This window comes from Candidatus Brocadiaceae bacterium (assembly GCA_012728835.1).
In the GTDB taxonomy this organism is placed as follows: Bacteria; Planctomycetota; Brocadiia; order SM23-32; family SM23-32; genus JAAYEJ01.
Genome location: JAAYEJ010000064.1, coordinates 1 through 56,419 on the forward strand (window position 1 = coordinate 1; position 56,419 = coordinate 56,419).

Annotated in this window: 52 protein-coding genes and 5 tRNA genes (1 of these 57 cut by a window edge); 32 read left to right on the forward strand and 25 right to left on the reverse strand. The window is 69.0% G+C overall.

What is annotated here, in order from left to right:
- Positions 1–221 precede the first annotated feature (221 nt).
- The gene (locus GXY85_10210) at positions 222–1,577 is read left to right on the forward strand and encodes a tetratricopeptide repeat protein (GenBank protein ID NLW51196.1); all 1,356 of its coding nucleotides are present in this window, start codon (positions 222–224) and stop codon (positions 1,575–1,577) included.
- Positions 1,578–1,610: 33 nt separating this feature from the next.
- Complete coding sequence (rpsT, locus tag GXY85_10215; GenBank protein ID NLW51197.1) at positions 1,611–1,889, forward strand: 30S ribosomal protein S20; 279 nt, start codon at positions 1,611–1,613, stop codon at positions 1,887–1,889.
- Between the two features lie 13 nt (positions 1,890–1,902).
- Here rpsT and GXY85_10220 read toward each other — a convergent pair whose 3' ends face one another.
- Positions 1,903–2,856, reverse strand: a complete 954-nt coding sequence (locus GXY85_10220; protein ID NLW51198.1) for a hypothetical protein — start codon at positions 2,854–2,856, stop codon at positions 1,903–1,905.
- Positions 2,857–2,999: 143 nt separating this feature from the next.
- Here GXY85_10220 and GXY85_10225 point away from each other — a divergent pair.
- The 19 genes from GXY85_10225 to GXY85_10315 all read left to right on the forward strand — a co-directional run bounded on the left by GXY85_10225 (position 3,000) and on the right by GXY85_10315 (position 21,634).
- A tRNA-Thr gene (locus GXY85_10225) sits at positions 3,000–3,074 on the forward strand.
- Between the two features lie 55 nt (positions 3,075–3,129).
- Positions 3,130–3,214, forward strand: a tRNA-Tyr gene (locus GXY85_10230).
- Between the two features lie 9 nt (positions 3,215–3,223).
- Positions 3,224–3,298, forward strand: a tRNA-Gly gene (locus GXY85_10235).
- 169 nt (positions 3,299–3,467) lie between these two features.
- A tRNA-Thr gene (locus GXY85_10240) sits at positions 3,468–3,542 on the forward strand.
- A gap of 177 nt (positions 3,543–3,719) precedes the next feature.
- The gene (tuf, locus tag GXY85_10245) at positions 3,720–4,913 is read left to right on the forward strand and encodes an elongation factor Tu (GenBank protein NLW51199.1); all 1,194 of its coding nucleotides are present in this window, start codon (positions 3,720–3,722) and stop codon (positions 4,911–4,913) included.
- 13 nt (positions 4,914–4,926) lie between these two features.
- Positions 4,927–5,076 (forward strand): 50S ribosomal protein L33, encoded by a 150-nt coding sequence (rpmG, locus tag GXY85_10250; GenBank protein ID NLW51200.1) that lies wholly within the window; start codon positions 4,927–4,929, stop codon positions 5,074–5,076.
- A 68-nt stretch (positions 5,077–5,144) separates the two neighbouring features.
- Positions 5,145–5,220: transfer RNA gene (locus GXY85_10255), tRNA-Trp, on the forward strand.
- A 73-nt stretch (positions 5,221–5,293) separates the two neighbouring features.
- Positions 5,294–5,734: a preprotein translocase subunit SecE gene (gene secE, locus GXY85_10260; GenBank protein NLW51201.1), complete on the forward strand. Its 441-nt coding sequence runs from the start codon at positions 5,294–5,296 to the stop codon at positions 5,732–5,734.
- Between the two features lie 28 nt (positions 5,735–5,762).
- Complete coding sequence (gene nusG / locus GXY85_10265; protein NLW51202.1) at positions 5,763–6,347, forward strand: transcription termination/antitermination factor NusG; 585 nt, start codon at positions 5,763–5,765, stop codon at positions 6,345–6,347.
- Positions 6,348–6,392: 45 nt separating this feature from the next.
- Entirely contained in the window at positions 6,393–6,827 is a 435-nt protein-coding gene (gene rplK, locus GXY85_10270; protein ID NLW51203.1) for a 50S ribosomal protein L11, read from the forward strand.
- Positions 6,828–6,869: 42 nt separating this feature from the next.
- Entirely contained in the window at positions 6,870–7,574 is a 705-nt protein-coding gene (locus tag GXY85_10275; GenBank protein ID NLW51204.1) for a 50S ribosomal protein L1, read from the forward strand.
- A gap of 3 nt (positions 7,575–7,577) precedes the next feature.
- The gene (locus GXY85_10280) at positions 7,578–8,123 is read left to right on the forward strand and encodes a 50S ribosomal protein L10 (GenBank protein NLW51205.1); all 546 of its coding nucleotides are present in this window, start codon (positions 7,578–7,580) and stop codon (positions 8,121–8,123) included.
- Positions 8,124–8,186: 63 nt separating this feature from the next.
- Positions 8,187–8,615, forward strand: a complete 429-nt coding sequence (gene rplL, locus GXY85_10285; protein ID NLW51206.1) for a 50S ribosomal protein L7/L12 — start codon at positions 8,187–8,189, stop codon at positions 8,613–8,615.
- Positions 8,616–8,730: 115 nt separating this feature from the next.
- Entirely contained in the window at positions 8,731–12,396 is a 3,666-nt protein-coding gene (gene rpoB, locus GXY85_10290; protein NLW51207.1) for a DNA-directed RNA polymerase subunit beta, read from the forward strand.
- A 120-nt stretch (positions 12,397–12,516) separates the two neighbouring features.
- Complete coding sequence (gene rpoC, locus GXY85_10295) at positions 12,517–16,617, forward strand: DNA-directed RNA polymerase subunit beta' (protein ID NLW51208.1); 4,101 nt, start codon at positions 12,517–12,519, stop codon at positions 16,615–16,617.
- A 47-nt stretch (positions 16,618–16,664) separates the two neighbouring features.
- Positions 16,665–17,036: a 30S ribosomal protein S12 gene (locus tag GXY85_10300; GenBank protein ID NLW51209.1), complete on the forward strand. Its 372-nt coding sequence runs from the start codon at positions 16,665–16,667 to the stop codon at positions 17,034–17,036.
- Between the two features lie 39 nt (positions 17,037–17,075).
- A complete protein-coding gene (rpsG, locus tag GXY85_10305) occupies positions 17,076–17,555 on the forward strand; it encodes a 30S ribosomal protein S7 (protein NLW51210.1) in 480 nt (159 codons plus the stop codon).
- Positions 17,556–17,663: 108 nt separating this feature from the next.
- Entirely contained in the window at positions 17,664–19,739 is a 2,076-nt protein-coding gene (gene fusA / locus GXY85_10310; GenBank protein NLW51211.1) for an elongation factor G, read from the forward strand.
- Positions 19,740–19,789: 50 nt separating this feature from the next.
- On the forward strand, positions 19,790–21,634 hold the full coding sequence (locus tag GXY85_10315) for a DUF4445 domain-containing protein (protein NLW51212.1): 1,845 nt from the start codon (positions 19,790–19,792) through the stop codon (positions 21,632–21,634).
- Positions 21,635–21,681: 47 nt separating this feature from the next.
- Here GXY85_10315 and frr read toward each other — a convergent pair whose 3' ends face one another.
- The 4 genes from frr to rpsB form a co-directional block, all read right to left on the reverse strand.
- Complete coding sequence (frr, locus tag GXY85_10320) at positions 21,682–22,242, reverse strand: ribosome recycling factor (GenBank protein NLW51213.1); 561 nt, start codon at positions 22,240–22,242, stop codon at positions 21,682–21,684.
- A 4-nt stretch (positions 22,243–22,246) separates the two neighbouring features.
- A complete protein-coding gene (locus GXY85_10325; GenBank protein NLW51214.1) occupies positions 22,247–22,966 on the reverse strand; it encodes a uridine monophosphate kinase in 720 nt (239 codons plus the stop codon).
- A gap of 44 nt (positions 22,967–23,010) precedes the next feature.
- Positions 23,011–23,604, reverse strand: a complete 594-nt coding sequence (tsf, locus tag GXY85_10330; protein ID NLW51215.1) for a translation elongation factor Ts — start codon at positions 23,602–23,604, stop codon at positions 23,011–23,013.
- Between the two features lie 98 nt (positions 23,605–23,702).
- The gene (rpsB, locus tag GXY85_10335; protein NLW51216.1) at positions 23,703–24,581 is read right to left on the reverse strand and encodes a 30S ribosomal protein S2; all 879 of its coding nucleotides are present in this window, start codon (positions 24,579–24,581) and stop codon (positions 23,703–23,705) included.
- A gap of 354 nt (positions 24,582–24,935) precedes the next feature.
- Between rpsB and GXY85_10340 the strand changes: the two genes are divergently transcribed.
- Positions 24,936–26,786, forward strand: a complete 1,851-nt coding sequence (locus GXY85_10340; GenBank protein NLW51217.1) for a PAS domain S-box protein — start codon at positions 24,936–24,938, stop codon at positions 26,784–26,786.
- Positions 26,783–27,436, forward strand: coding sequence for a response regulator transcription factor (locus tag GXY85_10345; protein NLW51218.1), 654 nt, complete (start codon positions 26,783–26,785; stop codon positions 27,434–27,436). Before GXY85_10340 ends, GXY85_10345 begins: the two co-directional genes overlap by 4 nt.
- Before the next feature lie 364 nt (positions 27,437–27,800).
- On the opposite strand, the gene metG is transcribed toward GXY85_10345, so the two are convergent.
- The 6 genes from metG to GXY85_10375 form a co-directional block, all read right to left on the reverse strand.
- Positions 27,801–28,151 (reverse strand): methionine--tRNA ligase subunit beta, encoded by a 351-nt coding sequence (gene metG / locus GXY85_10350; protein ID NLW51219.1) that lies wholly within the window; start codon positions 28,149–28,151, stop codon positions 27,801–27,803.
- Positions 28,148–29,263: a 3-dehydroquinate synthase gene (gene aroB, locus GXY85_10355; protein ID NLW51220.1), complete on the reverse strand. Its 1,116-nt coding sequence runs from the start codon at positions 29,261–29,263 to the stop codon at positions 28,148–28,150. Before aroB ends, metG begins: the two co-directional genes overlap by 4 nt.
- 97 nt (positions 29,264–29,360) lie before the next feature.
- Positions 29,361–30,161 carry a site-specific DNA-methyltransferase gene (locus GXY85_10360; protein NLW51221.1) on the reverse strand — a complete coding sequence of 267 codons (801 nt, stop codon included), beginning with the start codon at positions 30,159–30,161 and terminating at the stop codon, positions 29,361–29,363.
- Between the two features lie 93 nt (positions 30,162–30,254).
- Positions 30,255–30,707 (reverse strand): hypothetical protein, encoded by a 453-nt coding sequence (locus GXY85_10365; protein ID NLW51222.1) that lies wholly within the window; start codon positions 30,705–30,707, stop codon positions 30,255–30,257.
- Between the two features lie 88 nt (positions 30,708–30,795).
- Positions 30,796–32,112 (reverse strand): TldD/PmbA family protein, encoded by a 1,317-nt coding sequence (locus tag GXY85_10370; GenBank protein ID NLW51223.1) that lies wholly within the window; start codon positions 32,110–32,112, stop codon positions 30,796–30,798.
- 26 nt (positions 32,113–32,138) lie between these two features.
- Entirely contained in the window at positions 32,139–33,500 is a 1,362-nt protein-coding gene (locus GXY85_10375) for a TldD/PmbA family protein (GenBank protein ID NLW51224.1), read from the reverse strand.
- A gap of 534 nt (positions 33,501–34,034) precedes the next feature.
- Here GXY85_10375 and aroF point away from each other — a divergent pair.
- Positions 34,035–35,048: a 3-deoxy-7-phosphoheptulonate synthase gene (gene aroF, locus GXY85_10380; GenBank protein ID NLW51225.1), complete on the forward strand. Its 1,014-nt coding sequence runs from the start codon at positions 34,035–34,037 to the stop codon at positions 35,046–35,048.
- A gap of 29 nt (positions 35,049–35,077) precedes the next feature.
- Here the strand turns inward: aroF and proB are convergent, their stop codons facing one another.
- Positions 35,078–36,181, reverse strand: a complete 1,104-nt coding sequence (proB, locus tag GXY85_10385; GenBank protein NLW51226.1) for a glutamate 5-kinase — start codon at positions 36,179–36,181, stop codon at positions 35,078–35,080.
- A gap of 127 nt (positions 36,182–36,308) precedes the next feature.
- The gene (locus GXY85_10390) at positions 36,309–36,665 is read right to left on the reverse strand and encodes a hypothetical protein (protein ID NLW51227.1); all 357 of its coding nucleotides are present in this window, start codon (positions 36,663–36,665) and stop codon (positions 36,309–36,311) included.
- Positions 36,666–36,822: 157 nt separating this feature from the next.
- On the opposite strand from GXY85_10390, the gene GXY85_10395 reads away from it, so the two are divergent.
- A complete protein-coding gene (locus GXY85_10395; protein NLW51228.1) occupies positions 36,823–37,269 on the forward strand; it encodes a cupin domain-containing protein in 447 nt (148 codons plus the stop codon).
- A gap of 22 nt (positions 37,270–37,291) precedes the next feature.
- On the opposite strand, the gene GXY85_10400 is transcribed toward GXY85_10395, so the two are convergent.
- Positions 37,292–38,137 (reverse strand): type II secretion system protein, encoded by an 846-nt coding sequence (locus GXY85_10400; protein NLW51229.1) that lies wholly within the window; start codon positions 38,135–38,137, stop codon positions 37,292–37,294.
- A gap of 227 nt (positions 38,138–38,364) precedes the next feature.
- Between GXY85_10400 and dnaE the strand changes: the two genes are divergently transcribed.
- Both dnaE and ruvC read left to right on the forward strand, forming a co-directional pair.
- The gene (dnaE, locus tag GXY85_10405) at positions 38,365–41,877 is read left to right on the forward strand and encodes a DNA polymerase III subunit alpha (protein ID NLW51230.1); all 3,513 of its coding nucleotides are present in this window, start codon (positions 38,365–38,367) and stop codon (positions 41,875–41,877) included.
- Positions 41,858–42,328 (forward strand): crossover junction endodeoxyribonuclease RuvC, encoded by a 471-nt coding sequence (ruvC, locus tag GXY85_10410; GenBank protein NLW51231.1) that lies wholly within the window; start codon positions 41,858–41,860, stop codon positions 42,326–42,328. Before dnaE ends, ruvC begins: the two co-directional genes overlap by 20 nt.
- Here ruvC and GXY85_10415 read toward each other — a convergent pair.
- On the reverse strand, positions 42,325–42,645 hold the full coding sequence (locus GXY85_10415; GenBank protein NLW51232.1) for a hypothetical protein: 321 nt from the start codon (positions 42,643–42,645) through the stop codon (positions 42,325–42,327). The genes ruvC and GXY85_10415 overlap by 4 nt on opposite strands.
- 296 nt (positions 42,646–42,941) lie before the next feature.
- Between GXY85_10415 and GXY85_10420 the strand changes: the two genes are divergently transcribed.
- The 5 genes from GXY85_10420 to GXY85_10440 all read left to right on the forward strand — a co-directional run bounded on the left by GXY85_10420 (position 42,942) and on the right by GXY85_10440 (position 46,891).
- The gene (locus tag GXY85_10420; GenBank protein NLW51233.1) at positions 42,942–43,700 is read left to right on the forward strand and encodes a metallophosphoesterase family protein; all 759 of its coding nucleotides are present in this window, start codon (positions 42,942–42,944) and stop codon (positions 43,698–43,700) included.
- A gap of 31 nt (positions 43,701–43,731) precedes the next feature.
- Positions 43,732–44,574: an RnfABCDGE type electron transport complex subunit B gene (locus GXY85_10425; protein NLW51234.1), complete on the forward strand. Its 843-nt coding sequence runs from the start codon at positions 43,732–43,734 to the stop codon at positions 44,572–44,574.
- Positions 44,575–44,656: 82 nt separating this feature from the next.
- Positions 44,657–44,827 (forward strand): 4Fe-4S binding protein, encoded by a 171-nt coding sequence (locus GXY85_10430; protein NLW51235.1) that lies wholly within the window; start codon positions 44,657–44,659, stop codon positions 44,825–44,827.
- Positions 44,828–44,967: 140 nt separating this feature from the next.
- A complete protein-coding gene (locus GXY85_10435; GenBank protein NLW51236.1) occupies positions 44,968–45,768 on the forward strand; it encodes a hypothetical protein in 801 nt (266 codons plus the stop codon).
- Positions 45,740–46,891 carry a hypothetical protein gene (locus tag GXY85_10440; protein ID NLW51237.1) on the forward strand — a complete coding sequence of 384 codons (1,152 nt, stop codon included), beginning with the start codon at positions 45,740–45,742 and terminating at the stop codon, positions 46,889–46,891. The genes GXY85_10435 and GXY85_10440 overlap by 29 nt, the downstream gene beginning before the upstream one ends.
- 6 nt (positions 46,892–46,897) lie before the next feature.
- On the opposite strand, the gene GXY85_10445 is transcribed toward GXY85_10440, so the two are convergent.
- From GXY85_10445 to GXY85_10490, 10 genes are all read right to left on the reverse strand, one after another.
- A complete protein-coding gene (locus tag GXY85_10445) occupies positions 46,898–47,974 on the reverse strand; it encodes a Gfo/Idh/MocA family oxidoreductase (GenBank protein ID NLW51238.1) in 1,077 nt (358 codons plus the stop codon).
- Positions 47,975–48,060: 86 nt separating this feature from the next.
- On the reverse strand, positions 48,061–49,143 hold the full coding sequence (locus GXY85_10450) for a Gfo/Idh/MocA family oxidoreductase (protein NLW51239.1): 1,083 nt from the start codon (positions 49,141–49,143) through the stop codon (positions 48,061–48,063).
- A gap of 130 nt (positions 49,144–49,273) precedes the next feature.
- Complete coding sequence (locus tag GXY85_10455) at positions 49,274–49,852, reverse strand: flavodoxin family protein (protein NLW51240.1); 579 nt, start codon at positions 49,850–49,852, stop codon at positions 49,274–49,276.
- Positions 49,849–50,580: a 7-cyano-7-deazaguanine synthase QueC gene (gene queC / locus GXY85_10460; GenBank protein NLW51241.1), complete on the reverse strand. Its 732-nt coding sequence runs from the start codon at positions 50,578–50,580 to the stop codon at positions 49,849–49,851. Before queC ends, GXY85_10455 begins: the two co-directional genes overlap by 4 nt.
- Positions 50,581–50,632: 52 nt before the next feature.
- Positions 50,633–51,295, reverse strand: coding sequence for a V-type ATP synthase subunit D (locus GXY85_10465; protein ID NLW51242.1), 663 nt, complete (start codon positions 51,293–51,295; stop codon positions 50,633–50,635).
- Between the two features lie 28 nt (positions 51,296–51,323).
- A complete protein-coding gene (locus GXY85_10470; protein ID NLW51243.1) occupies positions 51,324–52,724 on the reverse strand; it encodes a V-type ATP synthase subunit B in 1,401 nt (466 codons plus the stop codon).
- Between the two features lie 5 nt (positions 52,725–52,729).
- Entirely contained in the window at positions 52,730–54,565 is a 1,836-nt protein-coding gene (locus GXY85_10475; GenBank protein NLW51244.1) for a V-type ATP synthase subunit A, read from the reverse strand.
- Positions 54,566–54,645: 80 nt separating this feature from the next.
- The gene (locus tag GXY85_10480) at positions 54,646–54,996 is read right to left on the reverse strand and encodes a hypothetical protein (GenBank protein ID NLW51245.1); all 351 of its coding nucleotides are present in this window, start codon (positions 54,994–54,996) and stop codon (positions 54,646–54,648) included.
- Between the two features lie 15 nt (positions 54,997–55,011).
- On the reverse strand, positions 55,012–56,013 hold the full coding sequence (locus GXY85_10485; protein NLW51246.1) for a V-type ATPase subunit: 1,002 nt from the start codon (positions 56,011–56,013) through the stop codon (positions 55,012–55,014).
- A gap of 24 nt (positions 56,014–56,037) precedes the next feature.
- A protein-coding gene (locus GXY85_10490; GenBank protein NLW51247.1) for a hypothetical protein crosses the window boundary here: on the reverse strand, positions 56,038–56,419 show its 3' portion. Its footprint extends 218 nt past the window's final position; only the last 382 of its 600 coding nucleotides appear in the window; its start codon lies beyond the right edge, outside the window — the gene reads right to left on this strand; it ends in the stop codon at positions 56,038–56,040.

Genomic DNA, 56,419 nt, shown 5'->3' on the forward strand with positions numbered 1-56,419 from the left:
GACGTCCAGCGCCGGACCACCCCTGGCGCCAAGGCTACCAGAACATGCCCGCGCATTTATAGCTGCGGCAACAACCGGACATTTCTATCTGCCGTGTATAGCGGACATTTCTATCTGCGGTTGACACACAGCGCCGGCGGCGCTTGACAGGACGCCGGGGTTGGGCTAAGTTATAAAGCCTTGCCGTTTGCTGGGAAACGCCAGCCGCGAGGGGATTGCCCATGGCCGTCGAAGATCTCTACACCAAGGCGTGTGACGCAGTCGAGCGGGCCAACTACGACTACGCGGTCGAGCTGTTCCGCGAAGTGCTGCGCCATACCCCGGATTACCCCAATGCGCGCATGGCATTGCGGGGCACCGAGAGGCGGAGGATCCAGGAGAAGGGCCGTTCGGTCGGCGCGTTGCTGACCGGCCCGCTGCGGGCCGCCGTCACGGCGCTGAAGGGCGCCGCCGCCAAGGCGCCGAAGAGGATCGAGATCTTCGAGGACTACCTGGAGACGAACCCCAACTCCTTCTGGGCCCTGAGCCGCGTCGCGGCGGCCGCCGTCAAAGCGGGCCACAAAGAGGAGGGCGTTAACCTCTACCGCGACGCGCTGAAGGTCAAGCCCACCGACAAGGCCGCGCTGCGCGCCGTCGGCGACGTTCTGATCGACATGGGCCAGCACCAGGAGGCGCTGAAATACCTGAACCGCCTTGCCGGGCTGGACCCGAAGGACAGGGACCTGCAGAGGGAAGTGCGCGATCTGTCCGCCACCCAGCACATGGTCTCGCACGACATGGAGAGCGCCGAGAGCTTCCGCGACATGATCCGCGACAAGACCATGGCCGAGCAGCTCGAGGCGAAGGGCCGCATGGCCGTGACCATGGACGACCTGCGCCGCAGCATCGAGGAGGCCGAACGCGAACTGGCCGAGCACCCCACCAACGTCCCCCGCATCCTGGGGCTCGCCCAGAAGTACCTGGACACCGGGCAACTGCCGAAGGCCCAGGCGTTCCTGCGCGAGAAGCACAAGGCGCTGCCCGACAACTACGAGGTCCGCGAGAAGCTCGGCGACGCGCAACTGCTGGCCCATGAGGCCACCGTGCGAGCGGCCCAGGAGGCCGCCCGGGCCAACCCGGCCGACGAGGCCGCCGGGCAGAAGGCGCGGGACCTGCAGCAGCGCCTGCGGGCGTTCAGGATCAAGGAATACAACTGGCGCCTCAGCCAGCACCCGACGGACCGGCACATCCAGTTGATGCTGGGCCGTGCATACTTCGACGACGGGAAGTATAATGAGGCGATCGCCGCCTGCCAGATCGCCGCGCAGGACGCACGCTTCGAGCTGGAGAGCTTCAAGATCCTCGGCCAGGCGTTCCTGCACAAGAAGCAGTTTGACCTTGCCCTGGAGCAGTTCGGCCGGGCCATCGCCAGCCACGGCGAGATGGACGACGAGGGCAAGGACCTCTACTACTGCCAGGCGGAGGCGTTGGAAGCGATGGGCAACCGAGAGGAGGCCCTGAAGGTCTATAAGCGTATCTACAGCCAGGACATCAACTTCCGGGACGTCGCCGCGAAGGTGGACGCGCTCAGCGCCTGACGCGCAGCGGCCCCGGCCCCAAGGGAGAACCCCATGCCTCACCGTGCCTCAGCCAAGAAGAGACTGCGTCAGGATCAGAAGCGGCGCTTCCGCAACAAGAGCGTGAAGAGCCGCCTGCGCACCGAAGAGAACAAGCTGAACCGCATGGTCGAACGCGGTGACGTCGAGGCGGCCGCCGTGCAGAGCCGGCTGCTGACGAAGCTCCTGCAGCAGGCGGCCGCCGGCGGCGTGGTCCACGCCAACCGCGTTGCCCGCAAGCAGGGGCAGATCGACCGTTGCCTGGACACCCTCGCGAAGCCCCGGGCATCCTGACCGCCCGCGCGGCCTACTCGAACAACCGGGCCTGGTCCGGGCGGGGAGGGGGGCGGTACTCCGCCGCCAGGCGGGCCAGTTCCTGCGCGGTGGGCATGCACGCCAGGTCCAGCGCGCACGCCCCCAGGCGCACCAGCTTCCGAACCGCGCGTGCGTGCTCGTCCCGGCGGCCGCCGGCCGCGATGAACAGCGGCCGGCCCATCCGCAGCGCCCAGCGGCTGGTGTGCCACGTCCCCCCCACGTCGCGCGGCTCGAAGGCCACGACGGCCTCGCTGAGGGCCACGATCGTGCGGTTGCGGATCAGTGCCTGAGGCGTGCGCCAGCGCGATTGGGGCGGGAACTGCCCCAGGCAGAACCAGCCCGCCCGCGCCAGTTCCCAGGCCGCCAGCCCCCGGCGCCGGAACCGGGCCAGCCCTGCGGCCGGCACGGCGAGCGTGCCGCCCGCCCGTGCCGCCGCAGTGTGGGCGGCCATGTCGATGCCGTCGGCGCCTCCGCTGACGACCGCGATCCCATCCTCTGCCAGGCTGCAGGCCAGGGCTCGGGCGGCGGCGACGGCCGCCGGCGACGGCCGCCGCGACCCCACGACGGCGACGCGCCGCCGCCGCAGCAGGGCCGGGTCCCCCGTGGTGAACAGCACGGGCGGGGCGTGCGGACCCAGGAAGCGCGCCAGGTCGGGGGGGTAGCCGGGGTCGCCGGTCAGGACCACGCGGACGCCCAGGGGCTCCATGCGCTGGAGCAGGGCGCGGCCCGTGCCGAGCGGGTCTTCGGCGGCCGCCAGCGCGGCGGCGGCGGGCGCCGTGAGGGCCAGCTCGCGCCGGAGTCGATCGGCCGGCCAGGCGGCGACGCAGTGGAGGGGTGCGCCGAGCTGCCGGGCGGCCCGCTTCAGGCGGGCGACGGTCGCCGGCCCCACCCCGTCGACCGCACACAGGCCGATCATGCACAGGCGTTCGGGCGTGTCGCTGGCCAATGTCTGAGCCTCCGGTGCGGGTATAGACTACACGTGCGACGGGCGGAATGCAAGCGGCGGGGCGCGGCGCCGGGCCGGCGGTGCACGGGGTCTCGGACGGGCACTTGAAACGGGCGGGGCGGTCGTATATAACCGGGGGGAGCGCTAGTGTAGCTCAACGGCAGAGCAGCGGTTTTGTAAACCGCAGGTTAGGGGTTCAAGTCCCCTCACTAGCTCCACCGTCGGATACGTGTCGGCCGGGCCCGCGGGGCACGGCGGCCACAGAGGCGCGATGGGCAGGTTCCCGAGCGGCCAAAGGGGACAGACTGTAAATCTGTTGGCGATGCCTTCGGAGGTTCGAATCCTCCCCTGCCCACCAGAACGGGACGCGGGCGTAGCTCAACGGCAGAGCGCCGGCCTTCCAAGCCGGCCGTTGTGGGTTCGAGTCCCATCGCCCGCTCCACCATCCGAACGTGGCGTTTCTTCTTGACTTGTTCGAGTGCGCGTGCTAAGATTTCTGCATTCGATGGTGTGTACGGCGTGCGTCGTCGCAAGGGGTGGTTACCCTGTCTTCCGGGCCAGTCCCGCCATTGTGATGAACTGACCGCGCGGCCGTAGTGTTGCGTACCCAAGCTGCTGTAGCTCAGTGGTAGAGCGCGTCCTTGGTAAGGACGAGGTCATGGGTTCAAGCCCCATCAGCAGCTCCATCCGCCCGTATCTGACGGCGGTTCTCCGAACGGCGTCGGACCGTCGGACTTTGAGGAGCTGAACGTGCAGCAGGACGCCGGGGGGCCGCGTCGGGTTGCCTCAGAATCGGCCGAGACGGACTCGTTTTCGTGCAGACCGTGAGAGAAGACGACACTTACCGGAGGTAGAACTGGACAATGGCCAAGGAGATCTTCAAGCGAACGAAGCCCCACGTCAACGTCGGGACCATCGGCCACGTTGACCACGGGAAGACCACCCTGACCTCGGCGATCACGCAGTATCTGAGCAAGAGGGGGCTGGCCGAATCCCGCAGCTTCGACAGCATCGACAACGCTCCGGAAGAGCGCGAGCGCGGCATCACCATCCAGACGCAGCACGTCGAGTACCAGACCGAGAACCGCCACTACGCCCATGTCGACTGCCCCGGGCACCGTGACTACATCAAGAACATGATCACGGGCGCCGCGCAGATGGACGGCGCGATCCTGGTGGTCAGCGCCGCCGACGGCCCGATGCCCCAGACCAAGGAGCACGTGCTGCTGGCGCGCCAGGTGAATGTGCCCGCCATCGTCGTTTTCCTCAACAAGGTGGACCAGCTTGACGACCCCGAGCTGCTGGAGCTGGTCGAGCTGGAAGTGCGCGACATCCTCAACGCCTACCAGTTCCCGGGCGACGACATCCCGTTCGTGGCCGGCTCGGCCCTGAAGGCCATGGAACAGCCGGACGACGAAGAGGCCACGCGCTGCATCAGCGAGCTGATGAAGGCCCTGGACGAGTACGTCCCGGAGCCGGTCCGGCCGGTCGACCAGCCGTTCCTGATGCCCGTCGAGGACGTCTTCAGCATCAAGGGGCGCGGCACGGTGGGCACGGGGCGCATCGAGCGCGGCGTGGTTCGCGTGGGCGACGACGTCGAGATCGTCGGCCTGACCAGCGAGGTGCGCAAGACGGTTGTCACCGGCGTCGAGATGTTCCGCAAGACCCTCGATTCGGGCCAGGCGGGCGACAACGTCGGCGTGCTCCTGCGCGGCGTCGAGAAGGACGAACTCTCGCGCGGCGAGGTGCTGGCCAAGCCCGGCTCGATCACGCCGCACACGAAGTTCGAGGCGAACGTCTACGTGCTGACGGCCGAGGAAGGCGGGCGCCACAAGCCCTTCTTCCCGGGCTACCGCCCGCAGTTCTACTTCCGGACGACCGACGTGACCGGCAGCATCTCCCTGCCGGAAGGCGTGGACATGGTCATCCCCGGCGACAACGTGACGCTCGAGGTGGAGCTGATCACGCCGATCGCCATGGAAGAGCAGCTCCGGTTCGCCATCCGCGAGGGCGGCAACACGGTCGGGGCGGGCGTTGTGACCAAGGTCCTCCAGTAGCGGGTTCCGGCCGATGCGCGAACACGTGACCATGGAATGCACCGAGTGCCACCGCGAGAACTACCGGACGTCGAACGAGACCCGCGGCGGCAAGCGGCTGGAGTTGAAGAAACACTGCCCCCAGTGCCGACGGCACACGGTCCATCGGCAGAAGCGCAAGTAGAAGAACCCTGCGCGTGCCCCCCGGGCGTCTCCCTCGGGGCACGCGTGCCGACCTGTGAGGCTCAGTGCAGGCCAGTAGCTCAATTGGTAGAGCACCGGTTTCCAAAACCGGCGGTTGGGGGTTCGAGTCCCTTCTGGCCTGCCAGCCGGCATTGGGGCCGGCGCACGCCGTGCGGATGCGACAGCGCTCAACATACCTTCATGTGGTGACCTGAGGCTTGGCTGCCTACCGACCCGAACAGGGAGTCTACGCGCGGTTTGTTGCCGGCGCAGCGGCGCTGCTGCTGGCCTTGTTCGCCAGCGTGCGCGTCTACCAGGAGCTGTACGAAGCCGAGTCGACGGTGGCCCTGTTCGGCGCCGATGTGCCCGTCTCGGCCGTGTGGGCGTCCGTGCTGTTCATCATCCTGGCCGCCCTCACGTTCGTGTTCACCTACGGGGTACACACGGGGTTCAAGGCCCTGGACAGGACGAGCCGTGCCCTGATCGACCTGCTCATCGACACCCAGATGGAGCTGAGCAAGGTCTCATGGCCGGGCTCCGACGTGCTGATTCGATCCACGTCTGCGGTGCTCATCTCGATCGTCCTGCTGGGTGTGTTCCTGGTGGGCGTGGACTCGCTGGTGGCCAGCGCCCTCCGTTTTCTGGGCGTGCTGCCTTGACCTCCCGGAGCGGCGAGGGACCCGATCTATGACCGACACGGCACATGAGCCGGAGAATGCGGCCGCCGAAGCGCGATGGTTCGTTCTGCGCGTGCAGAGCAACCGTGAGGAGAGCGTGCGCGTCAACCTCGGCAAGCTGCTCGAGCTGGAGAAGGTCCGCGACCGCGTCCCCCAGATCCTCGTGCCGACCGAGGCCATTACCGAGGTGCGGGGGGGCAAGCGCCACGTCGTCCAGCGCAAGCTCTACCCGGGCTACGTGATCGTGCAGGTCGTCGTGGACGAGCAGGGGACCATCCCGCAGGACCTGTGGCAGTTGATCCGCGAGACCGGCGGGGTCGGCGACTTCATCGGGGCCGAGAAGCCCTGGCCGATGTCGGACGGCGAGGTGGCCCGGATCCTCGGGCAGACCGAGGAGGTCCAGGAAGAGGCCCCGAAGCTGAAGATCGACCTGAAAGAGGGGCAGATGATCCAGATCAAGGAGGGCCCCTTCAAGAGCGTCGAGGGATACGTCGAAGAGGTGAACCCTGCCAGCGGGAAGGTCAAGGTCGTCATCAACATCTTCAACCGGGCAACACCGGTCGAACTGGAATACTGGCAGGTGCAGGTGCTGTGAGCGGCCCTCTGAGGGCCTGCGGCAACCCTACGGGAAGAACGTCCAATGGCAAAGAAGAAGCAGCCGACCGCCGTGGTGAAGGTGCTGGTGACCGGAGGGCAGGCGAACCCCGCTCCGCCTCTCGGCCCTACCCTCAGCCAGCACCGCGTGAGCATTTCGGAGTTCATCAGCAAGTTCAACGAACGCACCCGCGACCAGATGGGCGTGCCGCTGCCGGCGATCGTCTATGTCTACCGGGACGGGTCGTTCGATTTCGAGGTCAAGACGCCGCCGGCGTCCTATCTGATCAAGCGCGCCGCCGGGGTCGTTCAGGGATCCGGCGCCGCGGGGCGCACCTCGGCCGGGACCATCACGCGCAGCGCGTTGCGGCAGATCGCCGAGCAGAAGATGACGGACCTGAACACCGACGACGTGGAGGCCGCCATGCACGTCATCGAGGGGACCGCCCGGAGCTGCGGCGTCCAGGTCGTAGACGACTGAGCCGGCGGCCCGCCATACACCATATCGCCAGGAACGAACGCCATGCCGCGCACGAGTCGCAGATACAGGGAATCGCAGACGCACGTCGAGAGCGGCCGCCTCTACACGCTCACGGACGCGCTGGCCGCGCTGAAGACCATGGCGCCGGCGCGGTTCGACGAGACCGTGGAGTGCGCCGTGAAGCTGGGCATTGACCCGCGCCACAGCGACCAGCAGGTTCGAGGCAGCTTCAGCCTGCCGCACGGCACCGGCAAGACGCGCGTGGTGGCCGTCTTCGCAGAAGGCGAACGGGCCGAGGCCGCCCGGGCCGCCGGGGCCGACGTGGTCGGCTCCGACGACCTGATCGAGAAGGTCCAGGGCGGGTTCACCGACTTCGACGTGGCGCTGGCCAGCCCGGACATGATGGGGCGCATCGGTCGGCTGGGCCGCGTGCTCGGCCCCCGCGGCCTGATGCCTTCGCCCAAGGCCGGCACGGTCCGCGAGGACGTCGGCGAGGCCGTCAAGGAGTTCAAGGGCGGGCGCATCGAGTTCCGAAACGACGCGACCGGGAACATCCACGTGCCGGTCGGCAAGGTGTCCTTCTCCGTCGAGGCGTTGGCGGAGAACGTCCGCGCCGTGCTGGACCAGCTCGTGAGGTCCAAGCCGCCGGCGGCCAAAGGCCGGTACATTCAGAAGGTCTACGTCAGCTCGACCATGAACCCCGCGCTGCAGGTCGAGGCGGGTTCGTCAGCACCGGGAGCAAACTGAGAGATGCCCCAGCAAGTCAAGGAACTGATGCTCAAGGAACTGACCGAGGAGTTCCGCGACATTCGGCGCACGGGGTGCGTCGTCGTGGGCTACCACGGCATGAAGGCCGACGAAAGCCGCCTGGTCCGTCAGGAAGCGCGGCGTCAGGGCAGCCGGATGATGGTGGTGAAGAACTCGCTGTTCGCCCGGGCGGCCAGCGATCTGGGTGCCTGCGGCCTGAGCAGCCTGCTGGACGGCCCCACCGCCGTCGTGCAGGGCCCCAGCGCGGTGGAGGCCGCGCGAGCCGCCCAGGCGATGGCCAGGGCCTGTGCTGCGCTGGAGGTGAGGGGCGTCTACGTCGACGGCCAGGTGCTGGGCCCCGAGGGCGTTCGCAAGCTGGCCGACATACCCAACCGCGAGACGCTTCTGAGCATGTTCGCCGGCGCCCTGATGGCGCCGCTGCGTCGGCTGGCCGGCGGCCTGCTGGACAGGCCCCGGGCGCTCCTGAACGTGCTGGAGCAGATGAAGGACCGCAAGGCCGGAGGAAGTGCGGATTCGCAGCGGGAGTGACCCCGCGCACTTGTCAACAGGGATCATTTAGAGACTCTCGCAGTACACAGGAGGCCCTGGAGCATGTCGGATGCAACGGAAGCGACCGCCACTGCGGAATGCCCCGCAAAGGTGCAGGAAGTGCTGGACAGGATCAGCGAGTTCACGCTGCTGGAGCTCTCCGAGCTTGTGAGCGCGTTTGAGAAGCGGTTCGGCATCACCGCCGCCGCCCCGGTGGCCATGGCCGCCATGGCCCCGGGTGCCGCCGCGGCGGAGGCCGAGGAAGACGCCGAGCCCTCGTCGTTCAAGGTCGTCCTGAAGGGCTTCGGCGACAACAAGATCCAGGTCATCAAGGCCGTTCGCGCCGTCACCAATCTGATGCTGAAGGAAGCGAAGGCTGTGGTCGAGGAAGTGCCCTCCACCCTGAAGGAAGGCCTGTCCAAGGAGGAAGCCGAGAAGTGCGTTGCCTCGCTGGTCGAGGCCGGTGCTGAGGCGGAGATTCAGCCCGAGTAGCGGCAGGGGGGGGCGGGGCGGGTGATCTCGCCCCGCTCGCCCACAGAAGGCGGACCGTCCGCGCACGACGGGCGGGCGGCCGTTCTACAGGCGATCAGGGGAGCGAAAGGTGAACATGGACATCCGCAACTTCTCCAAGGTCGGGGCGGTCATGGACGTGCCTGACCTGACCAGCATCCAGAGGGATTCCTACAGGGAATTCCTGCAGCTGGATGTGCCGCCGGATCGCCGCGAGGATGTCGGCCTGCAGCACATACTGGGCGAGGTGTTCCCGATCGTGAACGAGGCGAAGCGCATCCGCCTCGACCTCGTCAACTACCGCCTGGGCAAGCCGCGCTACATGCCCGAGCAGTGCCTGCAACTGCGGCTCACCTATGGCCGGCCCTTCTACGTGCGCGTGCGCCTCACCAAGGAAGACGAAGTCATCGAGGAAGACGTCTACCTGGGCGAGATGCCCATCATGCTCGGCGGCGGCGAGTTCATCATCAACGGGGCCGAGCGGGTCATCGTCACTCAGCTTCACCGTTCGCCCGGGTGCGACTTCTCCCGCGAGATCGTCGGCGACCGTTCCCTCCATGCCTGCCGCATCATCCCCCAGCGGGGAAGCTGGCTGGAGATGGAGGTCAACCGGCGGGATTCGCTGGCGTGCCAGCTCGACCAGAGCGGCAAGATCCCCGCCACCCTCGTGCTGCGGGCGCTGAGCCCGGACCGGGCCACCGACGAGGCGATCCTCGGCATCTTCTACCAGATCGAGACCGTCCGGTTCACCCAGGGGACCGCCGGGTCGAAGCTCAGGGACCGTGTCAGCGCCGGGGCCGTGACTGCTGCGGACGGCGAACTGACCCTCGTCGAGGCCGGCGAGCGGATCACCGAAGAAGCCGCCCAGCAACTGGCCCAGGCCGGCCGCAAGAGCCTGCGCGTGCTCCCGACCGGGTTCGATCCCCTGATCCTCAACACCCTGGCCGAAGACCGCAGCTACGACCACGAATCGGCCGTCAAGGAACTCTACGGCAAGCTCAGGCCCGGCACGCCGTTCACCTACGAGAAGGCGCGCCAGACCATCTGGGAGAAGTTCTTCGACCCGAATCGCTATCAGCTCGGCGCCGTCGGTCGGTTCCGCATGAACAGGAAGTTCAACGATGAGGTCCCCGTCGAGCAGCAGACCCTGCGCCCGGACGACATCGTCAACGCCATCCGCTACATGATGGCCCTCCGCGAGGGGCATGGGCACGCCGACGACATCGACCACCTGGGCAACCGGCGCGTGCGCACAATCGGCGAACTGGCCGCCGACCAGCTCCGCAAGGGCTTCCTGAAGATGCAGCGCACCGTGCAGGACCGCATCAACCTGAAGGACCCCAAGGGGTTCACGCCCAGGAACCTGATCAACAGCAAGACGGTGAGCGCGGCGATCAACTTCTTCTTCGGCCGCAGCGAGCTGTCGCAGATCGTCGACCAGACCAACCCCCTGAGCCAGTTGACCAACGAACGCCGCCTGAGCGCCCTCGGACCGGGCGGGCTGAACCGGAAGCGGGCCGGCTTCGACGTGCGCGACGTTCACATCAGCCACTACGGGCGGATCTGCCCGATTGAGACCCCAGAAGGCACGAACATCGGCCTGATCACCTCCCTGGGGCTCTACGCCACGGTCGACGAGTTCGGGTTCCTGGTCACCCCCTACCGCGTGGTCAGGGACGGGCAGCCGACCGACGAGATTCGTCTGCTGCGGGCCGATGAGGAGGAAGACGCCTACATCGCGCCGGCCGATGCCCGCCTGGAGGACCACAAGGGGACCGACACGGTCAAGGTGCGGCACCGGGGAGACCTGATCGAGACGCGCGCGCGCGACATCCAGTATGCCGACGTCTCTCCCCAGCAGATCGTGGGCGTCAGCGCCAGCCTGATCCCCTTCCTGGAGCACAGCGACGCGAACCGCGCCCTGATGGGGTCGAACATGCAGCGCCAGGCCGTGCCGCTTCTGCGGTGCGAGCCGCCCCTGGTGGCGACCGGCGCGGAGAAGCCCGTCGCCGCCAACTCCGGCATGGTCGTCGTGGCCGAGGCCCCGGGCACGGTGACCTTTGCGGACAGCACGCGGGTCGTGGTCGACAGCAAAGCCTACCGGCTTCGCAAGTTCCGCGGGCTGAACCAGAAGACATGCCTGAACCAGCGGCCGGTCGTCCGGGTGGGGCAGAAGGTCAAGACGGGCGACGTGCTGGCCGACGGCGCCGCCACCAAGGGCGGCGAACTCGCCCTGGGCAGGAACGTCATGGTCGCCTTCATGCCCTGGGAGGGCTACAACTTCGAGGACGCGCTGCTGATCAGCGAGAGCCTGCTGGAAGACGACGCCTACACGTCGTTCCACATCGAGGTGTTCGAGGCGGAGATCCGCGAGACCAAGCTGGGCAAGGAGGAGTTCACCCGGGACATCCCCAACGTGTCCGACCAGCAGCTCCGCAACCTCGACGCCTCGGGCATCATCCTGGAGGGCACGTGGGTCGCCCCGGGCGACATCCTGGTCGGCAAGGTCGCGCCCAAGAGCCGCAGCGAACTGACGCCGGAGGAGAAGCTGCTCTACGCCATCTTCGGCAAGGCCGGCGAGGACGTCAAGAACGACTCGCTCGTCGTGCCTCCCGGCGCGGACGGCGTCGTGGTCGAGACGCAGAAGTTCAGCCGCCGGTCCTACCTGAGCGAGCAGGAGCAGGAGGAGGTCAACGAGAGGTCCGACGCGATCAACGCCGAGTACGGCCGCAAGATCGCGGCCCTGTTCGCCGAGGCGACCGCGGCGATGGAGCGGGAGATCGGCCGGTCCCTGGTCGATACCCGCAGCGGGCGGGCCTTCGAAGTGACCCAGACGATGGACTGGGAGGAGGTGCTCGAACTGGAGGAGCAGTTCGAGCCCGGCGTGATGGAGTTCGAAGGCGCGCGGGACAGCGCGCGGATCGCGAGGATCTACGAGCCCTACGCCGACCAGATCGAGGAACTGAAGGCGGAGCGCGACGGCCAGTTGGTCGAGTTCATCAGCGGCGACGAACTGCCCAGCGGCGTGCTCGAGATGGTGAAGGTCTACATCGCCACCAAGCGGAAGCTCTCGGTCGGCGACAAGATGGCGGGGCGCCACGGCAACAAGGGCGTCATCGCCAAGATACTGCCCCGCGAGGACATGCCGTTCCTGGCCGACGGGACGCCGGTGGACGTGGTGCTGAACCCGCTGGGTGTGCCGAGCCGCATGAACGTCGGGCAGATACTGGAGACCCACCTCGGCTGGGCCGCCAGGGTGCTCGGGTTCCAGGCCGTCACGCCCGTCTTCGACGGCGCCTCCGAGGAGGAGATCCGGGCCTGCCTGCGCGAGGCCGGGCTGCCCGAAGACGGCAAGACGGTGCTCTACGACGGCCGCACCGGGGAGCCGTTCCATCAGAGGGTCACCGTCGGGCACATGTACATCATGAAGCTCGGACACCTGGTGGACGACAAGGTCCATGCGCGGGCCACCGGGCCCTACAGCCTCATCACGCAGCAACCGCTCGGCGGGAAGGCGCGCAGCGGCGGCCAGAGGTTCGGAGAGATGGAGGTCTGGGCCCTGGAAGCGTACGGCGCCGCGCACATCCTGCAGGAGCTGCTCACGGTCAAGAGCGACGACATCGAGGGCCGCACGAAGATCTACGAGTCCATGGTCAAGGGCGAGAACGTGCTCGAGGCCGGTGTCCCCGTCGCCTTCGAGGTGCTGTGCAACGAGATCAAGGGGCTGTGCCTGAACATCCGCCTGGAGAAGGAAGGCATATAGCGCGGCGACCTTCGGGGCGGCGCGCGTCGCCCCGAAGACGCTGCGAGACGCATGGCGGCGCGGCGCGCCCGCCGCCGCACGGAGTCGGATTTCCCGGTGTCTTACCGGAGGCAATCGGACATGCTGGACGGCAGCTATGATCGGATCAACGAGTACAAGGCGGTGAAGATATCGCTCGCTTCGCCCGCCGACGTGCGGAGCTGGTCCTACGGCGAGGTCAGCGAGCCGGAGACGATCAACTACAGGACCTACCGCCCGGAGCGCGACGGCTTGTTCTGCGAGCGCATCTTCGGGCCGGATCGGGACTGGGAGTGCAGCTGCGGCAAGTACCGCGGCATGAAGCACAAGGGCATCGTCTGCGACCGCTGCGGCGTCAAGGTCACTCACAGCCGCGTGCGCCGTTACCGCATGGGCCATATCACCCTGGCCGCGCCCGTGGTGCACATCTGGTTCTTCAAGAGCATGCCGTGCCGCCTCGGCAACCTGCTGGGCATCAAGAGCACCGACCTGCAGCGCATCATCTACTTCCAGAACTTCGCCGTCACCGACCCCGGCGATACCCCGCTCGAATACCAGCAACTGCTCACCGAAGAGGAATACCGCCAGGCCCAGCGCGAATACGGCGAGCGCGCCTTCACCGCCCTGATGGGCGCCGAAGCCGTCAAGTCGTTCCTGCGGGACCTGGACCTCGACCAGCTCTGCACCGAACTGCGCGCCGAGATGAAGACCTGTAGCTCCAAGCAGCGCTACAAGAAGATCGTCAAGCAACTGACCGAGGCCGAGGCGCTCAAGGACAGCGAGAACCGCCCCGAGTGGATGGTCCTGGACGTTATCCCCGTCATCCCGCCGGACCTGCGGCCCCTCGTGCTGCTGGACAGCGGCAACTTCGCCTCCAGCGACCTGAACGACCTCTATCGCCGCATCATCAACCGCAACAACCGTCTCAAGAAGCTCCTGGACCTGAACGCGCCCGACGTGATCATCCGCAATGAGAAACGCATGCTGCAGCAGGCCGTCGACGCCCTGTTCGACAACAGCCGCTGCAAACGCCCGGTCATGGGCAGCAGCAACCGCCCGCTGAAGTCCCTGACGGACATGATCAAGGGCAAGCAGGGGCGGTTCCGCGAGAACCTGCTCGGAAAGCGCGTCGACTACTCCGCCCGCAGCGTCATCGTCGTCGGTCCGGAACTCCGGCTCCATCAGTGCGGCCTGCCGAAGAAGATCGCCCTGGAACTCTACCAGCCCTTCATCATCCGCAAGCTGAAAGAGAAGGGCATCGCCGATACCCTCAAGAACGCGAAGAAGGAACTGGAGAGCAAGACCGACGAGGTCTGGGACGTGCTCGACGAGGTGATCGACCGGCATCCGGTGCTCCTGAACCGCGCCCCGACCCTGCACCGGATGGGCATCCAGGCGTTCGACCCCGTCCTGGTGGAAGGGAACGCCATCCGGCTGCACCCGCTGGTCTGTCGCGGCTTCAACGCCGACTTCGACGGCGACGCCATGGCCGTGCACCTGCCGCTGAGCATCGAGGCCCAGATCGAGGCCAAGACGCTCATGATGGCGCCGCACAACGTCTTCACGCCGCAGAGCGGCCGCCCGATCATCGGCCCGTCGCACGACATCGTCCTCGGCGCCTATTACCTCACCGTGGAGCCGCGCGAGGCGCAGCCCGTCGTGCACAGCTACAGCAACCTGGCCGAAGTCCACATGGCCCACGCGCAGAGGCGCATCGGCATCCACTCCCGCGTCCGGGTGCGGATGCGCAGTCTGACCGAGGTCGTCACCAAGGACGACGAGCCGCCGGCTGCGCCCCAGGGGCTTCTGGAGACGACCGTCGGGCGGATCATCTTCAACGACATCCTCCCGGAGGGCCTGCCGTTCTACAACTGCCCGCTGGCCAGCCGGGGTCTGAGTCGCGTCATCCACGACTGCTACCGGCGCCTGGGCCGTCAGCAGACGGTCGAGATGCTCGACGCCATCAAGGACCTGGGGTTCCACGCCGCCACCGAAGCGGGCATCTCCTTCGCGATGCAGGACCTGCGGCTGCCGCCGAACAAGGAGAAGATCCTCGCCGAGACCGAGAAGCTCGTCAAGAAGGTCAGCAACGCCTATCGCGAAGGGGCCATCACGGACGTGGAGCGCAGCCAGCGCGTCATCGACGAGTGGAACGCGGCCACCGATGCCGTGGCCAAGGAGATGTTCAGCGAACTGGCCTCGGACGAGCGAGACGGCCGGCCCTACCTGAACCCCGTCTACCTGATGATGGAGTCCGGCGCGCGCGGCAAGTCCCTGCAGGTCAGCCAGTTGGCCGGCATGCGCGGCCTGATGGCCAAGCCCAGCGGACAGATCATCGAGACCCCCATCAAGGCGAACTTCCGCGAGGGGCTCGACGTGCTGGAGTACTTCAGCTCCACGCACGGCGCCCGCAAGGGCCTGGCGGACACCGCCCTCAAGACGGCTGAGAGCGGCTACCTCACCCGCCGGCTGGCCGACGTCGCTCAGAACGTCATCGTCGCCGTCGAGGACTGCGGCACCACCAACGGCGTCACCAAGGGGCCCGTTGTGCGGGGCGACCGGATCGTCGTGCCGCTGCGCGACATCGTGACCGGCCGCGTCGCCCGCGACAACATCGTGGACCTGATCCGCGACGAGGTCATCGTTCGCGAAAACCAGGTGATCACCGAGGAGATCGCCCGTCGGATCGAGGAGCTGGACGAGCGCATGAAGATCCGCGTCCGCTCCCCGCTGACCTGCGAGGCCGAGAGCGGAGTCTGCGCCATGTGCTACGGCATGGACCTGGCACGCAAGACGCTGGCCGAGATCGGCCTGACCGTGGGCATCCTGGCCGCCCAGTCGATCGGCGAACCCGGCACGCAGCTGACCATGCAGACGTTCCACATCGGCGGCGTGGCCATCGGCGGCAGCCAGGAGAGCGAGATCGCCACCAAGCGCGGCGGCGCCGTCCGGTTCGAGAACCTGGAGGTCGTGCGCGACCCGGAAGGCCGCAACGTGTCGATCAGCCGCCATGGCGAGATCGTCATCGCGGACGACAAGGGACGCGAACTCGAGCGCCACAGCGTGCCGCTCGGGGCCGGGGTGCTCGTGGCCGAGGGCGAGGCCGTTCGCAAGGGGCAGACGCTCGTCGAGTGGGACCTGCACTTCACCCCCGTGCTGGCCGAGGTCAGCGGCAAGGTCCGCTACGAGGACATGGTCGACGGCAAGACCGTGCGCACCGAGCGTGACGAGACGCACGGCACGAGCCGGAAGGTCGTCATGGAGCACAAGGGGGACATGCACCCCCAGATCCTGATCGAAGGCCCCGACGGCAACATCCTGAGCCTGTACCCGCTGCCCGAGAAGGCCATCGTCGAGGTCGAAAACGGCCAGACGATCACCGCCGGCACCCGCCTGGCCAGGACGCTGCGCGAGGTGCAGCGCACGCAGGACATCACCGGCGGCCTGCCGCGGGTGACCGAGCTGTTCGAGGCCCGACGCCCGCGCGACCCGGCCGTTATCAGCGAGATCGACGGCATGGTGACCGACATCGAGCGCCGGCGCGGCCGCACCGCCATCCGCGTGGAAGACCCCGAGACGGGCTACCAGTCCGAGCACGTCGTACCCGCAGGCAAGCACCTGCGCGTCAACCGCGCCGACCGGATCACCGCCGGCCAGGCGCTCGTCGACGGCCCACTGGTGCTCGACGACATCCTGAGGATCAGCGGCGAAGAGGCCCTGCACAACTACATGCTGCAGGAGATCCAGAACGTCTACCGCACACAGGACGCCACGATCGATGACAAGCACTTCGAGGTGATCATCTCCCAGATGACCAGGCGGGTGCGCGTGACCGACCCCGGCGACACCTACTTCCTGCCGGACCAACTCGTCGACAAGTTCGAGTTCCGAAAAGCCAACGAACGCGTCATCGGCCAGAACGGCGAACCGGCCCAGGCCGAACCCGTCCTGCTGGGCATCACGAAGGCCGCGCTGTCCAGCGAGAGCTTCATCAGCGCCGCGTCGTTCCAGAATACGACGCGTGTGCTCACACAGGCCGCCCTGGCCGGCAAGGTCGACGTGCTGGCCGGACTGAAGGAGAACGTCATCCTGGGGCACCTGATCCCGAGCGGCACCGGGTTCCCCGCCTTCGCGTCCGCCGACGTGCGACGGCTGGCCCCGGCGGCGGCCCAGGAGCTTGAAGCGCCGACCGAGACCGGGTAGAATACACGTTCCGTCGAATCCGGAAGACCAACGAGCGAGATGCGTGCATGGCAACGATCAGTCAGCTGGTGAAGAGGGGCCGCAAGGCTCCGCAGAAGAAGACGCAGAGCCCCGACCTGATGAAGTGCCCCCAGAAGAGGGGCGTCTGCCTGTATGTCAGCACCCGCTCGCCCAAGAAGCCGAACTCGGCCCTCCGGAAGGTGGCCCGCGTGCGACTGAGCAACGGGCGCGAAGTTACGGCCTACATCCCGGGCGAATCCCACAACCTGCAGGAGCACAACATCGTGCTCGTTCGCGGCGGGCGCGTCCGTGACCTGCCGGGCGTTCGCTACCACATCGTGCGCGGCACGCTGGACGCCATGGGCGTTCCCGGCCGCCGGAGCAGCCGGTCCAAGTACGGCGTCAAGGCGGGCAGTTAGGCCGGCCGCGCGCCTTCGTCCACAGGAAACAACTGATCCATGACGCTGACCTACGACTTCCCCGATCCGCACCTCGAGCCGGACCCCCGCTTCAAGAGCAAGCTGGTGGGCAAGTTCATCAACTGCCTGATGCACCGGGGGAAGAAGAGCGTCGCCGAAGCCATCTTCTACCGGGCCATGGACGTCGTGGCGGAACGCACCGAACGCGAGAACGCGCTCGAAGTCTTCGAAACCGCCCTCGGCAACATCGCGCCCATCATCGAAGTGCGCTCCCGCCGCGTCGGCGGCATGACGTACCAGGTCCCGACCGAGGTGAGCGGAAAGCGCCGCGTCTCCCTGGCCATCCGCTGGATCCTGGAGGCGACGCGCAACAAGAAGGGGCGGCCCGTCTACCTGCGTCTGGCCGACGAATTGACCGACGCCTATCGCCGCCAGGGCACGGCCTACGAACGCCGGGAGAACACCCACAAGATGGCCGAAGCCAACCGCGCGTTCGCTCACTTCTCGAGGCGCCGCTGAGCGTCCCCGCACTGAGGAAGGCAGCCAGGCTGCTCCCATGCCCGGGAGGGGTCGGCTGCCTTCCGTGTTTTGCGGGCCCGGCGCCCTCCCATGCGACCGGATGAAGCGATGAACCTGGACAGACTGCGCAACATCGGCATCGCCGCCCACATCGACGCCGGCAAGACCACCGTCTCGGAACGGATCCTCTACTACGGCGGCCGCCTCCACCGCATGGGAAGCGTCGACGAGGGCACCGCCACCATGGACTGGAAGCCCCAGGAGCAGGAGCGCGGCATCACCATCGTCTCAGCCGCCACCTCGTGCTTCTGGACGCCGCGCCCCTACGACCCCCAGGCCCGCGAACAGCAGTACCAGATCAACGTCATCGACACGCCCGGGCACGTCGACTTCACCATGGAAGTCGAACGCTGCATGCGCGTCCTGGACGGCGTCGTCGTCGTGTTCTGCGCCGTCGGCGGCGTGCAGGCACAGAGCGAGACCGTCTGGCACCAGGCCGAGCGCTACCGCGTGCCGCGCATCTGCTTTGTGAACAAGATGGACCGTGCCGGCGGCGACTTCCTGCAGGTCGTCGACGAGATACGCACGCGCCTGGGCGGCCACCCCGTGCCCGTGCAAATGCCGCTCGGAGAAGGGGCCGACTTCGCCGGGGTGATCGACCTGATCGGCCGGCGCGCCATCCTGTTCAACGACGAGTCCCTCGGCGCGCGCTGCGAACTCCAACCCGTCCCTGAGGAACTCGCCGGCGAGGCCGAACACCGGCGCGCCCTGCTGGTCGAAGCGCTCTGCGAGAACGTGGACTGGCTGGGTGACAAGTTCCTGGCCGAAGAGCCCATCGAACCGGCCGACCTGATGCGTGCGGCCCGCCAGGCCTGCATCGCCGGAACCGTGCACCTGGTCTTCTGCGGTGCCGCACTGCGCAATCGCGGCATCCAGCCCCTCATGGACGCCGTCTGCGACTACCTTCCCGCGCCCGACGACGTGCCGGCCATCGCCGGCACCGAACCCGGCTCCGAGAAGCCTGCAGCCCGCCACGCCCGGCCGGACGAACCGCTCAGCGCCCTGGTCTTCAAGGTGCAGGCCGAGAAGCACGGCGACCTGTTCTACGCCCGCGTTTACAGCGGCACCCTGGCCGAGCGCTCACGCGTCTACAACGCCAACCAGGACAAGATGGAGCACGTGACTCACCTCTATCGCCTGCACGCGAACGCGCGCGAGCCGATCACCGAGGCCGGGCCGGGCGCCATCGTGGGCGTCACCGGGCTGCGATGCTCCGTTACCGGCGACACCCTCTGCGACCGGCGCCACCCCATCGTCTACGAGCGCATCGACGTGCCGGCCACCGTCATCTCCATGGCCATCGAACCCCGCAGCCAGGCGGAGAAGAAGAAGCTCGACGAGGCCCTCGACGCGCTCGCGCGCGAGGACCCCACCTTCCAGCGGGCCGTCGATGCGCAGACCGGCCAGTTGCTCGTCAGCGGCATGGGCGAACTGCATCTGGACATCATCCGGGACCGGCTGCTGCGGGAGTTCAACGTGGACGCGCGCGTGGGCGAGCCGCGCGTGTCCTACCGCGAGAGCCTGAAGGAGCCCGTGACCGTCGACGAGACGTTCCAGAAGGAACTCGAGGGGCGCGGGCAGTTCGCGCGCGTCGTCATCCGGTTCGAGCCGTCCCCGACGGCGGGGGTCGTGGAGTTCCACAACGAGGTGCCCAAGGAAGCCCTGGCCCCCCACCTGGCCCGCGCCGTGCAGCGGACGCTGATGCAGAGCCCGTCGGGAATCCTGTACGGTTTCCCGCTCATCCACGTGCGGGCCACGCTGCAGGAGGCGACCGTGCATCCGGTCGATTCCACGGAACTGGCCTTCGAAGCGGCCGCCACCCTGGCTCAGCGCCGGGCGCTGGAGAGGGGCGGGTGCGAACTCTACGAGCCGTTCATGCGCCTGGAGATCGTGATCCCGGAGGACGACATCGGCGAGGTCATCGGCTACGTCAACGGCTGTCGGGGCGCGATTCAGGAAGTCATCGCACGCGACTCCCTGCAGGTCCTGCGCGCGGTGGCCCCCCTGGCCTCCCTGTTCGGCTTCGCCACCCGGCTGCGGTCCCTCACCCAGGGCCGCGGAACCTACAGCATGGAGCCGCTCGAGTACAGGCCCGCGCCGCCCGGCACGCTTGACTTCGTCTGACAGCGGGAGTATCGTCCGGCGTTCCGTCCCCTTGTCCAGCGAGACGCCCCATGTCCAGACAAACGGTGCGCGTGACGTTCCAGCCGGAAGGCCGGGCAGTCTTCGTGCTCGCCGGCACCACGTTGGTCGAGGCCGCCGGTCAGGCGGGCATCGTGCTGAGCCAGCCGTGCGGCGGTGAGGGAACCTGCGGGAAGTGCCGGGTGGAGGTGCTCGAGAACGCCCCCGAGCCCACCGACGCCGACCGACGGCATCTGAGCCCCTCCGAACTGGCCGCCGGATGGCGCCTGGCCTGCCAGCTCTCCGTCGGCGCCGACCTGGTCGTCAGCGTGCCGCAGGAGACGCGGTTCTTCGAGCAGATGATCCTGTCGGAGGGCGAGAGCTGCCAGTATCCTTTCCAGCCCAACCTGCGCAAGCAGCTCATCGACGTGCCGCCGGCCAGCATCGAGGACCAGCGGAGCGACCTGGACCGCCTCAAGGCCGCCATCGGCAACGGCGCCCTCAGGGCCGACCTGTCCCTGATCCGCGCCCTGCCCGGCCTCCTGCGCAGCGGCCCGCAGCCGCTCACGGCCGTCCTGGAAGGCGATGAGATCCAGTGGCTCGAACCCGGCGATACCACGGGTGGCCTCTGGGGCATCGCGTTCGACATCGGCACCACCAGCGTTGTCGGCACCCTGATGGACCTCACGGACGGCAGCTCGCGGTGCGTGGCGTCCCGCACGAACCCCCAGGTTCATTTCGGCGACGACGTCGTCACCCGCATCGGCTTCGCCGAGCGCACGCCGGACGGGCTGGACAGGCTGCGCAAGCGCCTGCTGACCGGCCTCAACGAGATCATCGAGGAGGTCTGCGACACCGCGCAGATCGAGCCGGAGGCCGTCTACGAGGTGGTCGCCGTGGGCAACACGACGATGAGCCACATCTTCCTCGGCATCGACCCCTCGCCCATCGCTCATGCTCCCTACGTGGCCGTCTGCCGCGGGGCCGTGGACCTGAAGGCTGTGGAGGCCGGCCTGGAGGTGAACGGCAACGCCAACCTCCACGTCCTGCCCAACATCGCCGGGTTCGTCGGCAGCGACACGGTCGCCGTGGTCCTCGCCTCCGGCATGGCCCTGCGGGACGAGCCGACGCTGGCGATCGACATCGGCACCAACGGCGAGGTCGTCGTCGGGAACCGGCGCCGGCTGATCGCCTGTTCGTGTGCCGCCGGGCCCGCCTTCGAAGGTGCCCGCATCCGCCACGGCATGCGGGCGACCGACGGCGCCGTCAGCAAGGTCGTCCTCAACGCCGGCATCGAGGTCGGCGTCATCGGCGGCGGGCGGGCGGCCGGCATCTGCGGGAGCGGCCTGGTCGATGCCGTTGCCGAGCTGCTCTCCGCCGGGGTGATCGACGAGACCGGGCGCATCGCCGACCCGCAGTCCGCCGCGCACCTGCCGGACCGCCTGCGCCGGGCCATCCTCGAGTTCGAGGGCCAGCCCGCCGTGGTCCTCGTCGAGGCGGCCGACAGCCGCACGGGGCAGCCCGTGTTGCTCACCCAGAAGGACGTGCGCGAGGTGCAGCTTGCCAAGGCCGCCGTGCACGCGGGCATCGAGGTCGTCTGCCGCGAGCTGGGGCTGGACCCCCGGGAGGTCCCCCGGGTGCTGATGGCGGGAGGCTTCGGCACCTTCATCCGCCGCTCGCAGGCCCAGAGAATCGGCCTGCTGCCGGCGGTGCCGACCGACCGGATCGAGTCCATCGGCAACGCGGCGGCCGCAGGGGCCAAGGTCGTGCTCGCCTGCACGAAGTGTCGGGCCGAGGCCGAACGGATCAGCCGGGAGACCGAGTATGTGGAATTGGCGGCGCGCCCCGACTTCCAGACCGCCTACATGGAGGCGATGACGTTCCCGCCGCGCGCCTGACCGACGCCCCTCGGGCAACCGGGACGCGTTGCGGCCTCAGCGGGCTCTCAGACCTCCATCAGGTCCTTGGCCTTCTTCTCCAGCAGGTCGTTGACCTGCCCCTCGTACTGGTTGGTCAGCTCCTGCACGTCGTCCCTGGCGCGGCGGCACTCGTCCTCGCTGATCGCCGAGTCCTTCTCGTCCTTGTCGAGCTGGCGGTTGGCGTCGCGCCGGATGTTGCGCACGGCCACGCGCGCCTCTTCGGCGAGCTGGCGGATGCGCGTCACCAGTTGCTCCCGGCGTTCCTGGCTCAGACCCGGCACGGACAGGCGCACCACCTTGCCGTCGTTCTGGGGGTTGATGCCGATGTCGCTGGTCTGGATGGCCTTCTCGATGGCGCCCAGGCACGAGGGATCGAACGGTTTGATGACGATCAACTGCGGGTCGGGGATGGCGATCTGGGCCAGTTGCCTGAGCGGAGTCGGCGAGCCGTAGTACTCGACCCGCACGCCCTCGACCAGGCCGCTGCTGGCGGTGCCCGTGCGGATCACCCGCAGGCCGTCGGCGAAGACCTGCACCGCCTTCTCCATGCGTTCCTCGGCGTCCAGCAGCACGTCGTCGATGGCCATCGCACTATCCTTCCATAAGGGTGCCGACGTCCTCGCCCGCCACGGCGCGGCGCAGGTTGCCCGGCCGGCCGTAGTTGAAGACGCGTACGGGCAGGCTGTGCTGAAGGCAGAGGCTGACCGCCGTCAGGTCCATGACCCCCAGACGCCGTCGAAGCACGTCCGCGCAGGAGATGCGTTCGATGCGCTCCGCACCGGGCGTCGTCTCCGGGTCGGCCGTGTAGACGCCGTCCACGCGCGTCGCCTTCAGCACCAGGCCGGCCCCGATCTCGATGGCGCGCAGCACGGCGGCCGTGTCGGTGCTGAACAGGGGGCAGCCGGTGCCGCCTGCGAGCAGGACGAGCCGGCCGGCGTCGAGGTCCGCGATGCAGCGTGCCGGCTCGAACGCCTCGGCGATGCGCGGCACGGGGAATGCCGAGTAGTGGACGACCGGCAGGCCCAGGTCTTCGAGCCGCTGCCGGAGCACCAGGGCGTTGATGACGGTGGCCATCATGCCCGCGTAGTCCGCCCGCAGCCGGCCGGCGCCCTCCGGGTAGAAGCTGGCCCCGCGCAGGACGTTGCCGCCTCCAAGGACGACGGCGATGCGGGTGCCGGTGGACCGCGCGTCGGCCACCTGGCCGGCGATGTAGGCGAGGGCCTGTTCGCCGAACGGCGTGCCCTGGGGCCCGGACAGCGCCCCGCCGCTCAGCTTCAGAAGGACGCGCTCTGGCTTGCCCCTGGACGGCATGTCTGGCCTCCGGCACAGGCAGTGGGCGGCCCCGGCCCGGGTCCCTACGCGGAGTCGCCGCCCAGCTCGAGCCGCACGAACCGGCGCACCTTGATGTTCTCGCCGAGCTTCGCGATGGCGTCGTTGACGATGTCTTCGACGCGGCGCGAGTCGTCCCGCACGTATTCCTGCTTGAGCAGGCAGACCTGCGAGTAGTAGGCTTCGAGCTTGCCTTCGACGATGCGCTCGCGAACCGGCTCCGGCTTGTCGGCGAACTGGCTGCGGTAGACGGCCCGTTCCGCCTCGAGCGCCTCCTGGGGGAGGTCTTCGGGGGCGACGACGAGGGGGCTCATCGCGGCGACCTGCATCGCCAGGTTGTTGGCCAGCTCGGCGAACTCCTCGTTGCGCGCCACGAAGTCGGTCTCGCAGCTCAGCTCCAGGAGCACGCCCAGCCGGCCCTTGTGGACGTAGGAGGCGATCAGGCCCTCACTGGTCTCCCGGCTGCCCTTCTTGGCGGCCTGGGCCAGGCCCTTCTCGCGGAGGAACTGGACCGCCTTCCCTTCGTCGCCGGCGGCCTGGACGAGGGCGCGCTTGCAGTCCATCATGCCCGCACCGGTCTTCTCGCGCAGTTCCCTGACCTGCTGCGCCGTGATCTCCATGGGGGTGCTCCGTGAATCAGTGGTCGAAACGAATCCGCCGCCGGCCCGCCGGCCGTGTCTCGCGCACGCAACGGGTCGGTCGGGCGGCGCCGGGTATGTTACACGCCGTCGGCGGCGGGGCCCTCGGCGTCCGGATCGCCTTCGGTCGAGGCTCCCTCGGGGGCCGCCGCAGCCGGCACGGACGGGCTGCCGGCGCCGTCCGCCGTCGGGGTTGCCGGCGCCGTCTCCGGCTCTGCGGGCGCCGCGGCCCTGGGCGCCTCCGGCTCCGCTTCGGCCTTCGGCGGAGTGCCGGCCCGTGGGGCGCTGCCGGCGACGATCGCCTCGGAGACCGTCTTCAGGAAGATCTCGACGGCCCCGTACGAATCGTCGTTCCCCGGCACCACGACGTCGAGCCAGTTCGGATCGCCGTCGGTGTCCGTCAGGGCCACGACCGGAATGGCCAGCTTGCGGGCCTCCTTGACGGCGATGTGCTCGCGCGCCGGGTCGATGACGACCAGCAGGCTCGGCAGCCGGTCCATGTTGCGCACACCGCCGAGGTTGCGCAGGATCTTCCGCTTCTCACGCCGGAGCGACGAGAGCATCTTCTTGCCGTACAGCTCGATCTGGCCGGTCTCCTCGAGTTCCTCGAGTTCGGCCAGCCGATCCAGCCGCTGGCGGATGGTGACGAAGTTGGTCAGGAGCCCGCCGGGCCAGCGCTCCGCCACGTACGGCATGCCGCAGTGCTGGGCCTCGCGCTGGATCACCTCGGCCGCCTGCTTCTTCGTGCCGACGAAGAGCACGTACTGCCGCCGTGCGGCCACGGCCTGGGCGACCTTCCGGGCCGTCAGCAGCCCGCGCAGCGTTGCCCGCAGGTCGATGATGTGGATCAGGTTGCGCCGCTTGAAGATGTACGGCGCCATCTTCGGGTTCCAGCGGCTCGTCCGATGGCCGAAGTGAAACCCCGCCTTGATCAGGCTCTGAATACTGACTGGCTCCAAGGTCGTCTCCCGTCACTGGGGCATATGCCGTGGCAGTCTACCTGACCGGCCGTCTCCCCCGGCGAAGCACAGCGCCGGCATATTGGGTACGCATTGCGCCCCGCTGCAGGGAAGCGGCTGAATGCACGGATGGCGAGCAAACGCCGAAAACACGACTCACACAGTATACCGGACGCCCCCTCAGACTGTCAAGCTGGAGGACGCGTTGCCGGACTCTCCACGTCTGTGGGGGGGGGCGGAGGGTCGCCCCGAACGTCGGCTTGTGGTATCATTGGGGCGCCGATGCTCGCCAACGAAGATGCGACTGGCCCCACACGCCGAGTACCTCTTGCCGCACACGCGGGGGAAGCGATGGTGTCTGACCCACGTTCCCGTCTGCCTTGGGCTCCGACGCCGGACGCGGTGCAGGAGCTTCTGGGGGGTCCGCACGTCTGGCTGATGGCCCTGGACCGGGCCGGCCGGGCGCTGCTGTGGAGCGAGGGTGCCGAGCGTCTCAGCGGCTGGCCGGCATCGGACGTGGTGGGCGGCGACGCGTTCTGGGAGCGGCTGTTCCCCGACCCGCGCTACAGCGGGTTCGTGCGGGACGGCTGCCTCTGCTCGCCCGGCGCGTGCGGCCTGGAGGTGGCGATCTGCCGGCGGGACGGATCCGCCTGCGTCCTGCAGTGGCACGTGTTCCCTCCGGCCGACGGGGCGGATGGGGTGCGGCTGGTCGTCGGACACGAGAGGCGCGACCGCGCGACCGTGGTGCGCACGATCGAACACCCGGAGCGGTTCTTCGAGAAGTTCCTGGCCGGCCTGAGCGTCGGCGTCTTCCAGGTGCGCCGGCAGGGGGCGCGTCTCGACAAGGCGGCGAACCCGACCCTGGCCCGGATGCTGGGCTTCGGGAGCACCCAGGAACTGCTGGACTTCGACCACGACCTGCTGGTGCCCGCCTCCGAGCGGGCCAGGGTGGAGGAACTCCTGAACCTGCACGGCTCCGTGCGCGACTCAGAGGTTGACCTTGTCCGTCGGGACGGCACGGTGCTGCAGGCGAGCATCAATGCGCGGGTGTTGCGCGACGCCGATGGGCGCCTGCAGATGGTGACCGGCACGGTCGAGGACACCGCGGAACGCCGAGCCGCCCAGCAGGCGCTGAAGGCCAGCAAGGAGAAGTACCGCCAACTGGTGGAGGGCGTGGGCGAACCCATCCTGACCGTCGATGAGCACGGAGTGTGTCTGGCCATGAACCAGGTCGCCGCGCGCTACGCCGGAGGGGACGCGAGCACGTTCGAAGGGCGGCCGCTCCGGGACATCTTCCCCCTGGATGCCGCCAACGCCTTCCTGCGGATTGCCCGGAGCGTGATCGACACGGCCCGCCCGCAGAGACACGAGCTGCAGGTGATGCTGCAGGGGAAGGAGACGTGGCTCCAGATGCGTGCCTGCCCGGTGCGGGGCGTCGGGGGCGAGGCGCGGGTCCAGATCCTGGCGCTGGACATCACCGACCGGAAATCGGCCGAAGGCGAAGTGCTGCTCTACCAGCAACGGCTCCGCGCGCTGGCTTCCCGGCTCTCGGACACTGAGGAGCGCGAACGCCGGCGCCTGGCGGCTGACCTTCACGCCAACATCAGTCAGTCGCTGGCGCTCGCCATCATGAACCTGGGCGTCCTGCGGGGCTCGGCGACCCGGCCGCGGGAGGCCGACGGGCTGCGGACGATCCAGGACCTTGTGGAACAGGCCCTGCTGGCCGCCCGGACGCTGACCTGCGAACTGAGCCCCCCCGTGCTGTCGGAACTCGGCTTCGAGGAGGCGCTGGAGTGGCTTGCGGAGATCACCGGCGAGCGGTACGCCCTGGCCGTGCGCGTGGAGCACGACGGCCTGCCCCTGGTTATCTCCGAACACGCCCGGACCGTGCTGTTCAAGGCCGTCCAGGAACTGCTGACCAACGTGGGGCGGCACGCCGCGGCCAGGGAGGCGGTTGTGGCAGTGCGGGCGGACGCCAGCGACGTGGTGGTGAGCGTCAGCGACGATGGCTGCGGGATGCGCGAGGGCTCGGACGCCGCCCGGCCGGCCCGGGGAGGCGGATTCGGCCTCTTCAACGTCAGGGAGCAGATCCGGCAGCTCGGGGGCGCGGTCCGCGTGCGGTCACGGCCGGGTGAGGGCACGTGCATCCTCCTGACGCTGCCTCTGCGCGATGCCGAGGCCGACGGCCAGGGAGCGCCCGCATGAGCATCCGAATCCTGCTGGTGGACGACCACAAGATCATGCGGCAGGGGCTGCGCGCCCTGATCGAGAACGAGCCGGACCTCAAGGTCGTGGGGGAGGCCGCCAACGGCCGCGAGGCCGTCGGCATCGCCCGGACATGCCTGCCCGAGGTCATCCTGATGGACGTGGCCATGCCCGAACTGAACGGTGTGGAGGCCACCCGGCAGCTCCGCATGGCCATCCCGGCCAGCCGCGTGGTGGCCCTGTCCATCCACCACGACCGCCGGTTCGTCACCCACATGATGCGCGCCGGCGCCTCCGGCTACGTTCTGAAGGGCTGCAGCTTCGAGGAACTGGTCCGGGCGGTGCGGGCCGTGGCCGGCGGGCACACCTACCTGACCCCCGCCGTGGCCGGCGCGTTGGCCGAGGGCTATGCCGACGCCCTGGCCTCCCGCGGCGATCTGCGCAGCGGCCAGCTCAGCCCTCGCGAGCGCGAGGTGCTTCAACTGCTCGCCGAGGGCCTGAACACAAAGGAGGCCGCCGCCCGCCTGGGCATTCAGCCCAAAACGGTAGCCGTCCACCGCCACCGGATCATGCGCAAACTGGGCGTGGACACGGCGGCCGAGATGGTCAGATGGGCCATTCAGGACGGCCTGACGTCCATCGGGACGTGATGAAAAGGCCCCACATCGATGGCAGCTATACGGATGTTTTGTAAATAATTATTTACACGGTTTTGAATAAACAGCCAATTGCGCGAGGCCCCTCCGTGCCGTATTCTACCGGTGCTTGACGGAGGCAAGCCTGGACTGGCACCTGGGCCCCTCCGGCGGGCTCTGGACCTTTGGGACCTGATCGGCCGGCTTCGGCCGGTCGTGCTTGGGCATACACCGTTGGCAGAAGGGTCCATAGGCAGCCGGGGTGAGGCCGGGCAACCGGCCGGAATCCTCGGAGAGGATGGATCTCGGCGACTCTCCGGGGAGGCGGATTGGCTAACAGGGGCAGCCGATCCGCCACCACCCCGCTGTTCGCGCCCGCTCAGAGCACGGTCGAGCCGGGCGCCACGTCCGCATCGGGCGTCAGCACCGACACCGTCTCGCCGTCCTGTGCCGCCAGCAGCATGCCGTTGCTGGCCACGCCCCGCAGTTGCGCCGGCTCCAGATTCGCCACCACGACGACCCGCCTGCCTTCGAGCTGTTCCGGCCTGTAGTACGGCTTCAGGCCGGCCACAAGCGTCCGCGGCGTCTCCTCGCCCAGGTCCACACGGATCACCAGCAGCTTGTCCGCGTTCGGATGGTCTTCGACTGAGAGCACCTTGCCGACCTTCAGTTCCACCTTCTTGAAGTCCTGATAGCTGATCATCGCCTCGTCCCCGTTTTCTGTGGTCATTGCGGTCCGCCGGCCGGAGCCAGCACTTCGCGTGTCGCCGCCCGGATCATGTCCTCCGGCACGTCCTCGCGCGCCGTCCACTCCCCGATGCCGCTCAGCAGCACGAAGCGGTTGCGGCCGGTCACGAACTTCTTGTCGTGTGCCATGTGTCCCTGCACGCGGTCGATGTCCAGTCCGGGCGCCCGTGTGGGCAGGCCGGCCGCCGCGATGACCGCTTCGAGCCGTTCCCGCACGTCCGCACCGCACAGGCCGCTGTCGACCGACAGCCGCGCGGCCGCCATCATGCCCACCGCCACGGCTTCTCCGTGCGTCAGCCGGCCGTCAGCGGCCTTCTCGACGGCATGGCCGATCGTGTGGCCGAAGTTCAGGCAGATGCGTACGCCGCGTTCCTCCCGCTCGTCCTGGCGCACGACGGCGGCCTTGACACGCACGTTCCAGGGCACGAGCCGCACCAGCAGGTCGGCGTCCGGATCGGCCGCGTCCTTCGCGCGGTCCTCCAGGAGTTCGAACAGCTTCCCGTCCAGCACGGCGCCGTGCTTGATGATCTCCGCCAGCCCCGAACGCACCTCCCGCCGGGGCAGTGTGCGCAGCGTGCCCACGTCGGCGTAGACAAGGCGCGGCTGGTGGAAGGCCCCCACCAGGTTCTTGCCCTCCGGCAGGTTGACCGCCGTCTTGCCGCCCACACTGCTGTCGACGGCGGCCAGGAGCGTCGTCGGCACCTGCACGAAGTCAACGCCGCGACGGAACGTTGCCGCTGCGAACCCGCCCAGATCGCCCACGACGCCTCCGCCCAGAGTGACGACGAGCGGCTTGACGGACGGATCGGGCGCAGACTGCGCCAGGTACCTGACCGCCCGGCAGAAATGGTCCAGGTCCTTGTGTGCCTCGCCGTCGGGGATGTCGTGCCGGCCAACGCTGGCGGCGCCGGCCTCGGCCAGGCTTCGCGCGACGGGTGCATAGTAGTGCGCGCCGACGACCGGGCTGGTGAAGACGGCGACGTTGGCCCGAAGGAGCCCGCGCCGTGCCAGTTCCGGGCCGAACTGGTCGAGGATGTCGCACCCGACCACGACGTCGTAGGACCGTCCGCCCAGCTCTACGTGTACCGTCTCCATGGCGTTCGCCCTTCCGGCAGAGAGGCCAGGTCGAGATGGTAGCCTTCCGGCTCGCCATCGTCAACGGCGGCGCCCGGGCGGCCGGGCGTCGGCGGTGTCAGAACAGCGGGCCGGGCCGCAGCCGCCGGTGCGCAATCGCCACGTACTGCGGGTCCTTCTCGAAGCCCACGTAGCGGCAGCCCAGGCGAACGGCCGCCGCCGCCGTCGTGCCCGTGCCCAGGAACGGGTCCAGAACAACCAGCGGCGGGGCCTCCCGCAGGCCGTGCAGCCGGATGCACATCTCCGGCAGTCTGTCCGGGAACGCGGCCGGGTGCGCCTTGGCCTCCTGGACGGTTTCATAGGGGATATACCAGGTGTTGCCGCGGTCCCGGATGTCGCGTCCGGCGGCCTTCCAGCGCCCGATGTTGCTCTTGTCCTGATAGGGGACGCCGATGGCCAGCTTGTCGAGCGGCACCCGGCCGGCGCGCGAGAGGTGGAAGATGTACTCCTGGCAGTTGTTGAGGAAGCGCGGGCTGTTCACCGGCTTGTAGTGGCCCATGTTGACGCCTTCCTCGGGGGCGGCGATGGACTTGACCCAGTGGATGGTGTTCTGGAGGCGCAGCCCGGCGGCCAGGAAGCGCTCCACGATGCGCAGGGAGCGGAGTTCGTCGGAGGGCCGGTCGCCCACGTTCAGGAAGAACGAGCCGTCCGGCCGCAGGACGCGCCGGCACTGCTCGGCCACGCGCCCCATCCAGTCGAGGTACTCGCCGAAGGGCATGTCGTCGCGATGGGTGTTGTAGCGGATGCCGATGTTGTAGGGTGGCGAGGTCACGATCACGTCGATGGCCTCGTCGGGCAGGCGCGCCGCCATGCCGTCCACGCAGTCCTGACAGAACACGCAGTCGACGAATTCACACATAGGCGTCACCGCAGGACCCGCGAGAACACAAGGGGCCCCCGTGACCTGGCGGCCTTCGCGGGCAAACGTCCCTTGTGTCTCCGAGCCCGCCCTTCATTCGAGCGGCGCCTGGTCCGGTTCTTCGGCCGGGGGCGGCGGGGCGTCTGCGGGCGTTGGCAAGGGCGTGGTGCCGCAGTAGCGCTCCGTGAAGCCCAGCAGGCCGACGCGCAGCCGCCACTGGAGCACCGGGGGCCCGCCCGGCGTGCGCGGAGCGATGACCTCGCCCTCGGCGGCCGCCCAGGGGAGGCCGTGCGTGCTGACCACGACCGACGGTGCGGGCGGGTCGCCGCGCCAGTCGGCGTGCGCCTGCACCCAGGCCAGGTCCCTGCCGACCATGCGCACGGCCTGGCGCACGGAGGTGACCTCCGGTCCGGCCGCCAGTTCGGCATGTGGCGTTGCGTACATCAGGAGCAGCACGGACGGCACCAGCAGCACGACGAGCGTCAGAACCAGCAGGATGATCAGACAGCCGAGTTCCGAGCGGCCATTGCGATCCTCTTCGCCCATGACGGCGTCCTCCCGAAAGAGCCGACGTCCCATCCCATCCCATACCACCGCCGCCACTTACGACCCGCCCGCCCACGGTCGAGGGCGGTCAGCCCTGGGCGGCCAGCTTCAGCCCGCCCACCATCAGGGGCGGGGCGCAGGTGCCGCCCAGCCAGCGGGCCTCGCTCCCGACTGCCTCCAGTTGCCTGAGGATTTCGTAGACGTTGCCGGCGACCATGCAGTCCTTCACGCGGCCGACGACGCGGCCGTTCTCGACCAGGAAGCCCAGGTCGAGGTTGACGCTGAACTCGCCGGCCAGCACGTTGCTCTGGCCGCTGCCGAGCGTCTGGTCCACGACGACGCCGCGCTTCATGCCGGCGATCATGTCGTCGAGCGACGTGTCGCCGGGGGCGACGATCACGTTGCTGGAGGACGGCACCGGGCGGCTGGAGTAGCCCCGGGCGGCGTTGGCGCCCGGCTCCACGCCCAGCAGGGCGGCCGTCTGCAGGTCGGTGCGGAACGTCTTCAGGACGCCTCGGTCGAACAGGTGCGTGCGGCGCGCGGGCAGTCCCTCGTCGTCGGTGGCGCGTGTTCCGGCCGCAAAGGGCACCGTGGGGTCGTCGGTGAGGGTGATGCGCGCGTCGAGTATCTGCTCGCCCAGCCGGCCGCGCAGAACGCTGGAGCCCTTGTGGACGTGCTTGCCGTTGAGGGCGACCGAGAGCGGGGCCAGCAGGTTGCCGAGGGCTTTGGGGGTGAAGATCATCGGCATGGCCTCCAGTCGCGCGGGCACGACGACGGAGGCGTCCCGCATCTTCTGCAGGGTCTCCCTGGTCAGGTCGGCCACGGAGTCGATCACGCGACCGGAGGTTGTGTATTCGTAGACCTGGAGGAAGCCGGCCTCGGAGATCTCCTGGATGCCGACGCTGGCGGACATGCTGGTGGCCCGCTGCCGGACGTCGAGCCCGGCGGAGTTCAGGATTCGCTGGCTCCCGGTCGCCCGCGACACGCCGCAGCCGTAGAGGTATTCGGGGCTGGCCCGGAGGCTCATCTCGAGTCCCTCGCGGCCCATCTCAACCAGCCGGGCGGCCTGCACGGCCGGGACGTCGTCGTCCCACGTGGCGGGGGCCTCGATGCCGGCGGGCTGTGTGGGGAACGCGAAGCGGGCCTCGTCGCCGAACTCGGCGCTGGCCCCGGCCATGTCGACCAGGCGGGCGGGGTCGCGCAGGTCGGTCGTGGAGGCGAACCCGATGCGGCCGTCGCGGATGACGCGCAGGCCGATGCCGCGCACCTGCACGGTGGTGATTTCCTTGAGACGGTTGTCCTCGAAGCTGACCTCGATGGCCTCGCTGGTTTCCTCGAAGACCTCGGCATGGCCGAAGCGCTTGGCCGCGGCCTCCAGGATGGCTTCTGCTGCGCCGTCTGTCATGGGATTCCTCGTTGGAAGGGCCGGCCTCAGCGGCCGCCGATGACCACGTTGCGTATGCGGCAGTGGGGGCCGCCGTCGCCGACGCGCAGCGGGCTCTGGCCGCCCTTGCCGCAGCCTCCGAGGCCGCCGTGCATGCGGAAGTCGTTGCCCAGGCAGTCGATGTTCCGGAGCGTCTGGAACACGTTGCCCGTCAGCACCACGTCGCGGACCTTCTCGGCGATCTTGCCGCCGCGGATGCGGTAGGCCTCCTCGGCGCTGAAGGTGAACATCTCCATGTTCGTCTGTCCCCCCAGCATGCCCACGCAGTAGAGGCCGTCGTCGGTATCGGCCAGCATCTCCTCGAACGGCGTCTCTCCGGGCTCCATGAACGTGTTGGTCATGCGCACGATCGGCGGATGGCGGTAGGAGATGGCGCGGGCATTGCCCGTGGGCGCCTCGCCCATCTTGGCGGCCGTCTCGCGGTTGTGCAGGCGGCCGGTCAGGACGCCGCCCTCGATCAGCGGCGTGCGCGAGCCGGGCACGCCCTCGCTGTCGAAGGCGATGAAGCCGGCCTCGCCCTGCCGCGAGCCGTCGTCGATGATGTTGAGGAACTCGGGGCCGAACCGCCGCCCGATCTGCATGATCTCCTTCAGGCGGGGGTTCTCATACAGGAAGTCGGACTCGCTCAGGTGCCCGAACGCCTCGTGGACGAACACGCCGCAGAGCTTCGGATCGACGATGACGGTGTAGGTGCCGGCCTCGACCGGCCGGGCGTCGAGCGATTCGACCGCGCGGCGGACCGCACGCTCGCAGTCGGCCTCCATGGCGGTCACCTTTGCGAACCCGCGCAGGTCGCCGTTGGACTCGAACGCGCGCTGGATGTTGGAGCCGTCGACGGCGATGGCGCCGACGAGTGCGCCGCAGAAGACGTATTCCTGCTCGATCAGGCTGCCCTCGGAGCTGGCGAACCAGGAGGTGCCGCGGCTGTCGCGGTAGACCACCATGCTCGTCTGCACGCGTGCGCTGCCCAGTATGAGGCGGTTGTAGCGCTCGCACATCCGCTGCTTGTCTTCCAGCGGGACGTCGGCCGGATCGCTCTCCACCTGCGTTCGGTAGGTCTGCCGCACGGGCTCGACGGGTGCCAGGGCGAACTTCTGCCCGCCGACCAGCTCCGCCTGCCGGACGGCCATGCGGGCATAGCGCTCCACGTCGTCCAGATCGTTGAACGTGGCGAAGCCCCATCCGCCGTTCTTGAGCACGCGCACGCAGCCGCCGCGCGACGTGCGCTCGCCGATGTCCTCCAGCTCGCGGCCGGAGTAGTTGATGCTGGTCGAGGTGCCTTCGTGGATGCGCGCGTCCGCGTAGTCGGCCGGCAGACTCGCGCACAGCTCCCGGAGCTTCTCTTTCATGTTCTCTCACTCACAAGGGGCGCGGCCCGCATCCGGCGCCGCCGGGCCCGGGCGCGTGTCACAGGCCATTGTGCCCGCTGGGGCGCGTCGAATACAAGTGCTGCTCGGCGCGAGAACGTGCGCACACGGCCGTGGCTCTCGCTGTGGTTGCCTTCCGGGCTCCCGGCGTGAACGCCGCCCCCGCCGTCTCCCCGCGTCCACGCCAGACATTTTGTTCAACGGCCGCGAACAGACAGGAAGTGCGAGGGTTGACACCGTCGTCGGCCGGCGGTATCATTGGGCGTGTGACGGAACTTACAGTCTCCGCACGGGGCAGGCTCGACATGGAGCACATCGACCGGCACGGTTGGTCCGCGGTTCGCCCGACGGGGGCGTCCTGCGGTGGTGGTGTGTTCTGGTATTTCTATTTTACGCTCCGTTGAGGAGGCTGCTTCCGGGCACATAGCCTGAGACGGCGAGAAGACCCGAGCCCCGAAGTCAGCCGACTTCGGGGCTCTTTTTTTGTGCCCTGACCATAGCAGAAGGAGACATGCCATGATCATCGTCATGCAGCCGACAGCGAGTGAGGACGAGGTGCAGCACGTCGTCGAGCGCGTCGAGGAGGCCGGCCTGGAGGTTGTGCGCCTCCGCGGCGAGAAGCGCAACGTCATCGCCGCCATCGGCGACCGCCGCGATCTGGTTACCGACCGCTGGCTCGCGCTGCCGGGGGTCGAGCGCGTCGTGCCCATCCTGAGCCCCTACAAGCTGGCCAGCCGGGAGGCCGCACCGGGCGCCACGCCGGTGCGCATCAACGGGAGTGTGCTGGGAGGCCGCGCCGTGCAGGTCATCGCCGGGCCCTGCGCCGTGGAGGACTACGATTGCACGCTGCGCATTGCACGTTGCGTGAAGGCCGCCGGCGCCGTGGGCCTGCGCGGAGGCGCCTACAAGCCGCGCACGAGCCCCCACAGCTTCCAGGGGCTGGAGGAGGACGGGCTGAAGATCCTGCACGCGGTCGGGCAGGAGGTCGGACTGCCGATCATCACGGAGGTGCTCAGCCCCGACCAGGTGGATACGGTCTGCCGGTACGCCGACGTGCTGCAGGTAGGCGCCCGCAACATGCAGAACTACTCGCTCCTGAAGGGGCTCGGCCGCATCGACAAGCCCGTGCTGCTCAAGCGGGGCATCAGCGCCACGGTGGACGAACTCCTCCTGGCTGCCGAGTACATCCTCAAGGGCGGCAACCCGCGCGTGATCCTGTGCTGCCGCGGCATCCGCACCTTCGAGGACCACATGCGCTACACGCTCTCGCTGGGCACGGTCGCCCACCTGAAGGAGGTGACGCATCTGCCCGTGATCGTCGACCCGAGCCATCCCGCAGGGCGTCGCAGCCTGGTGGCGCCGATGGCGAAGGCGGCGGTGGCGTGCGGGGCCGACGGCCTGCTGATCGAGGTGCACCCCGCCCCGGAGACCGCGCCGGTGGACGGACGCCACACCCTGACCTGCGAGGGCTTCGAGACGCTGATGGGCGAGCTGCGCCTGGTAGCGGAGGCGGTGGGGCGGACGATGTGAGGCAGCCGAAGGCTGGGCCGAGGATCCCGTTAGCTCAGCAAGGCCATATTGTCCCGGTGTACGACCTCATCGTAGTGCTTGTACCCGAGTATCTTCTCGATGCGGCTGGTATGGCAGCCGCGGATTCGTTCGATCTCGTCGCGCGAGTAGTTGCAGAGGCCGCGGGCGATTTCGCCACCGGTGGGGCCCTTGATGCGCACAACGTCGCCGCGGGTGAACTCGCCTTCGACCGCCGTCACTCCGCTCGGCAGAAGGCTCTTGCCACGTGCGGCCAGCGCCGCCTGGGCGCCGGCGTCGACGTGGACGGTGCCCCGTGGCCGGCTCGTGAACCGAAGCCAGCGTTTGCGGCTGCTCAGCCGATCCGGCGCCGGCAGGAATAGCGTGCCGAGCCGTTCACCGCTCATCAGCCTTGGCAGCACGTCGGGCAACCGGCCGTCGGCGATGACGGCCGCTTCACCCGCTTCGGTCGTCACGCGGGCGGCCTCGATCTTGCTCCGCATCCCTCCGACGCCGAGAGCGGTCTTCTCGTCAAAAACCAGCCCCCGCACCCTGTCGTCGACGCGCTCGACGACCTCGAGCACGTCCGCCGGCCGGCCCGCCCCCGGTGGCTCAAGACACAGCCCCGGCGCGGAGGTGAGCAGCACCAGCAGCTCGGCGCGGATCAGATGCGTCAGGAGCGCCGCCAGCCGGTCGTTCTCCCCGAACTGGATCTCGGCCGTGCTGATCGTGTCGTTCTCATTGACCACCGGCACGCAGGGCAGCTCGAAGAGAGCGTGGATCGTATTGCAGGCGTTCAGATAGCGTTCGCGGCTGTCAAAGTCGTCGTGCGTGAGCAGGATCTGGGCTGCGTGGAGGCCGTGGCGGCGGAAATGGCGCTCATAGTGGGCCATCAGGACGCCCTGGCCGACGCTGGCGGCCGCCTGGCTCATCGGCAGCGTGGCCGGCCGTCTCTTCAGGCCCAGTTCCGCCATGCCGCAGCCGATGGCGCCGCTGGTCACCAGGGCGACCTGCCGGCCTTCTCGCATCAACGCTGCGATCTGGCCGGTCAATGAGGCAATGCGATCCTCACCCAGCGCCGTCCCCGGGCCGCCCAGAACGTTGGTCCCTACCTTGACGATGACACGGCGGGCCATGCAGACGTGCCTGCGTCTGAGTTCTGCGGGGTCGGACAAGGGGATGCCTCCTCTGCGCGGGCGAAAGGCGGTCAGTCTATGCCAAATCGACGCGGCCATTCAAGATTCGCAAGGGCCGCTCCGGAGGCTACTCGGGGTAGCGCAGGTGGAACTCCGGAGAGCCCGTCAGCGGCCAGAGCACGGCGAAATGGTGGAGCAGGTCGGCAAGCGCCAGGCCGGCGCCGACGATCATGAGCCCGCGGCCGAGACGCCCCGCGCGGCAGAAAAGCCCGGCAGTGAACAGCAGAACACCGATGTAGCCGTGGTGGATGCGCCAGCCGAACGTGAAGGCGGCCATCCAGCCGGTGCTCTCAGCGGCCGTCATATGGGCGGCGAAGCGAAGGAGACAGGTGAGTGCTTCGATCGCAAGGGCGAGCAGGACGCCGGCCCACAGCGCCTGACGAAGGGACAGACGGGAGAGCCATTCCGCTGCCTTGCTGAGCATATCCGGCTCCTCGGCGGATCGGACGCGAAACCACACGGCCAGGGCCGGCGCGCGCGGTAGTTGCATTACGGCGGGCCGGCGCGCTATAGTCTGGCCGATCGTCCGGTGCCGTATCTCCTGATTATACGCGAGACGGACGGACCGCCAAATGAGAAGCATGACGAAGTGGGGAGTCCTGGTCGCCGCCCTTTCGCTCTGCCCGGCAGGCTGCCTGACCCCGCGGCAGCAGGCGGAGCTGGATGTGTTCCCTCGGAACCGCGTCTTCCATCCCGGCGACGTGGCCCCGCTCGGTCCGGAGCGCAGCTCGTTCCTGGGGGAGTACGACAGCGGGGCGGGGCAGAACATCTGCATCCTGCAGCTTGCGTCGAGCACCCGGCTGCAGAAGCGCTACCACACCGGCAGCGATCTGACGATGGTCGTGGTGCAGGGGACGGGGGTCGTGCAGGTCGAGGAGACCCGTTACCGTGTCGAGCCGGGTTCGGCCGTTCTGCTGCCGCGCCTGACCGCCTACGCGGTCCTGCCCGATGCGGGGGAGACGGAGTTCAGGGCGCTTCTGGTCTGCTCGCCGCCGTTCCGGGGCCTGGACGTGGTGGTGGAGGAGTAGGGGGGCCGGCCGCCGTCGGCGCCTACGAGTCCGCGGTCGGCGTGGGCCGGCAGTGTTCCTTCCAGCCGTCGCCGGTCGGGCCGCTCAGATACACGGCATGGTGGGCGCCGAGGTTGACGACATGGTCGGTGGGCTTGAGGTCCTCGCTGGTGTGGTAGAAGCAGCGCACCACGGGAATGCAGGTGCCGTAGGCTTCCGCCTTGCCGTAGCCCTTCATCTCGACGACGGTCTTCTGCTCGCGCCATGAGACGACGCCGTCGCCGTTGCCGCCCAGGGTGGCCCGGTCGGCGTCGTTGTTGTCGGCCCAGTAGCAGCGGGCGACGCTGAACTCGTAGATGTAGGAGCAGGCCTCGATGGACTCGTTGCGCAGCTTGTAGGGTTCGATGGATCGGCGCAGGCCGGGGATGCGGACCTTGTAGCCTTCGCGCGTGATCGTGAAGGCGGGCTGTGTGCGCCATTGCGGCACGGTATAGGTCCAGTTGTCCTCGCCGGTCCGGTTGATGGCCAGGTCGTCCGTCTCGCGGAATTGGCCGCTGTACGGCGGGTCGTGGGACTTGTTGTAGTAGCAGTCCCAGGGGGGCTTGCCGCCCTCGGTGCCGTCGTAGGGATCGCCGGGGCAGACGTAGACCTTCTTCTGGTCGATGAACTCCGGGTACAGGCTGCTCAGCCAGGGGCACTCCACCCGGTAGGCGAGGAGGTACATCTCCTTGGCCTTGGCGATCTGCTGCAGGTTGTTCATGCAACTGGTACGCCGGGCGCGATCGGTGGCGGACTTCAGCGCGGGCATCAGCAGTGCGGCCAGGATCGCGATGATCGTGATGACCACAAGGAGTTCGATCAGTGAGAATCCCTGTCTCCGCGGTGTCATGGCAGCGCCCTTCGGGTATGCACGGGCCGGCCGTGCGGTGCCAGAATCTGTACCTTTCTGCGCTTTCCAGTCTAATGGAAGTGCCGGCGCGCTGCAAGGGGTGCGGGCGGCTGCGCGGCTCGGCCGCCTCGGCTTGACGCGTGCGGGCCACGTCCTTAGAATTGGGCGGTCCGACCCGCGGGCGGGCGCGCAGGCGCGCCGCCGCTGACCCGAAGGGGGTGCACAGGATGTCTGCTCCGTCTTTCTGCCACCTGCACGTGCACACCCAGTACAGCCTCCTGGACGGCGCCTGCCGCATCGCCCCCATGGCGGAGGCGGCCGCGCGCATGGGCATGCCGGCCGTGGCCGTGACCGACCACGGCAACATGTACGGCGTCGTCGACTTCTACAAGGCCATGCGGGCGGCGGGCGTCAAGCCGATCATCGGCTGCGAGGTCTATTACACGCCGGGCGACCGCCGCGCGCGCGAGCGCGGCACCGGCGCCGACGGGCTCTCGCACCTGACGTTGCTGGCGGCCGACGCGACCGGCTACGCGAACCTGCTGAAGCTGGCCAGCCTGGCCTATCTGGAGGGGCTCTACTACAAGCCGCGGGTGGACTGGGAGCTGCTCGCGGACTGCGCCGAGGGGATCGTGTGCCTGAGCGGCTGCCTGCAGAGCCGCCTGAACCAGTTCCTGCTGCGCGGCGCACACGACGCGGCCGAGCGGTGGCTGGGCGACCTGCGCGGCCTGTTCGGGCCCGAACGCCTCTACGTGGAGGTGCAGGACCACGGCATCCCCGAGCAGAGAGAGGTGCTGAGCCCGGGCGTGGAACTGGCCCGGCGGCTGGGCATCCCGCTGGCGGCGACCAACGACTGCCACTACCTGGAGGCGGCCGACGCCTCGTGGCACGACGTGCTGCTGTGCATCAGCACCCGCACGACGCTGGACGACCCGAACCGGCTGCGCATGTCCAGCGAGCAGTTCCACTTCAAGTCTCCGGAGGAGATGGCCCGGACGTTCGCCGACCTGCCGGAGGCGCTGTCGAACACCGTGCGCATCGCCGAGATGTGCAACGTCGAGCTGGACGTCGGCCGCAAGTACCCGGCCTTCCGCCGGGAGGGCACCGACCCGGAGGAGCACGCGGCCCTGCTCCGCCGCCTGGCCGAGGAGGGGCTGCGGGAGCGCCACGGTGAGCTGTCCGACCCGATGCGCCAGCAGCTCGAATACGAGCTGTCGGTCATTGAGAAGATGGGCTACGTGGACTACTTCCTGATTGTCTGGGACCTGATCCGGTTCGCCCGGGAGAACCGCATCCCGGTGGGGCTGCGCGGCAGCGGCGGCGGCAGCCTGGTCGTGCACGCGCTGCGGATCGGCGACCTGAACCCGCTGGACTACGACCTGATCTTCAACCGTTTCCTGGACCCCGAGCGCAAGGAGGCGCCGGACCTGGACATCGACGTGTGCGAACTGCGGCGGGGCGAGCTGATCGACTACGTGCGCGGGCGTTACGGCAGCCAGAGCACCGCCCAGATCATCACCTTCGGCACCCTGAGGGCCCGCAACTGCGTCCGCGACGTCGGGCGCGTCCTGGGCATGGAACTGAAGGAGGTGGACAGGATTGCGCGGCTGATGCCGCAGGCCCCGAAGCAGACGATCGAGAACGCCCTCGAGGGCGCCCCCGAGCTGGTGAAGATGGCTCGTGAAGACCAGGCGGTCGGCCGCCTGCTCGACTACGCGCGCAAGATCGAGGGGCTGCCCCGGCACGCGAGCACCCACGCCGCCGGCGTCGTGATCGGCGATCGACCCCTCTGGGAGATGGTGCCCCTGTGCCGTCTCAGCGAGGGCGAGGCGATGACGCAGTGGTCCATGGACGAGCTGGCCGCCGTGGGCATGCTCAAGATGGACTTCCTGGGCCTGCGCGCCCTGACGATCGTCGACAAGGTCTGCCGCGTGATCCGCCAGAGCGGCCGCCAGGCGCCGGACCTGCGCGTGGGCATGCTCGACACGAACGATGCCGCCACCTACCGCCTGATCCGCGAGGGCCTGACCCAGGGCGTCTTCCAACTGGGCAGCGGCGGCATCCGCCGCCTGCTCAAGCGCCTGGAGCCGAGCTGTCTGGAGGACCTGATCGCGGCCGTGGCCCTCTACCGGCCCGGGCCGCTGCAGAGCGGCATGGTGGAGGACTTCATCAACCGCCGGCACGGGCGCGAGCAGATCTCGTATCCCGACCCGGCCTTCGAGCCCATCCTGAAGCCCACCTACGGCGTGATCGTCTACCAGGAGCAGATCATGCGCATCGCCCAGCGGATCGCCAGGATGCGCATGGGCGACGCCTACACGATGATCAAGGCGATCGGCAAGAAGGCCGAGGCCGTCATCCAGCGCTACTGCGAGCAGTTCATCACGGGCGCGGTCGAGAACGGCGTGGACCGGGGCACGGCCGAGGAGATATTCGGGCTGATCCTCCACTTCGCCGGGTACGGCTTCAACAAGGCGCATGCGGCCGCCTACGCCTACCTGTCGTTCGTGACCGCCTACCTGAAGGCCCACCACCCCACCGAGTTCATGGCGGCCAGCATGACGTGCGAGATGGACAAGACGCACGAGGTGGTGGCCCTGATGGAAGAGGCGCCGCGGCTGGGCATCGAGGTGCTGCCGCCCGACATCAACGAGAGCGGGGCGGAGTTCACGCCGGTGGCGCCGGGCAAGCTGCGCTTCGGGCTCGGGGCGGTCAAGAACGTCGGGGCGCGCGCCGTCGAGAGCGTCATCGCCGCGCGGGACGCCGGCGGCCCGTTCCTGAGCCTGTTCGACTTCTGCGAGCGCGTGGACCCTCACGAGGTCTCCCGCGGGGCGCTCGACGCGCTGATGAAGGCCGGCTGCTTCGACGGCCTGCCCGGCAGCCGGGCCCAGCAGATGGCGCTGCTGGACACGGCGATCAAGGTGGGCACACGCGCCCGCAAGGACCGGCAGTCCGGCCAGGCCAGCCTGTTTGCGGACGTCTCCGAGCCCGACCCCGACAAGCGTATGGCCGCCAACCTGCCGGACGTTCCGCCGCTCTCGCCCCGGGAACTGGCGCGCCAGGAGAAGGAGGCCCTGGGCCTCTACGTGCGTTGCGACCCCCTGGTGGAGCACCGCGGGCGCCTGGCCCGGTTCTGCACCGCGCTGAGCGACGAGCTGGCCTCCCTGCCCGACGAGCGCGAGGTGGTCGTCGGCGGCCTGATCGAGGAGGTCAAGCGCCGCACCACCCGTGCCAAGGACCCCATGGCGGTCCTGAAGGTGCTGGACATCCACAACTCGCTGGAGTGCGTGTTGTTCCCGCGCGCCTTCGAACGCTTCAGCGACCAGGTGGTGGAGGGCGCCGTTCTGCTGTTCGCGGGCCGCGTGAGCCACACCCGCGCCACCAGCGTGCAGGTCGAGGAGGTCATCGCCATCGAGCAGGCCCAGGCGCGTCTGGCCGAGGGCGTGCGCATCCGGCTGCCGGCCGACGAGGCCGACGGGGCGGTCTGGCGCCGGCTGCGGGAGGTGCTGGAGCGCCATCCGGGGCGGGCGCCCGTGCACGTCGAGCTGGTGGCCCAGGAGTTCCGGCTCCTGGCCCGCGTCGCCAACGGGTTCACGGTCGATGCCTCCGAGCCCCTGGCCCGGGAGATCGAGGAGGTGGCGGGGGAGGGCTCCGTGCGGTTCGACATCCGCTCCGGGCTGGGGCGCGACCGGGCCCCCAACCGCTGGAAGGGGAAGCGCGATGCGCATACTGGGCATTGACCCCGGCACCCGGGTCTGCGGCTATGCCGTCATCGAGGTGAACGGACCGGATGCCCGTGCGGTGGACTACGGTGTGGTGCGGGCCGGGGGGGATTCACTGGCCCGGCGCCTCCAGGCGGTCCATGACGGCCTGCGGACCATCATCGACCGCTTCGGTCCCGGCGTGGCGGCGCTGGAGGGGGCCTTCTTCGGCAAGAACGCTCTGTCGGCGCTCAAGATCGGCGAGGGGCGCGGCGTGGCGCTCCTGGCGGCGGCCGAGGGCGGGCTCGAGGTGATCGAGTACGCGCCGGCCGAGGTCAAGAAGGCCGTCACGGGCAACGGCCGGGCGCAGAAGGGCCAGGTGCAGCAGATGGTGCGCGTCCTGCTGAATCTGCCGGAGATTCCCCAGCCGGAAGACGCCGCCGACGCGCTGGCGATCGCCCTGTGCCACTTCCACCGTCTGCCGCGCTAATCGTCGGCATTGCGGGGCGGTTCCTCGGGCCGGACGGGTGCGGCGTCTCGGGCCATGCCGTCGTCGGCCTGGTGGCTGATGAGCGCCACGACTTCGTTCACGCCGTTTCGGTCGAGCATGCCGACCAGTTCGAGGACCTTCTCGGGCTCGCCGCGGACGGTGTAGAAGATCACGTTGTCGCGCCGGAACGCCTGCATGCCCGGCACGACGGCCGAGACGCCGTAGGTCGGCACCAGCGCACCGGCCGGTTCGCTGCCCTGTGGTTCGGGGAGCGGGTCGGCGGGCGGCTTCTGCGGCTTTCTGGGTTTGCGGGACATGCGATCGCGTCCGTTCGCCCCTTGTCGGCGGGCCGCCGGGGACTGCCTTTGCGGCCCCATTGCCCGAAAGGTGCATTATATCGGTGCCATGCGCCGCCTGCAAGGCTCGCGGGAGGCCGACGCCCGGGTGCGCGCCGGCGGGGCTGTCACGATGGGCTCGCAGGCCGGGGGCGGCTCGTTGGTTGCGACGCGGGGGCGGCCATGCGATAATGGAGCGGCGGCCCGATGTAGGGAACCGCAGACCCCATTCTGCATCCAACGGCGCGGTTTGGCCGCGCGTCAGGTGATTTCCAGCGATGGCGATGAAGGCTCTGATTTCGGACATCCACGGCAATCTCGAAGCGCTCGAAGCCGTGTTGAGGGAGATACGCCATCAGGGCATCGACGAGGTCTGGTGCCTGGGCGATGTCGTGGGCTACGGTCCGAACCCGGTCGAATGCGCGGACCTGATCCGGAAGAACTGCTCCCTGGCCCTGATGGGGAACCACGACTGGGCGCTGCTGAACAGCCCGGTGGGGTTCAACACGCTGGCCACGGCCATGATCTACAAGACCAAGGAGTGGATGCGGATCACCGACAGTTCGACGGAGCAGGACAAGGAGCGCTGGGACTTCCTGTCCCAGCTCCCGCTCAGCGCCGAGGTCGACGGCATGTTCCTGGTTCACGCCTCCCCGCGGGCCGAGCTGAGCGAGTACATCCTGCCGTCCGACGTCTCGCACGACCCGCAGAAGTTCGAAGAGATCTTCAGCATGATCGACCGCGTCTGCCTGGTCGGGCATTCGCACGTGCCCTGCTGCATCACCGAAGGCCTGGGAGTGTCGACCGTGCGGGGCGAGAACGTGACGATCGAACTGGACGACCGCAAGCGCATCATCAACATCGGGTCGGTCGGCCAGCCGCGCGACGGGGACAACCGCGCCTGCTTCGTGACGCTGAACGACGAGATCCTCCGCTACTCGCGCGTCCCCTACGACTACCGCCGCACCATGGAGAAGATCACGAAGCTTGGCGAGGAGTTCCAGATGCTCGGCTACCGGCTGGGGCTGGGACGTTGAGTCCGCCTGTGGCGCCTTGGGAGCACCCATCATGGTTCTGACTGCCGTCGCGTCGATGCTCGTGCTGGGAGTCCTGTTCGGGTTCGGGCTGTCCATCGCGGCGCGCCGGCTGCGTGTGGACGAGGACCCGCGCATCGAGCGCGCACTGGCCGCCCTGCCGGGCGTCAACTGCGGCGCCTGCGGCTTCTCCGGCTGCCGCGGCTACGCCGAGGCCATCGTGGGCGGCGAGAAGGTGACCTTGTGCACGGCCGGCGGGCCGGGCGCCGCGGCCGTGCTGGCCGAACTGATGGGTGTGGAGGTGGACGCCACGGTCCGGCGCCGGGCCGTCGTGCACTGCCGCGGCGGCGCCGACTGCTGCGGGGACGCCTTTGACTACGTCGGAGAGCCGGACTGCCGGGCCGCGCAGTTGATCGGCGGAGGGCCGAAGTCCTGCGCCTACGGGTGCCTCGGGTTCGGCACCTGCGCGTCCGTCTGTCCGTACGGAGCCATCACGATGAGCGAGCAGCGCCTGCCCGTCATCGACGCCGACAAGTGCACCGCCTGCGGGCTCTGCGTCCGCGCCTGCCCCCGCAGGATCCTGTCGCTGCTTCCGGTGCACTATACCACCTACCTGGGCTGCGCGTCGCGTGAACGCGGCAAGACCGTCAAGGCCGTCTGCTCGGTGGGCTGCATCGGCTGCGGCCTCTGCGCGCGCAAGGACCCGAACGGCGCCATCGAGATGGTCGACAACCTGCCGGTGCTGGACTTCGAGAAGGCGGGAGGCGACTTCTCGGCGGCCGCCGAGGTCTGCCCGACGCACTCCTACGTGGTCGAGGCGCACGCGGTCGCGCCGGCCGATGCGGGGCCGGCTGAGCGCCAGGTTCAGCCGGTGTGAGCATCCCCTTGACACCCTGCCCGTCGGATGGCCTAATGGCGGCGTTGGGCCGGTCTCATTCACAGTTCTCAAGGAGGTTCTCATGGTCGTCGTAGACGAACAGGAATGCACGGGCTGCCAGACGTGCGTGGACGTGTGCCCCGTCGGCGCGATCTCGATGGTCGACGGCGTCGCCCACATTGACCCCGAGGAGTGCAGCGGGTGTCTGGCGTGCGTCGAGGAGTGCCCGGTCGAAGCCATTTCAGAGAAATAGGCTTCTGCGTTCCGGACATGCGCGGGCCGGGCGGGTCAGCCCCTTCCGGCCCGTTTCTTTCGGGGCGCCCTGCCGTCCCTGAGCCTTCGCCGGCGGGGCATACGCGCAGCAGGCGCACAGGCATCTCCCGGGGTCGCCGCATGGGCAGTGTCCATCTGCTTGTCCTTCTGATGCTCTGCATCCCGTCGGCCGCGCAGGCCGGCACGGCGCCGCCCCCGCAGCGCATCTGCAAGACGGGTCCGGACACCTACCGCATCGGCAGCGTCGACCTGGACGCCGCCCGACGCGAGATCCGCTGCAGCGGCCGGGTCAACATGGCCGAAGGGGGGCCGATCGAGCTTCTGGCCTGCCTCCCGCACGGGAAGACGCACGAGACCGTCCTCACGCTGGACCTCGTGCCCATGGACCTGCAGCTCTCCCTGCTGCTGCTCGGCCTCTCGCCCGGCCGGAACCCGGCCGTCCACTATCGCCCCGGAAGCCCGTCCGCGCAGCGTCCGCCCGGCGACACGGTGCTGTTGTCCGTCCAGTGGCGCACGCCCGGGGACGACGGAGCGGAGCCCGCCGTGCGGACGGTGCCCGCCGAGTCGCTGCTCCTGAACGTCCAGACGGGGAAGCCGGCCGCCGGTGTTCGCTGGGTCTTCCTGGGCAGCCGCCTGGCCGAGGGCCGCTTCGGGGCCGACCTGGACGGGTCGATCATCACGACGTTCCACGACCCCCTGGCCATCCTGGAGATCGCCGAGGAGACGGCCAACGACGACATCTACTACAACGCCAATGCCGACCTGTGCCCGCCGGTGGGCACGCCCGTCGTGCTGATCATCCGGGTCCCGCCGGCCGAGGACGCCCCGGCCCAGGGCCCCAGGGACGAACCGTCCCGGGTGCCCCCCGTTCCCGAAGAGAAGGAGGAGCATCATGCGCAGGACGTCGAGGGTGGTGGTTAGCGTGGCCCTGCTTCTGACGATGGCGGCGGCCCGGGCTCCGCAGCGCGATCCGTCGATGTTGCTCGAGTCGAAGGCCGCCATGGCGCGCGGGCTGGCCTATCTGAAGGGCGCCCAGCGCGAGGACGGCTCGTTCCAGGGCCATCCGGCGATCACCGCCCTGGCGGTGACCGCGATGGTCGGCAGCGGCGACCCCGACCACGGCCCGCGGAGCCCCCACGTCGCCCGCGCGCTGGGCTACATCCGGGCACATGCCCGGCCGGACGGCGGCATCTACGCCGGCATGTACCCCAGCTACAGCACGAGCGTCTGCACCATGGCGCTGGTGGAGGCCGGGCTGCCGGAGGACCGCGAACTGCTTGCACGCGCGCGCACGTTCCTGCTGGGCGCCCAGGCGGACGAGAGCGAGGGCGTCGGCCCGGAGAACATCCAGTACGGGGGCTGGGGCTATGAGAGCCAGGCCGGCCAGGACGAGATGCACCGGGCCGACCTGTCGAACACGCAGTTCGCCCTCGAGGCCATCCGCGCCCTGGAGGCCATCGCCGAGGAAGACGCCGCGGCCGCCGGGACGGGGCGGGGCGAGCAGACGCGTACGGAACTGGCCTACGAACGCGCCATCACTTACCTGTCGCGTTGCCAGAACCTGGAGGCGACCAACGATCAGCCCTGGGCCGGAAACGACGGGGGCTTCGTCTACCGGCCCGGCGAGAGCAAGGCCGGCGAGGACCCCGACGGCGGCCTGCGCAGCTATGCCGGCATGACCTATGCCGGGCTGAAGAGCATGATCTACGCGCGCCTGCCGCGCAACGACCCACGCGTGGTGGCCGCCTGGGAATGGGCCTGCCGGCACTGGGACGTGACCCTGAACCCGGGCCTCGGCGAGCAGGGCCTCTACTACTACTACCTCACGATGGCGCGGGCGCTCAACGCGATGGAGGAAGAGGTCATCGTCGATGCCGCAGGCCGACGCCATGATTGGCGCGTCGAGCTGACGGGCCAACTCCTCAAGATTCAGCGGGCGGACGGCTCGTGGGCCAACGAAAACGGCCGCTGGATGGAGCAGATGCCGGAGCTGGTGACCGCCTACAGCCTGCTGGCGCTCCAGCACGCCGGACGCGGCTGGTGAGGCCCGTCAGCGAGCACGCCGTTTCGGGAGCGGGTTCTGTCGGCGGCATTCTTCGATGACGGCGATCTGCCGGCGGACCTGTTGCGGTGTGATCACCAGCGGCGCGCCCTCCGTGAGCGCTTCGTGCAGACGGTTGTAGAAGATGCGGGCCATCACCGGGAACATGTTCGCCTTGCTCTTCGGCACGGTCCAGGTCTTCTCGACCCAGGGGAGTTCTTCGCGGCACCACTTGCGTCCCGGCAGGGGAGTGCGGCTGAGCGCCTGCTTCGGCGCCTTCTCCGGCCGGTAGTAGCGCCACTTCGCCTCGCCCCGAGTGGCGACCAGGCCGCCGAGCGTGCCGTAGACCTTGTACAGGAAGGGCGACGGATAGGCGGCGCAGTGGGAGATCTCCAGGTCGATGGTGGGGCGGTTCCTGCCCGTCAGGAGCACCTTGACGTGGTCGTCGGCGTCGCCGAACGGGTTGGCGCGGTCCATGGCGCACTTCACCTCGGGCATGCCCTTGCCGTAGAGCTGCAGGAGCTGATCCAGCATGTGCGCGCCGGTGTTGAGCAGGCAGCCGCCGGCATACTCCTGCAGAACCTGCCAGTCCCACCGCCGGGAGAACGTGTTGACCACGACCTTGATCATGACGATCCGGCCCAGAACGCCGGAATCGATCACCTTGCAGACCTGCGAGTAGTAGGGGGCGAACCGCGACTGCTGGTAGATGGCCAGCAGCCTGCCAGCCCGCTTCGAGGCCGCGATCATCCGATCCACGTCGCGCACGGTCGGCGCCAGGGGCTTCTCGCAGAGCACGTGAAGGCCCGCCTTGAACGCGTCGAGCGTCATGGGCAGGTGCAGATGGGACGGCGCGGCGATGACGGCCAGGTCCAGGTCGTCCCGTTCGAGCAGGCGGCGGTGGTCTTCGTAGGCGTCGACCTTCAGGTCCTTCTCGGCCTCCGCCCGCATCTCGGCCACCGGATCGGCGACGGCGACGACCTGGTAGCGGCGGTCCCGCCGGATGTGGTGGACGTGGATGTCGTAGCCGCTGCGACCGAGCCCGATGATGCCGACGCGGATGGGGTCCCGCTTCGCCTTTGCCATGGCGTCTGCTCCGCAGAAGGGAAGGGCCGGCGGGGGCATGGGCCGCCGGCCCGAAGACGAACACTCATCCTGGCTATGGTGCGGCCTCAGACGCCCCAGCCCCGCCGCTTCGAGAGCGGGTTCTGCCGGTGGCACTCCTCCATGACGGCGATCTGCCGGCGCACCTGTTCGAGGGTGACGATCAGCGGCGTCCCCTCCGTCAATGCGTTGTAGAGCTGGGTGTAGAACGCCTTCGCCATGGTCGGGAAGAGGTGCGCCCTGCCCTTGGGCACGGTCCAGGTCTTCTCGACCCAGGGCAGCTTCTCCCGGCAGTACTGGCGCCCTTCGAGCGGCGTGCGGATGAGCGTCTGCTTCGGCGCCCTAACCGGGCGGAAGTACTTCCACTTCGCCTCGGTCGTCGTCGCCGTCAGGCCGCCCTTCGTGCCATAGACCATGTAGGTGTAGGGCGAATAGGCGGCGCACGAGGAGATCTCCAGATCGATGGTCGGGCGGTTCTTGCCGGTCAGCAGCACCTTCACATGGTCCTCGGCGTTGCCCCACGTGTTGGCCCGGTCCATGATGCACTTCACTTCGGGCTTGCCGTCCCCGAAGAGCTGGAGCACCTGGTCCATCGGGTGCGGGCCCGTGTTGAGCAGGTTTCCGCCGTGGTTCTCCTGCAGCGTCTGCCAGTCCCACCGGCGGGCAAACCCGTTGAAGGCGCACTTGATCATCACGATGCGCCCGAGCACGCCGGAGTCGATGACCTTCTTCACCTGCTCGAAATACGGGGCGAAGCGCGACTGCTGGTAGACGGCCAGCAGCTTGCCGGCGCCCTTGGCGGCGCGGATCATCCGGTCCACGTCGCGCACGGTGCGTGCCAGCGGCTTCTCGCACAGTACGTTGTGGCCGGCCTTGAACGCCTCGAGGGCGATCGGCACGCGCAGGTGCGATGGCGAGGCATTGACCACGAGGTCAAGATCATCGCGAGCCAGCAGGTCGGCGTGGTCCGCGTAGCCGTCCGCCCCCAGTTCGTTCACGGCGTCCGCGCGCTGCCGTTCCAGGGGGTCTGCGACGGCGACGACCTTGAAGCGCCGATCCGTCCGCAGGTGCCCAACGTGAATGTCGTACCCGCTGCGTCCCTGTCCGATGACGCCGACCCGAATCTGCTTTCGCTTCTTCGCCTTCGCCATGGTCTCAGCTCCCGATGGTCTGCGGCGCCGTTCCTGGGCAGCGGGACGGCGCGCGGTCAGAGAACCCACAAAAGCGCCCGGAGTATGGCACAGTCGCCGGGCCGATGCAAACGGCCTGCCGGCCCCTGCGCTATGCGCCGACGTCGCCCAGCAGCTCGGCGGCCGCCGTGCGCGCATCGGCCAGGTACTCCGGGCGGGCACGCACGAGGGCGTCGGGCGCGTCCACGCCGCCGTAGAAGCGGCTGACGGCGCACGCCATGTTCAGGCACGACAGCCACGTCTTGACGATCGTCAGCGTGCACCGGTAGTAGCGCTCGCGGTCCATTGCGCCGACACACAGGAACATGCCCCGGCGGCGCGCCCGGGGCCCCTGCTTGAGCCGGTAGGTGCGCACCCAGTGGGCCTGGAAGCGGTCGACCAGCACCTTCAGGTGGCCCGGCAGGGACGTGAAGTAGAGCGGCGCCGCCACCACGACGTGGTCGGCGGCGTCGAAGCGGGGGTACAGGTCCTGCATCTCGTCCCGGATGACGCACCGGCCCGTTTCCCAGCACGCGTTGCACGAACGGCACGGGGTGATGGACATCCGATACGGGTAGAGGACGGAGACGTCGGCGCCGCGCTCGCGCAGGGCGTCCAGCGCGGCCTCGAGCACGGCGTCGCTGTTTCCCTCGCGCCGTGCGCTGCCGGCAACGGCCAGAACGGTGGTCATGGTTGCGTCTCCTCCGGCGGGGCGGCGGCATAGGGGGTGGGGTCCGGCACACCGGCGTCGGCGAACCCTCGGGCGCGCAGACGGCAACTGTCGCACCGCCCGCAGGCGCGGCCGTGGGAATCGGCGTCGTAGCAGCTGATCGTCAGGGAGTAGTCCACGCCAAGGCGGATTCCCGTGCGGATGATATCGGCCTTGGTCATGCCGATCAGCGGCGCGGCGATCTGCGTGGGGCGCCCCTCGACGGCGCGCTTCGTGGCCAGGGCGGCGAGGCGTTCGAATGCTTCGATGAACGCCGGCCGGCAGTCCGGGTAGCCGCTGTAGTCCACCGCATTGACGCCCACGAAGACGGTGTCGGACCCCGTCACCTCCGCGCAGGCGAGCGCGAAGGCCAGGAAGATCGTGTTGCGCGCGGGCACGTAGGTGGGGGGGATGGCCGGCGCGGTGTCGTGGGCCGACCGACCCGCCGGCAGGGGAGCGGCCGGGTCCGTCAGCGCGGAGCCGCCCAGTTCGGCGATGGGCAGGTCCAGCACGCGGTGCTCGACGGCGCCGAGGGACGCGGCGACGAGCCGGGCGGCCTGGAGTTCCACCTCATGCCGCTGGCCGTAGCGGAAGCTCAGCGCGCGGCACTCGTAGCCCCGGTGGACGGCCACGGCCAGCGCGGTCGCCGAGTCGAGCCCGCCGCTCAGCAGCACGACGGCCCGCCGCCCGGATGTGTTGTCGTTCGCCATGTGCCTCCGGCTCCATGCAGGCACCGGCCCTCCTCGCGCCGTCGCCCTGCGCCTACCCGACCCCGGCGTGCCGGGCGGGGAGTTCCTCTCGCTGGCGGGCGGCGCGCATCTCCTTGATCTTCATCAGGCGCACCGTGTTGCCGCGCTCCAGTTCCTCCAGCTTGCTGCGGATGGTGCGCATGGCTTCGCGCAGTTGCGGGATCATGACGTATTCGAGCGCGTTGACGCGTCGGCGCGTGCGCTCGATCTCGGCGATGAGCAGCCAGACGGCGTGCTCCATCTCGGCCAGTTCGATGATGCGGGGCACGAAGTGCCGGAGCCCCTCGACGGCTTCGTCGAACTCCACGGCCGTCTGCAGGAGGCTGTAGCCGCCGGCGGACTGGATGCGGGGTTCGATGACCGGCACGTTCACGCCCGTGATGTTGCGCGTGGTCACCGTCAGGCCGATCTCGCTGCGGCTCTGCTCCAGCGCGGCCTCGACGGCGCCGGGGGCGCTGCACAGCCCTGCCAGCACGAAGCCCTTGAGCACTTCGGGAAACTCCGCATCGAAGGCCCGACGGGCCGTTTTGTAGCGGTCCAGGAGGCCGAGGAACTCCTTCATCATGCCGTCAAGCTTGTCCTTCAGCAGGCCGTGTCCGCGCGTGGCCGTGGCCAGGCGCGAGCGCACCTGCAGCAGCGCCATCCGGGTGGCCGTCACGTTCATCTGCTGTGCCATCGCGAGGTTCCTTCCCCGGTGCCGCGCGTCATTCGGTCCGCACGGCGTGGCTCGGCCGCGACTCGGTGTAGTGCTGGTCGATGAACTCGTCGTGGACGCGTTTCAGTTCGGCGCGCGGCAGCATGCTGAGCAGGTTCCAGCCGATCTCGAGGGTGCGCTCGATGCTGCGGTCTTCGTCCTCCCCCTGCTGGATGTACTGCTCCTCGAATGCCTCCGCGAAGCGCACGTAGCGCACGTCCATCGCACTGAGGGCCGATTCGCCGAGTACGACGGCCAGCTCCTGCGCGTTCTTGCCGCGCGCGTAGGCGCTGTAGAGCTGGTTCATGACGTCGGCGTGGTCGGCGCGGGTCTTGCCTTCGCCGATGCCCTTGTCCTTCAGGCGCGAGAGCGACGGCATCACGTCGATCGGGGGGTAGATGCCGGCGCCGTGGAGGGGCCGGTTCAGGATGATCTGGCCCTCGGTGATGTAGCCGGTCAGGTCCGGGATCGGGTGCGTCTTGTCGTCCTCGGGCATGGTGAGGATCGGCAACTGGGTGATGGACCCCCCCTTGCCGCGGATGCGGCCGGCCCGCTCGTAGATGGTGGCCAGGTCGGTGTAGAGGTAGCCCGGGTAGCCCCGCCGGCCCGGCACTTCGCGCCGCGCGGCGGAGACCTCGCGCAGGGCCTCGCAGTAGTTGGTCATGTCGATGAGGATGACCAGGATGTGCAGGTCATGCTCGAAGGCGAGGTACTCGGCGGCGGTCAGCGCCATGCGCACGACGCTGATGCGCTCGATGGTCGGGTCGTCGGCCAGGTTGACGAACAGGACGGCGCGTTCGATCGCGCCCGTGCGCTGGAAATCGCTGATGAAGTAGTTGGACTCCTCGAACGTGATGCCCATGGCGGCGAAGACGACGGCGAACTTCTGGCCGGACTTGCGCACCCTCGCCTGGCGGGCGATCTGCGCGGCCAGCCGTGCGTGCGGCAGACCGGATGCGGAGAAGATGGGCAGCTTCTGGCCGCGCACCAGCGTGTTGAGGCCGTCGATGGCCGACACGCCGGTCTGGATGAACTCGTTCGGGTAGTCGCGCGTGAAGGGGTTCAGCGGGCTGCCGTTGATGTTGAGCCGCTTCTCCGGGATGATCTCCGGCCCGCCGTCGATGGGCCGTCCGGCCCCGTCGAAGACGCGCCCGAGCATCTCCATCGAGACGCCCAGCTCCTGGCCGCGCCCGAGGAAACGGACGCGCGTCTGGTCCGTCTTGATGCCGGATGTGCCCTCGAAGACCTGGATGAGCGCCTTGTCTTCATTGATGTCCAGCACGCTGCCGCGGCGCGTCTGGCCGTCGGAGAGCCGGATCTCCACGAGTTCTCCGTACGTCACGCCCTCGACCTGCTCCGCCAGCAGCAGCGGGCCGACGAGTTCCTTGACCGTCAGGTATTCCTTGGACACGGCGTCTACTCCTCCTGGCCTTCCTCATCGTCGGACGGTTTGCCCGGTTCGCCCCCGGCCCCGGTCAGGGCGTTGATCTCCTTGTCGACCTGCGTCATCAGCGCGTCGAACCTGTCCAGCTCGTCCTCGGCGATGCGCTTGGCGCGCGCGATGCCTTCGATGACGGGCAGTTCCGTCAGGCTGTCCAGGTCCGCTCCGTCCTCCAGGGCGTTGCGTGCCCGCTCGTGATACCGCAGGATGAGCGCCAGCAGGCGGAACTGCTTCGGGAGACTGGTGTAGGTGTCGATGTCGTCGAAGGCGTTCTGGTGAAGGAAGTCCTCGCGGATCATGCGTGCCGCCTCCATCAGGAGGCGGTCCGCCATGGAGAGCGCGTCGATGCCGACCAGGCGCACCAGTTCCTCCAGCTCGGACTCGCGCTGGAGGATGCGCATGGCCTCCTTGCGGTTCGCTTCCCAACCGGGGGCGACGTGCTCGTTCGCCCATGCGTCGATGGCCTGCTGGTAGAGCGAGTAGCTGCGCAGCCACGAGATCGCCGGGAAGTGGCGCGCCGCGGCCAGGCTGGCTTCGAGGCTCCAGAAGACCTTGACGACGCGGAGCGTGGACTGCACGACGGGCTCCGAGAGGTCGCCGCCGGGGGGGGAGACGGCGCCGATGACGGTCAGGGTGCCCTGGCGGTCCGGCGCGCCCTGGCAGTCGACGAAGCCCACCCGCTCATAGAAGGCGGCGATCCGGCCGGCCAGGTACGCGGGGTAGCCCTCCTCGCCCGGCATCTCCTCGAGCCGTCCCGAGACCTCGCGCATCGCCTCGGCCCAGCGCGACGTCGAGTCGGCCATCAGGGCCACGTTGTAGCCCATGTCGCGGAAGTACTCCGCCATGGTGATGCCCGTGAACACCGAGGCCTCGCGGGCCGCCACGGGCATGTTGGACGTGTTGGCCACCAGGACGGTGCGCCGCATCAGCGGCTCGCCGCTGCGCGGGTCGTGCAGCTCGGGGAACTCCAGCAGGACGTCGGTCATCTCGTTGCCGCGTTCGCCGCAGCCGAGGTAGACGATGATGTCGGCGTTCGACCACTTGGCCAACTGGTGCTGCACCACCGTCTTGCCGCTGCCGAACGGGCCGGGGATGCAGGCCGTGCCGCCCATGGCCACCGGGTAGAGCATGTCCAGCACGCGCTGGCCCGTCACCAGGGGCACGACGGGCGGATGTTTGCGCGCCACCGGCCGGCCCGTGCGCACGGGCCAGACCTGCATCATCGTCACGGGCACCTCGCCGCCGTCGGACTCGAGCACGGCGACGGGGTCCGTGACGGTCGCCTCGCAGGCCTTGATGGAGCGGACACGCCCGCGCACGCCGGGCGGCACCATGACGCGATGCTCGACGACGGGCGTCTCCCGGACGGTGCCGATGATGTCGCCGGGGCCCACCTGGTCACCTTCCTTCACGGTCGGGACGAACGACCACCGCTTCTTGCGGTCGAGGGCGGGCGCGTCGGCGCCGCGCACGATGTAGTCGCCGTACTTCTCCGCCAGCACGCGCAGGGGCCGCTGCACGCCGTCGTAGATGCTCTCGATCAGGCCGGGGCCCAGTTCGACGCTCAGCGGGTTACCCATGGGGAAGACGGGCTCGCCGGGGCCGACCCCTTCGGTCTCTTCGTAGACCTGGATCGAGTAGGCATCGCCGCGGATCTCGATGACCTCGCCGAACAGCCGGGCCTCGCCGATGCGCACCAGTTCATACATCTTGGTGCCGGACAGGCCCTCGGCCACCACCAGCGGACCGGAGACCCGCATCACGCGGCCGGGCGCTCGCTCCTGCGATTCCTGCGCAGCTTGTTCTGCCATGGTTCCTTCTCGCAACGTTGCTCTAAGTGGGCGGGCGGCGGCGGGACTGTGGAAAACATGTCTCGGCCATCTCAGTGGTCTCACCCGCCCTGTGAAGCCGCCGGATCGTCACCCAGAAGGTTCACGCCGACCGACTGCTCCAGCACCCGCCGCATGTGCGACAGCGTGCTGCCCGTGCTTCCCCGGTGCGAGGGGACGACCAGCACGACCGCGCCCGTCGCACGGCGCACCTCGTCGACCACGTCCGGCCGGTCGCCGGCGACGGTCTCGCTCAGCAGCGTCAGCCCGACGGCCGCGTCGCCCATCGCCCGGCGCAGAGGGGCTTCCAGGTCCTCGCCGGCCTCCAGCGGCACAAACTCCATGCCGGCCTCCCGGAGGTACAGCATCTCATCCCGGGGACCGATCGCCACGACCCTCTTTGTCACCGCCATCGGCGTTCCCGTTCGTCAGACGTAGCCGGGGCGCAGCCGCTCCAGGAGCAGCTCGGGCGCCACGCCGGCCCAGCGCCCCCCGAGCACCAGTTTCAGGTTGAACACTTCCGTGTGCATGCCGATCGCATAGGCGAACACGCGCTCCGGCCCGAAGGCCACCGAGCGGGCGCCGCGCAGGTACTCGGCGAGGCCCTCCTCGGCCTGCCGCACGAACCCGCGCACGCGCGTGGCGCCGTCCAGGTCGCGCAGGCGGGAGGGCGCCACGCCCGCCACGGCACCGCCCAGCAGGTCCGGCCAGTCGGCCAGGTCCGCCCGCGTCAGGGCACCGGCCAGGCCGGCGTCCGGCAGCTCGGCCGCCACGGCCTGCTGCACGTCCGGCTTGTGTTCCAGCAGGCGTGCCCGCCAGAGCGACTCGACCCCGAGGATCGCGCGGCTCCGCCGCCAGTAGCCCGTGATGAAGTCGTTCCCGCGCCGTTCGGCTTCGCGTGCGAGCGCATCCAGGCACTCGGCGTCGATGACGGCGTCCAGGAGTTCGGGCCGGTCGGCGGCGGTCGGCAGGACGGCGCGGACGCGCTGTACGCCCCGGCGCACGTACTCCGGCACATCGGCGGGCAGGTCGTCCCACACGCGGGTCCAGAGGTCGTCGGCCTCCGGGGCCTTGCGTCCGGAGGCCCCTCGGTCGGGCTCGGCCCTCCGGTCTGCGACGAAGCGGCGGAGTCCGTCGAACGCGTGCTGCACGTCGACGTGGAACGTGGCGAGGTCCGACGGGCTCACGGCGCGCAGCTCGGCGGCGCAGTCGGCCAGCGTCTCTGCGGCGATCCGGTCGAGGTGCCGCACGGCGGCCGCATCCGGGACGCGGTCCTCGAGCGCCGTTCCGCTCAGCCGTTGCAGGAGGGCGCCCGGTTCCGGTTCGGCCACCAGTTGCCGGAAGGCGTCGTGCGTGAGCAACCGGCCCTCGCGGGCGGCCACCAGGCCGCTCACGTAGGTCCACGCCGCCGGGGATTCACGCCGCGCCATGTCCATGCTCCTGCCGGGGGTGTCTCAGACGGTCACCTGTTGCGGGAACAGCAGCTCGGCCACCTCGGGCGCGAGCGTCTCGCGCAGTCGCCGCAGGCGGGACTCGATCGAGAGGTCGATCTCGAAGCGGCCGGCACGGAACAGCACGCCGCCGCTCAGGGGGCCGTCGTGCCGCTCCAGGCGCAGCCGGGCGTCTGCGGCACGGTGCTCGTTCATGCGTTCCACCAGGGGGGCCAGGCGCTCGGCGTCGCGCTCATTGCACAGAACCCGGCCGCCCACGTCCGCCGGCAGGGATTCCATCCACCGGCCGACCACGGCGCAGTAGTCGTCGTCCGGCAGCGCGGCCAGGCGTTCGGCCGCCCGGTCGAACAGGGAGTTGAGCATCTCGTTGCGCTGCTTGAGCAGG

Excerpts from the sequence above, each read along its gene's own strand:
- GXY85_10210 (NLW51196.1), top strand. The coding sequence starts at position 222 with ATGGCCGTCGAAGATCTCTACACCAAGGCGTGTGACGCAGTCGAGCGG.
- rpsT (NLW51197.1), top strand. The coding sequence starts at position 1,611 with ATGCCTCACCGTGCCTCAGCCAAGAAGAGACTGCGTCAGGATCAGAAG.
- tuf (NLW51199.1), top strand. The coding sequence starts at position 3,720 with ATGGCCAAGGAGATCTTCAAGCGAACGAAGCCCCACGTCAACGTCGGG.
- rpmG (NLW51200.1), top strand. The coding sequence starts at position 4,927 with ATGCGCGAACACGTGACCATGGAATGCACCGAGTGCCACCGCGAGAAC.
- nusG (NLW51202.1), top strand. The coding sequence starts at position 5,763 with ATGACCGACACGGCACATGAGCCGGAGAATGCGGCCGCCGAAGCGCGA.
- rplK (NLW51203.1), top strand. The coding sequence starts at position 6,393 with ATGGCAAAGAAGAAGCAGCCGACCGCCGTGGTGAAGGTGCTGGTGACC.
- GXY85_10275 (NLW51204.1), top strand. The coding sequence starts at position 6,870 with ATGCCGCGCACGAGTCGCAGATACAGGGAATCGCAGACGCACGTCGAG.
- GXY85_10280 (NLW51205.1), top strand. The coding sequence starts at position 7,578 with ATGCCCCAGCAAGTCAAGGAACTGATGCTCAAGGAACTGACCGAGGAG.
- rplL (NLW51206.1), top strand. The coding sequence starts at position 8,187 with ATGTCGGATGCAACGGAAGCGACCGCCACTGCGGAATGCCCCGCAAAG.
- rpoB (NLW51207.1), top strand. The coding sequence starts at position 8,731 with ATGGACATCCGCAACTTCTCCAAGGTCGGGGCGGTCATGGACGTGCCT.
- rpoC (NLW51208.1), top strand. The coding sequence starts at position 12,517 with ATGCTGGACGGCAGCTATGATCGGATCAACGAGTACAAGGCGGTGAAG.
- GXY85_10300 (NLW51209.1), top strand. The coding sequence starts at position 16,665 with ATGGCAACGATCAGTCAGCTGGTGAAGAGGGGCCGCAAGGCTCCGCAG.
- rpsG (NLW51210.1), top strand. The coding sequence starts at position 17,076 with ATGACGCTGACCTACGACTTCCCCGATCCGCACCTCGAGCCGGACCCC.
- fusA (NLW51211.1), top strand. The coding sequence starts at position 17,664 with ATGAACCTGGACAGACTGCGCAACATCGGCATCGCCGCCCACATCGAC.
- GXY85_10315 (NLW51212.1), top strand. The coding sequence starts at position 19,790 with ATGTCCAGACAAACGGTGCGCGTGACGTTCCAGCCGGAAGGCCGGGCA.
- frr (NLW51213.1), bottom strand. The coding sequence starts at position 22,242 with ATGGCCATCGACGACGTGCTGCTGGACGCCGAGGAACGCATGGAGAAG.
- GXY85_10325 (NLW51214.1), bottom strand. The coding sequence starts at position 22,966 with ATGCCGTCCAGGGGCAAGCCAGAGCGCGTCCTTCTGAAGCTGAGCGGC.
- tsf (NLW51215.1), bottom strand. The coding sequence starts at position 23,604 with ATGGAGATCACGGCGCAGCAGGTCAGGGAACTGCGCGAGAAGACCGGT.
- GXY85_10345 (NLW51218.1), top strand. The coding sequence starts at position 26,783 with ATGAGCATCCGAATCCTGCTGGTGGACGACCACAAGATCATGCGGCAG.
- metG (NLW51219.1), bottom strand. The coding sequence starts at position 28,151 with ATGACCACAGAAAACGGGGACGAGGCGATGATCAGCTATCAGGACTTC.
- aroB (NLW51220.1), bottom strand. The coding sequence starts at position 29,263 with ATGGAGACGGTACACGTAGAGCTGGGCGGACGGTCCTACGACGTCGTG.
- GXY85_10360 (NLW51221.1), bottom strand. The coding sequence starts at position 30,161 with ATGTGTGAATTCGTCGACTGCGTGTTCTGTCAGGACTGCGTGGACGGC.
- GXY85_10365 (NLW51222.1), bottom strand. The coding sequence starts at position 30,707 with ATGGGCGAAGAGGATCGCAATGGCCGCTCGGAACTCGGCTGTCTGATC.
- GXY85_10370 (NLW51223.1), bottom strand. The coding sequence starts at position 32,112 with ATGACAGACGGCGCAGCAGAAGCCATCCTGGAGGCCGCGGCCAAGCGC.
- GXY85_10375 (NLW51224.1), bottom strand. The coding sequence starts at position 33,500 with ATGAAAGAGAAGCTCCGGGAGCTGTGCGCGAGTCTGCCGGCCGACTAC.
- aroF (NLW51225.1), top strand. The coding sequence starts at position 34,035 with ATGATCATCGTCATGCAGCCGACAGCGAGTGAGGACGAGGTGCAGCAC.
- proB (NLW51226.1), bottom strand. The coding sequence starts at position 36,181 with ATGGCCCGCCGTGTCATCGTCAAGGTAGGGACCAACGTTCTGGGCGGC.
- GXY85_10390 (NLW51227.1), bottom strand. The coding sequence starts at position 36,665 with ATGCTCAGCAAGGCAGCGGAATGGCTCTCCCGTCTGTCCCTTCGTCAG.
- GXY85_10395 (NLW51228.1), top strand. The coding sequence starts at position 36,823 with ATGACGAAGTGGGGAGTCCTGGTCGCCGCCCTTTCGCTCTGCCCGGCA.
- GXY85_10400 (NLW51229.1), bottom strand. The coding sequence starts at position 38,137 with ATGACACCGCGGAGACAGGGATTCTCACTGATCGAACTCCTTGTGGTC.
- dnaE (NLW51230.1), top strand. The coding sequence starts at position 38,365 with ATGTCTGCTCCGTCTTTCTGCCACCTGCACGTGCACACCCAGTACAGC.
- ruvC (NLW51231.1), top strand. The coding sequence starts at position 41,858 with ATGCGCATACTGGGCATTGACCCCGGCACCCGGGTCTGCGGCTATGCC.
- GXY85_10415 (NLW51232.1), bottom strand. The coding sequence starts at position 42,645 with ATGTCCCGCAAACCCAGAAAGCCGCAGAAGCCGCCCGCCGACCCGCTC.
- GXY85_10420 (NLW51233.1), top strand. The coding sequence starts at position 42,942 with ATGGCGATGAAGGCTCTGATTTCGGACATCCACGGCAATCTCGAAGCG.
- GXY85_10425 (NLW51234.1), top strand. The coding sequence starts at position 43,732 with ATGGTTCTGACTGCCGTCGCGTCGATGCTCGTGCTGGGAGTCCTGTTC.
- GXY85_10430 (NLW51235.1), top strand. The coding sequence starts at position 44,657 with ATGGTCGTCGTAGACGAACAGGAATGCACGGGCTGCCAGACGTGCGTG.
- GXY85_10435 (NLW51236.1), top strand. The coding sequence starts at position 44,968 with ATGGGCAGTGTCCATCTGCTTGTCCTTCTGATGCTCTGCATCCCGTCG.
- GXY85_10440 (NLW51237.1), top strand. The coding sequence starts at position 45,740 with ATGCGCAGGACGTCGAGGGTGGTGGTTAGCGTGGCCCTGCTTCTGACG.
- GXY85_10445 (NLW51238.1), bottom strand. The coding sequence starts at position 47,974 with ATGGCAAAGGCGAAGCGGGACCCCATCCGCGTCGGCATCATCGGGCTC.
- GXY85_10450 (NLW51239.1), bottom strand. The coding sequence starts at position 49,143 with ATGGCGAAGGCGAAGAAGCGAAAGCAGATTCGGGTCGGCGTCATCGGA.
- GXY85_10455 (NLW51240.1), bottom strand. The coding sequence starts at position 49,852 with ATGACCACCGTTCTGGCCGTTGCCGGCAGCGCACGGCGCGAGGGAAAC.
- queC (NLW51241.1), bottom strand. The coding sequence starts at position 50,580 with ATGGCGAACGACAACACATCCGGGCGGCGGGCCGTCGTGCTGCTGAGC.
- GXY85_10465 (NLW51242.1), bottom strand. The coding sequence starts at position 51,295 with ATGGCACAGCAGATGAACGTGACGGCCACCCGGATGGCGCTGCTGCAG.
- GXY85_10475 (NLW51244.1), bottom strand. The coding sequence starts at position 54,565 with ATGGCAGAACAAGCTGCGCAGGAATCGCAGGAGCGAGCGCCCGGCCGC.
- GXY85_10480 (NLW51245.1), bottom strand. The coding sequence starts at position 54,996 with ATGGCGGTGACAAAGAGGGTCGTGGCGATCGGTCCCCGGGATGAGATG.
- GXY85_10485 (NLW51246.1), bottom strand. The coding sequence starts at position 56,013 with ATGGCGCGGCGTGAATCCCCGGCGGCGTGGACCTACGTGAGCGGCCTG.